Here is a 56,060-nt window from a genome sequence, read left to right as displayed (position 1 = left end):
TCTCGCTGATCTTCGATTTCGAATGGGCGAACAAAACGCTCTATTCCGGTGCCTACAAGCGCACGCAGAGCTTCTGGCAGAATTCGAAGCTTTCGAGCTTCGGCGTTCCGGCCGACGCCCGCGAACTTGAGATGCTGGGCCCGATCAAAGACAAGATCGACCCGGCCATCCTCGACGGCACTTACAAGCTGCCTGTGACCGATGGGTCCGGACGCGACCGCAATGTGTTGAAAAAGGCGGTGCAGGTGCTGAAGGAAGGCGGCTATTCGATCCAGGGCGGCAAGATGGTGGATTCCAGCGGCAAGCCGCTTGCCTTCGAGATCATGACGCAGAATCCTGATCAGGAAAAACTCGCGATCGCCTTCCAGCGTTCGCTACAGACGGTGGGCATTGCCGCTTCGATCCGCACGGTGGATGATTCACAATATCAGAGCCGAACCAATAGTTTCGACTATGATGTTATCCTAAAGTCTTATGTGTCGTCACTCTCGCCCGGCAACGAGCAGCTTTCCTATTGGTCCTCGGCTGCGCGCGACCGCGAGGGCAGTTCGAGTTTCGCCGGCGTTGCCGACCCAAACGTCGATACGCTGATCAAGCATATCCTCACGGCGCGCTCTGAGGAAGATTTCACTGCCGCCGTCCGGTCATACGACCGATTGCTGCTTTCCGGGCACTACGTCTTGCCCCTCTACCATATCGACCAGCAATGGGTCGCGCGCAGCAAACGGCTCGGACATCCGGACATTGTGCCGCTTTACGGCTACCAGCTTCCGGCCTGGTGGGATCAGAGCGTGCAGTAAGTCCTGCCGACGCTGGTTCCTTTTTCCTGCCTGGTTGAAGTCGAACGCGTCAGGGCATAGATGGCGTGGAAACCTCGGACCGATGAAAGGAAACACCATGGAACGCATAACCATCGACGTCGTATCGGATGTCGTCTGCCCTTGGTGCTATCTCGGCAAGGCGCGGCTGGAGCTTGCGATCGCCGAAGTGCAGGACGAAATCGGCGTCGACATCAACTGGCGCCCCTACCGCCTCAATCCCGACTATCCGCCCGAAGGCGTCGATCAGAAGAAGGCTCTGGAGCAGAAGCTCGGCGGCGCCGAACGGGTCGCACAGGCCCACAAGATGCTGACCGATTTCGGCCGCGACGTCGGCATCAATTTCGACTTCGAGGCGATCAAAGTCGGCCCGAATACGCTCGATGCGCACCGCCTGATCCATTGGGCCATGGTCGAGGATCGCGAAAAGCAGGACCGCGTCGTCAATGCACTCTTCAAGGCGAATTTCGAGGAAGGCCGCAATCTCGGGAACCACGCCGTATTGCTCGACATCGCCGAGCAAGCCGGCCTCGACCGCGCTGTCATCGCCTCCCTGCTTGCTTCGGATGCCGACCGCGACCTGGTGATTGCCGAGATCGAGGCGGCCCAGAAAATAGGCGTGACCGGCGTCCCGTTCTTCATCTTCGACCAGCAGTATGCCGCCAGCGGCGCACAGACGCCGGACGTTCTGGCAGGCGCACTTCGCGACATCGCCAAGGCGAAGGCCGAAGCGCGCGCCGGAATGAACTGACCCGACTTACGGCTTCGCCATTTCGGCCAGCTGCGTCATGACGACGGCCGCGCCTTGCAGCCGCTTTTCCGGCGTCGGCAGGTCGCGGGTCAAAAACACGCTGTGGTCCGGACGGATCTTCGCCATCGTGCCCTGCTTGGCAATATAGCCGACCAGGTTTGCCGGGTTCGGGAATTCCTTGTTGCGGAATTGGACGACCACGCCCTTCGGGCCGGCGTCGAGCTTCTCGACATTGGCCATGCGGCAAAGCGATTTGATGTAGACGATCTTCAAAAGATGCTGCACCTCGATCGGCATCGGACCGAAGCGGTCGATCATCTCAGCGCCGAAAGCATCGATCTCCTTTAGTTCGGTGATCTCGCCGAGGCGACGATAGAGGGCCATGCGCAGATGCAGGTCCGGCACATAGCCGTCCGGGATCATCACCGGCGTGCCGACCGAAATCTGCGGCGACCAGCCTGTGTCCTGGATTTCATCGACACCCTTCACCTCGGCAACCGCCTCTTCCAGCATCTGCTGGTAAAGCTCGAAGCCAACTTCCTTGATATGGCCGGACTGTTCCTCGCCGAGCAGGTTGCCTGCACCGCGGATATCGAGGTCGTGGCTGGCGAGCTGGAAACCGGCGCCGAGCGTATCCAACGACTGCAGCACCTTGAGGCGACGCTCGGCGGTTGCTGTCAGCACCTTGTTGACCGGCAGCGTGAAGAGGGCGAAAGCGCGGACCTTCGAGCGGCCGACGCGGCCGCGGAGCTGATAGAGCTGCGCCAGACCGAACATGTCGGCACGATGAACGATCAGCGTGTTGGCGGTCGGAACATCGAGGCCGGATTCGACGATGGTCGTCGAAAGCAGCACGTCGTAGCGGCCCTCATAGAAGGCATTCATGACGTCTTCGAGTTCGCCGGCCGGCATCTGGCCATGGGCGACGGCCACCTTCAGCTCGGGTACGTCGGACTGCAGGAAGGCGTGCACGTCCTCGAGATCAGCAAGACGCGGGCAGACGTAAAAACTCTGGCCACCGCGATAATGCTCGCGCATCAGCGTCTCGCGGATGACCAGGCTGTCGAAGGGCGAAATGAAGGTGCGCACCGCCATGCGGTCGACGGGCGGCGTGGTGATCAGCGACAACTCGCGGACGCCGGTCATCGCCAGCTGCAGTGTGCGCGGGATCGGTGTTGCCGAGAGCGTCAAGACGTGCACGTCGCTCTTCATCTCCTTCAGGCGCTCCTTGTGCTTCACGCCAAAATGCTGCTCCTCGTCGATAATCAGCAGGCCGAGATTGGCGAATTTGATACCGGCGCCGAGCAGTGCGTGCGTGCCGACGACGATATCGGTCTTGCCCTCAGCCACTTCCTTTTTCGTGAGAGCGAGCTCCTTCGAACCGACAAGGCGCGAGGCCTGCTGGATGCGCACAGGCAGGCCGCGGAAGCGCTCGATAAAAGTCTTGAAGTGCTGCCGGGCAAGGAGCGTCGTCGGCACGACGACGGCCACCTGAATACCGTTCATCGCGGCGACGAAGGCGGCGCGCAGCGCCACTTCCGTCTTGCCGAACCCGACGTCGCCGCAGACGAGGCGATCCATCGGACGCCCGGCAGCGAGATCGCCGCGCACGGCCTCGATCGCGTTGTCCTGGTCTTCCGTCTCGTCATAGGGGAAGCGGGCGGCGAATTCGTCATAAAGGCCGTCCGGCGTCGTCAGCATCGGCGCGTGACGGGTCAAACGCTCGGCCGCAATCCGGATTAGCGCGTCCGCCATGTCGAGGAGGCGCTTCTTGAGCTTCGCCTTGCGCATCTGCCAGGCGCCGCCACCGAGTTTGTCCAGATGGGCTTCGGTTCCCTCGCCGCCATAGCGGGAAAGCAGGTCGATGTTTTCGACCGGCAGGAAGAGCTTGGCGTCATCGGCATATTGCAGCTCGAGGCACGCGTGCGGGGCGCCGGCCGCCTCGATTGTCTTCAGGCCGACGAACCGGCCGATGCCGTGTTCGGCGTGAACGACGATCGAACCTTCGTCGAGACCCGCAACCTCCGAAATGAAGTCGGCAGCGCGCTTGCGACGTTTCGTGCGGCGAACCATGCGGTCGCCGAGAATGTCCTGCTCGCCGATGACAATGAGGTTGCCTGTCTCGAAGCCGGATTCGAGGCTGAGCACGGCCGCCGCCGCCTCGCCCCTATCCAGAGAATCGACGGCCCTCAACGCTTCGACCGGTTTGACGCGCTCCAGGCCGTGCTCGTTCAGCACCTGCAACAGGCGTTCGAGCGAACCCTCCGTCCAGGCCGTAATGAGAACCTTCGCGCCGCCGGCCCGCTTGTCAGCAATATACTTGACGACCAGATCGAAGATGTTGACGCGCTCGGCATCACCACCTTCGAAATTCGAGCGCGCCCAGCGCTCGCCCTGACGCGCATCGACGTTGACCACACGTCTTGCTTCGCCTTCATGCTCGTTGAAGGGTGAAATCCGCATGGCGTTGAACGCATCCAGCGTCTTCGCAAAGATCTCGCTGTCGAGATAAAGCTGGCCCGGCGTCACAGGCTTATAAGGTGTCCCCTGGGCCATCTGACCCTTGACCTGCTGGCCTGAGTTCAAGCGTGCATCGAAGTAGTCGAGAACGAGCTTCGAGCGCTCCTCGGCGGCCTCGCGCACGGTATGGTCGGTGACCAGCCGGAAACCCTTAAGGTAATCGAACGTCGTCTCCAGCTTCTCGTAGAAGAGCGGCAGCCAGTGCTCCATGCCGGGATAGCGGCGGCCTTCAGAGACAGCCAGATAGAGCGCATCGTCGCGCGTCGCGGCGCCGAAAGCGGAGAGATAATTCTTGCGGAAGCGGCTGATGGTATCCGGCGTCAGTGTCACTTCGCTCATCGGGTTGAGATCGAGCGAGCGTACCTGCCCGGTCGTGCGCTGGCTTGCCGGATCGAAGCTGCGGATGCTTTCCAGCGTATCGCCGAAGAAATCGAGGCGGACCGGCTCTTCCGAACCCGGCACGAAAACGTCGAGGATACCGCCGCGCACCGCATATTCGCCGACTTCACGCACGGTCGCAACGCGCTCGAACCCGTTCCGCTCCAGACGGCCGGCGAGGTCGTCCATGCGCACCTGGTTGCCGGGACGCGCCGAGAATGCCAGGCTCTCGATCACATTCTGCGGCGCCACCTTCTGCAGCATGGCGTTGACTGTAACGAGCACGATTGCCGCATGCGGCTTCTTGCGATGGGCAATCAGGCCGCTCAGCGCCGCCAAACGGCGGGCCGAGGTATCGGCGCTCGGGGAAACACGGTCGTAAGGCAGGCAGTCCCATGCGGGCAGCGTCAGGACCGGAATGTCGGGCGCAACAAAGCCGAGCATCTGCTCCAGATCGGCCATGCGCTGCCCGTCGGAAAGCACATAGGCGACCGGTCCGCCTGCACGCGCCAGTTCGGCCAGCAGAAGCGGCTCCAGGCCGGTCGGCAGGTTGCCGATCGTCAGCGGCTCGGCGGCGGCTGCGAGCTTGCTTGCGTCAAATCCTGAGATCATTCCGGCTTCCTGGGTGCGGTATCGGCCGGGTATTCGAAATCCGGCTTGAAGGCAGTGAGCCGCTGGAACATAGGTGTTTGAAAGCGCTCCGGCACCGCCCATGTGCCCATAACCCAGCGCAGAAGGTCGTTGTCTTCCTCGCCCATGATGGTTTCGAGCTCGTCGAGCTCCGCCTCGGACAAAGTTGCGATCTCGGCTTCGGCGAACTGACCGAACACAAGATCCATCTCGCGCAGCCCGCGATGCCAACAGCGGAACAATATGCGGCGGCGGCGCGCGTCGAGACCGGCACTCGAGAGTGTCACACCTGTCATGGCATTACCTTCCTGTTGATGCGCCTCTATAGCCCCTCGAAAGCGGCTTGTCAGCCTTGCCAATGCCCTATTGTTCATCGCATCTTGCAGCATGCGCCCGACCATCCTCGATCCGCTGTTTTCTCCCGTTTCGGCTCTTCCGGGCGTCGGGCCGAAGATTGCCGAGCTGCTGGTGAAGCTGCTAGGACGCGAGAATCCTGAAGATACGCGGATCATTGACCTGCTTTTCCATGCGCCGCATTCGCTGATCGACCGGCGCAACCAGCCGGGAGTTGCGCGCGCGCCGCAAGGAGCGATCGTGACGATCACGGCGCGGGTCGACCGGCATCAGCCGCCACCACGAGGCAAGAGCAATATCCCCTACCGCGTCTTCCTGCACGACGAGACAGGCGAACTCAACCTCGTCTTCTTCCGCGGGCAGGCGGCGTGGCTGGACAAGCAGCTTCCGATCGACGAAGAGGTTGTCGTCAGCGGCAAGATCGACTGGTTCAATGGCCGGGCGACGATGGTGCACCCGGACTACATCGTAAAGGCCGGCGATACGGAGAACCTGCCGCTCGTCGAGCCGGTCTATCCACTGACGGCCGGGCTCTCGCCGAAGACGCTACGCAAGATCATCGAGGCCGCGGTACTTCGCATGCCGGAGCTGCCGGAATGGATCGATCTTTCGCTGGCGCAGGCACAGGGATTGCCATCGATTTCCGACAGCTTCCATATGCTGCACGAACCGCGTGATTCGGCGGACGTCGATCCGCAGGCCCCTGCCCGGCGCAGGCTCGCCTATGACGAATTCCTTGCCGGTCAGCTATCGCTCGCGCTGGTGCGCCAGCGGCTTCGCAAGGTCGCCGGGCATCCGGTCCATGCCACCGGCAAAATCAGCGGCAAGATCCTGCAGGCACTGCCCTTTTTGCCCACGCGCAGCCAAACCGAGGCGATTGCCGACGTCCTGAAGGACATGGCTGGCGAAGAACGCATGCTGCGGCTGCTCCAGGGCGACGTCGGATCCGGCAAGACGCTGGTGGCGTTAATGGCCATGGCAGCGGTAATCGAGAGCGGCGGACAGGCCGTTCTGATGGCTCCCACCGAAATCCTTGCGCGACAGCACTACGCGACGATCTCCAAATTCGCCGCTTCTGCCGGTCTCGGTATCAAGGTGCTGACCGGCCGCACCAAGGGACGCGAGCGCGACGATATCCTGGAGCGCATCGCCTCAGGCGAGGCCCAGATCATCATCGGCACGCATGCGCTCTTCCAGGAGAGCGTCAACTACAAGAACCTGATGCTGGCGGTCGTCGATGAGCAGCATCGCTTTGGCGTGCACCAGCGTCTGCGGCTGACCGCGAAGGGCATCTCGCCGCATATGCTGGTGATGACGGCGACCCCCATTCCACGCACGCTGGTGCTTGCCGCCTTCGGCGACATGGATGTCTCAAAGCTCACCGAAAAACCCGCCGGACGCAAACCGATCCAGACGATCACCATCCCCAGTGAACGCACCAGCGAGATCGTCGATCGGCTAAAGAGCGCGCTTGCCGAGGGCAAGAAAGCCTATTGGATTTGCCCGCTGGTCGAAGAATCCGAAGAACTCGACCTTATGTCTGCAGAAGAGCGGCACGCGACATTGGTCTCCGCCCTCGGTCCAGGCATCGGCCTCATCCATGGCCGCATGAGCGGGCCGGAGAAAGATGCCGTGATGCTGGCGTTCAAGAACGGTGAACTCAGACTGCTGGTGGCGACCACCGTCGTCGAAGTCGGCGTCGACGTGCCGGACGCGACGATCATGGTGATCGAGCATGCAGAACGCTTCGGCCTCTCGCAGCTCCATCAGCTTCGCGGCCGCGTCGGCCGCGGCGACGAAGCCTCGACCTGCATCCTGCTGTACAAAGGCCCGCTCGGCGAAACCGGCCATGCGCGGCTTTCGATCTTGCGGGAAACGGAGGACGGTTTCAGGATTGCCGAGGAGGATTTGAAGCTGCGCGGCGAAGGCGAATTGCTCGGCACCCGCCAATCCGGCACACCCGGCTTCCGGATCGCGAGCCTGGAAGCCCATGCCGACCTTCTGGAGATCGCCCGCAGAGATGCTGCCTACCTGATCGAGCGCGACCCGGAACTGACGAGCGAACGCGGTACGGCAGTCCGCACCCTGCTCTATCTATTCAGGCGCGACGAAGCGATCCGCTTTCTTCGCGCGGGCTAGCAGTCTCGGCTTTCCCGGAACCGGTTCATTGGACGGCTTGGCCGGAAAGTCTGGCGCCACGAGGCCGCCGGAAACCAGCAGCTTGGCGCCGTCTTCCGCACTCATGTCGAGCACGACGATCTTTTCGCGCGGCACGAATATCAGAAAGCCCGCGGTCGGTATTGGCGTCGGCGGCAGGAACACGCTTACCATATCCTGGCCCATGGCGTTGAACTTCGAAGCGATCTCGCCCTTTGCATCGGTCGCGATGAACACCAGCGCCCAGAGGCCGGGACTCGGATATTCGATGAGGCCGACCTTCTTGAAAGAGTTGCTTTGCTCCTTCAACACCGTCTCGAATATCTGCTTCACGCTCTTGTAGATGCTGCGCACTAGCGGTACGCGGCGCACGACTGACTCACCGAACTGCACGATGGTCTGGCCGATGAGGTTCTTGCCGAGAAAACCGATGATGGTGATGAAGATCATCGCGATCACCAGGCCGGAGCCGGGTACGGCGAAATTCAGGTAGCTGTCCGGATCGTAGCGCGCCGGAATATAGGGCTTCACCCAGCTGTCGGCCCACCGGACGACGGACCAGGTCAGCCACAGCGTGATCGCAATCGGGGCACAGATGATAAGGCCCGCAAGGAAGTTGTTTCTCATGCGGGTCGCTATCGGCAATCGGGGCAGTTTGTGCGTCATCGCTCGCGATGAACTCCCTTGAATCTACCGGCTGTCGTGATCAGGGCTCCCCCGCACCCGGAACGAAGCTGCCAGAATTCGGCCCCTTCCACAAGCCTTCCGGCGGCTTTCTGATTCACTCCACCGTGACCGATTTCGCGAGATTACGCGGCTGGTCTACATCCGTGCCCATGAAGACCGCGGTATGGTAGGCAAGCAGCTGGATCGGGAGCGAAAAGATCATCGGCGCAATGATCTCAGGGACGTTCGGAAGCGCGATAGTCGCCATCGTTGGCAGCTTGGAGGCAGCAGCACCTGCTTCGTCGGTGATGAAGATGATCCGGCCGCCACGGGCTGCGACTTCCTGCATGTTCGAAACTGTCTTTTCGAAGAACCGGTCGTAGGGCGCGATCACAATGACCGGCATATTCTCGTCGATCAGCGCGATCGGCCCGTGCTTCAGTTCACCGGCCGCATAGCCTTCCGCATGGATATAGGAAATCTCCTTGAGCTTCAGTGCGCCTTCCATCGCCAGCGGGAAGCTGGTGCCGCGACCGAGATATAGCACGTCGCGGCACTTGGAGAGTTCGCGCGACAGGCTTTCCATCTGCGGCTGCACGAGATTCAGCACGCGGCTCATGATGCGCGGCATTTCAGCAAGTTGCCGGACGAGCGCCTTTTCCTCGTCGGCGCTGACGGTGCCGCGCGCCTTGCCGGCACCGATTGCCAGTGACGCAAGGACCGCCAGCTGGCAGGTGAAGGCCTTCGTTGAAGCCACGCCGATTTCGGGGCCTGCCATGATCGGGAACACGGCATCGGATTCGCGCGCAATGGTCGATTCCTGCACGTTGACCACCGCACCAATCTTCAGACCGTTCTCCTTGCAATAGCGGAGCGAGGCGAGCGTATCGGCGGTCTCGCCGGACTGTGAGATGAAGAGCGCCGCCTGCGACGGCTGCAGCGGCATCTCGCGATAGCGGAATTCCGAGGCGACGTCGATCTCGACCGGCAGCCGAGCATAGCGCTCGAACCAGTATTTGCCGATCAGTCCGGCGAGATAGGCCGTGCCGCAAGCCGAGACCGCAAGGCTGCTGACCGCCCTGAAGTCAATCTCAGGCGCATTGGCGCCGATCGTGTTCTCGGCAAAATTCATATAATGACTGAGCGCGTGGGAGATTACCTCCGGCTGCTCGTAGATTTCCTTCTCCATGAAGTGACGATGGTTGCCCTTGTCGACGACATAGGCGGTCGCCTGCGAAATCTGCCGCGGTCGGTTTACCGGGTTGCCGGAGAAGTCGACGATCGTAGCGCCTTCGCGGGTAATGACCGCACAGTCGCCGTCGACGAGATAGGTGATTTCGTTGGTGAAGGGCGAAAGAGCGATCGCATCGGAACCAAGAAACGTCTCGCCGTTGCCGAAACCAACGGCAAGCGGCGGGCCGGAGCGTGCCGCCAGGAGCGTGCCCGGATCGCTCTGCAGCATGACGACGAGCGCATAGGCGCCTGTCACGCGGTTCAGCATCCTCAGCATAGCAGCGCGGGGCTCAAACCCTTCGCGCAGGTATTTCGCCATCAGGTGGGCGACGACTTCGGTGTCGGTCTGGCTTTCGAAGACGGCACCATCGGCGTTGAGCTCGTCACGCAGTTCCGAGAAGTTTTCGATAATGCCGTTGTGGACGACCGCCACGCCCTCGACGAAATGCGGGTGCGCATTGGTCTCGTTCGGAACGCCGTGGGTTGCCCAGCGCGTATGAGCGATGCCGGTCGTACCGGGCAGCGGCTCGGCGTCGAGGCGCTTCTCGAGATTGAAGAGTTTGCCCTCGGCGCGGCGGCGGTTCATCACGCCTTCGTGGATGGTGGCGACTCCCGCCGAATCGTAACCTCGATATTCGAGCCGCTTCAGCGCATCGACCAGACGTTCCGCAACCGGCTGGCCGCCGACGATCCCCACAATGCCGCACATGCAAATGTCCCCAACGCTTTGAAAATAACGAGGCCAGTCCTAGCGATTTTCTGTTATTTCTCAATAAGTCAGCCAGTCACTTTCGATTTCCGGCCGTTACTCAGCCCTGGTTTGCTTCGCGGCCTTGATCGCCAGTGCCCGTTCGCGGATCGCCTTGCCGCGTTCGGGTTTGACTTCCTGGCGCGCCCGGCCGAAAGCGAGCGCCTCGGCAGGGACATTGTGGGTGATGACGCTGCCCGATGCAATATAGGCGCCGTCGCCAATACTGACCGGAGCAACCAGCGCACTATTGGAGCCGATGAAGGCGTTGGCGCCGATGCGGGTCTCGTGCTTGTTCACGCCGTCATAATTGCAGGTGATCGTACCCGCACCGATATTGGCTCCGGCGCCGATGACCGCATCGCCGATATAGGTCAGGTGGTTGACCTTGGCGCCCTTGCCGATCTGCCCGTTCTTCACCTCGCAGAAATTGCCGACCTTCGATCCCTCCCCGAGATCAGCGCCCGGCCGCAGGCGTGCAAAGGGACCGACCGCCGCACCGGCACTCACATGCGCGCCTTCGATGTGGGAAAAAGCATGGATCACCACGCCGCCATCGACGACCGAGCCCGGACCGAAGACCACATTCGGCTCGATCAGCACATCCTGGCCGATGACGGTATCGTGGGATAGGAAAACTGTTTCCGGCGCGATCATCGTCACGCCGGAAATCATCAGTTCGTGACGGCGGCGTTCCTGCCAGAAATGCTCGATCGTCGCGAGTTCTGCCCTGTTGTTGCAGCCCGTCATTTCCACTTCCGGGGCATCGACGGCCGTCACCCGGCCACCGAGCGAGCGGGCAATCTCGACGAGATCCGTTAGGTAGTATTCGCCTTTGGCGTTGCTGTTTTCGATGCGCGCAAGAAGATCGAGCGCCTTGCGGCCGTTGATCGCCATCAGGCCGCTGTTGCACCATTTGACGGCACGCTCGGCGTCAGTCGCGTCCTTCTCCTCGCGGATCGCGATCAACTCGCCGTCCTTGACGAGCAGGCGGCCGTAGCCTGTTGGCTTGTCCGTATGGAAGCCTAAGACGACGATGTCGCAGCCATCCGCCAGTCCCTGACGCGCGGCCTTCAGCGGTCCCTCGGTCTGCAACGGCACGTCGCCATAGGTCACCAGGACATCGTCGTAGCCTCGAGCAATCGCTTCGCGTGCTGCAAGGACGGCATGTCCTGTTCCGAGGCGCTCCTCCTGCAGATGCGCCTCGACCTCGACTCCGCCGATCCTGGCCACCTTCGCGACCTCATCGGCATCGCGCCCGACGACGACGGCGACTGACGAAATACCGGCCTTTGCCACGGCATCCACGACATGGGCGATCATCGGCCGGTTGGCGACCGGATGCAGCACCTTCGATTTCGAGGACTTCATTCGGGTGCTGTCGCCGGCGGCAAGAATGACGGCAAGGCAGGTGCGTTCCATGGGCAGGCTCCGGGAATCCGTTGTTCAGCTCTGCCTCATAGCAGCAAGGCGAACGGGCGACAAAGATGAAATTGAATCAGACCGGAACCTTGGCGAGCGCCGCATAGGCCTCTCGGATATGCTCCCGCCCTTCGATGATGACGTCTTCCATTGCCTTGCGGGCGCCGACAACGTCTCCAGCAACGATCGCGTCGACAATGCGCATATGCGTCTCTGCGATGGTGGAGAAGCCGTTCTGCGACTGCGGCGTGCTCAGCCGGAACATGCCGACGAGCGCGGCCTCGATCAGACTTCCAAGCGTGCGCATGAACGGGTTGTGAGATGCATCAGCAATGGCAAGATGGAATTTAAGGTCGGCGAGCGCCAGGCTTTCCGTCGTATGGCCGGGCTCGGCCATATCGAGCGCCAATGCGCGCAGCGTCGCGATGTTATCGGCGTTTGCCCGTTCTGCCACAAGGCCCGCGGCGAAAGGCTCCACGGCAAGTCGGATGTCATAGAGTTGCAGCAGGAATTCCTCGGTGACGCCATGGTCGAAATGCCAGGAGATGATCTCGCTGTCGAACATGTTCCAGAGGTTCTTCTCCGTTACACGCGTGCCGACGCGCGCCTTGGCAACGACCATGCCTTTGGCCGCAAGCGTCTTCATCGTTTCCCGAAGGACGGTGCGGGAGACCTTGAAGCGTTGCGCAAGCTCGACGTCGCCGGGCAAAATCGAGCCGACCGGATAGGTTCCGGCGACAATGGCCTTGCCGAGCTCGTCCACGACCTGCGCGTGGCTCGTGCGGGCCTTGCGGCCGGTCCTTCGTGTCTCAAGCAATCGGTTGCGCAATAAGTCCTCCGTCAGGCGTACCTCTTGTTCAAACTGGACAAGAACAGGATGGCCTTTTGCATCAGGATAAACGCAAAGAGCAAAAGGCCGATCAGGATTTTCGTCCACCAGCTCGAGAGCGTCCCATCGAAGGTGATGTATGTCTGAATGAGCCCCTGTATCAGGAGACCGATGAAGGTTCCCGCCACGAATCCTGCTCCCCCGGTCAGAAGAGTTCCCCCAATGACCACCGCCGCGATGGCGTCAAGCTCGACGCCAACCGCAGCCAGGGAATATCCGGCAGACGTATAGAGCGAAAAAACGATTCCGGATAGGCCCGCCAAAAAGCCGGAGAGCGCATAGATCCGGATGGTCGTCGGGCCGACCGGCACTCCCATCAATTCCGCCGTCTGGACGCCGCCGCCGAGTGCGTAGACATTGGCTCCGAAACGGGTGCGATGGGCGACGAAAATGCCTGCGATGAAAACCAACAGCATGACGCCGCCGACCAAAGTCAGGCGCCCGCCGCCCGGCATACGGTAATAGATGCTAGTCAGCATCGAATAGTAGTCGTGGTTGATGGGAATGCTGTCGATCGAAAGCACATAGGACATGCCGCGCGCCAGGAACATGCCGGCGAGCGTCACGATGAAGGCCGGCATCTTCAGATAGTGGATCACCGCACCCATCAGTCCGCCGAAGGCAGTGGTGATGGCCAGAACCAGCGCGAAGGCCGCCAGCGGATGGATCGAAGTGTCCCGCAGCACGACGGCAAGGAACACGCCGGTGAAGGCGATGACCGAGCCGATCGAAAGATCGATGCCGCCCGAGATGATGACGAAGGTCATGCCGACCGCGGCAATGCCGAGGAACGCATTGTCGGTGAGTAGATTGCCGGCGACGCGGGTCGAGAGCATGTTCGGGTACTGCAGCGCGCAGGCCGCATAGGAAAGGACGAAGATGACGATGGTTGCCAGAAGCGGCAGGTATTTCGAGTTCATTTCGACAGCTCCGCTCTGACTTCCGGCTTGCGGCTGAAGAAAACCGCGGCGGATTGCAGCGCCGGCGACTGGATGATGAGAATGATCAGGACGATCACCGCCTTGATGATGAGGTTGAATTCCGGGGGGAAACCGGAGAGCAGGATGCCGGTATTGACCGCCTGGATGATCATCGCGCCGATTAGTGAACCAAGGATGCTGAAACGTCCGCCGAGCAGCGAATTGCCGCCGACGACGACCGCGAGGATTGCATCGAGCTCCAGCCACAGACCGGCATTGTTGGCATCCGCACCCTTGATGTCGGCGGCAACGATGATGCCCGCGATCGCCGCGCATAGCGCGCTCAACATATAGACCGCCATCAAGAGGACAGGCGTGCGAACGCCCGAAAGCGTGCTGGCGCGGCGATTGATGCCGACGGCTTCGATCAGCATGCCGAGTGCGGTCCGCCTGACAAGCAGGATCACCAACGCACCGGCAATCAGCCAGATTACCACGGGCATCGGCAGAAAGCCGAAGGAGCCGCTGCCGAAGAAGGTCAGCCCCGGATCGTTGAAGGTCATGATTACGCCTTCGGTGATCAGCTGGGCGATACCGCGTCCGGCGACCATCAGCACAAGCGTTGCGATGATCGGCTGGATATTCAGGATTGCCACCAGAAAGCCGTTCCATACTCCGCAGAGCAGGCCGACAGAGAGTGTCGCGATCAGCGTATAGGCGAGCGAATTGCCGGAAACGGTCGACGATGCGGCGGCCGCGCCGCAGATCGCAATGACGGCGCCGACGGAAAGATCGATGCCCTTCGTCGCAATCACCAGCGTCATGCCGATGGCGAGCAAGGCAACGGGGGCCCCGCGGTTCAGGACGTCGATCAGACTGCCGTAGAGGCGGTCGTTCTGAACGACGACATTAAAAAACTGCGGGAACATGATGAAATTCAACAAAAGAATGACGGCCAGCGCAATCAATTGCGGCGCCAGGCGTATGGCAAGCGCCTTCAGCGAGGAACTCATGCATCCTCCATTTTCTGTTCGGCCGCGACGATCGCGTCGATGATGTGGGATGCCGTCAAGCGGTCTCCAGCAAGCTCGGCAATGTGCTCGCGGTCGCGAAGGACGATGACGCGTGAACTATAGGCGACAAGCTCTTCCAATTCTGATGAAATCACAATCAGCGACATGCCCTTTGCGCAAAGCTCCTCGACCAGCCGGATGATCTCCGCATGGGCGCCGACATCGATGCCGCGGGTTGGCTCGTCGAGGATCAGGAAATCAGGATTGGTGGCAAGCCAACGGGCAAGGATCGCCTTTTGCTGATTGCCGCCCGAAAGCAGCCGGATCGGCTTCTCGCGATCCGTGGTTCGGATGTCGAGCGCCTTGATGTACTGATCCGCCAAGGCGTTCTGTTCGCCGCGCGACAGCGGTCTTGCCCAGCCGCGGCGCGCCTGAAGCGCCAGCGCGATATTCTCGCGGATCGACAGATCGCCGATAATCCCGTCAGTCTTGCGGTCCTCCGGGCAGAATCCGAAGCCGTGCCTGATCGCAGCGCGCGGGCTCGATAGCGTCACTGCCTTGCCATCGATCTCCGCCCTGCCGCTGTCGGCATGTTCTATGCCGAAGAGAAGTTCAGCAGTCTCCGTGCGTCCGGAACCGAGTAGGCCGGCAATGCCGACAACTTCGCCGATACGGATGTCGAGATCAAACGGCTTCACCTTGCCGCGCTTGCCAAATCCTTCGAACCGGTACTTGACGCTGCCGGCGGCGAGCGCCCGCTCCTTTGCGGCTTCCTCGGTTTGCGCCAATTCGCGGCCGAGCATCATCGGGATCAGGGCCTGCCGCGGCAGTTCGGCCACTTCGCGGGTGCCGACAAGCCTGCCATTGCGAAGCACCGTGATGCGGTCGCTAATTTCGTAAACCTGTTCAAGAAAGTGTGTAATGAAGACAATGCCTAAGCCACGCCTCTTCAAGTCATTGATGACACCGAAGAGCATCGCGACTTCATGCGTATCAAGGCTCGCGGTCGGCTCGTCGAGGATCAGAACCTTGCCGGAAAGATCGACGGCGCGGGCAATCGCGATCACCTGCTGCACGGCGACCGAGAATCGGTCGAGCTGTGCCGTCACATCGATGTCGAGGCCATATTGCGCCAGCAGCTCGCGCGCCATCCGGTTCATCGCGCGCATATCGACCATGCCTAAACGCCGCGGCTGACGGCCGAGGAAAAGGTTTTCGGCGACGCTAAGATTCGGCAGGAGGTTCACCTCCTGATAGACGGTTCCGATGCCGAGCTTCTGGGCAGCCAGCGTATCGGCGGGATCGATCTCGCTTCCCTCAAGCGCGAGCCTTCCCTCATCGCGGCGATAGGCGCCAGTCAGACATTTGATGAGGGTTGATTTGCCGGCTCCGTTTTCGCCAAGCAGCGCGTGAACTTCGCCTTTGCGAAGCGTGAAGTCGACCTTGTCCAGCGCCACGGCGCCGGGGAAGAATTTTGATATTCCGGACGCGACGAGAATGTTCTCGATATCGTGATTCATGGCTCGGTATTTTCCTGATATTGACCCTCACACCCATGCAATTGCAGGACATGACGTCCGCGCCCGCACGGGCAGCGCCGCACCAGTCCATGACGGACCGGTGCGGCTCCAGTGTCAATTAGTAACCGAGGCCCTTCTTGGCTTCGTAGACCTTCATCGGATCGTCAGCCGGCGTGTAGAGCTTCGATTCCGTCTGGATCCACTTCGGCGGCTCCTTCTTATCCTTCAGGTAGGCCTCGAGCACGTCGAATGCCGGACCGGCCATGTTCGGCGTAAGCTCGACCGTGGCGTTGGCTTCGCCTGCCGCCATCGCCTGGAAGATATCCGGAACGGCATCGATCGAGACGACGAGAATATCCTTGCCGGGCTTCAGGCCCGCTTCCTTGATCGCCTGAATGCCGCCGACGGCCATGTCGTCGTTGTGGGCATAAAGCGCGCAGATGTCCTTGCCGCCGTTTTCAGCCTTCAGGAAGCTTTCCATGACTTCCTTGCCCTTGGCACGGGTGAAGTCGCCAGTCTGGCTGCGGACGATCTTGAAGTTGTCGTGGCCGGCAAGCGCCTCCTCGAAGCCCTTCTTGCGGGCAATCGCCGGCGAGGAGCCGGTGGTGCCCTGAAGCTCGACGATGTTGCACTTCTTGTCGCCGGCATTCTTGACGAGCCAGTCGCCCGCGACCTTGCCTTCATGTATCTGATCGGAGGTTACGGCCGTCAGATAAAGGTCTTCGGGAGCCTTGATGGTGCGGTCGAGCAGGATGACCGGGATTTCTGCTTCCTTGGCTTCCTTCAAGACGTCGTCCCAGCCGGTTTCGACGACGGGCGCGAGGAAAATCGCGTTGACGCCCTGTGCGACGAAGGAGCGGATCGCCTTGATCTGGTTTTCCTGCTTCTGCTGGGCGTCCGAAAATTTCAGATCGACGCCGCGCTTCTCGGCTTCCTGCTTCGTCACCGTCGTCTCGGCGGCACGCCAGCCGGACTCCGAGCCGATCTGCGAAAAGCCCACGACAAGTTCAGCCGCAGACGCGGAACCGAACATGCAGGCAGCCAAAATCGTGGCACTCAAAAGTGCATTCTTCAATTTCATGATTGTCTCTCCCAAATGCCGCTCCTCGCGGCGCAGGAGAGAAAAAATCATATAGTATTACTTTTGTAAATTACTATTTTGAAACGGCTCGCGAAAAAAGCGCTCCGGGGATGGAGCGCCTTTCGCAGTTTCGCTATTGCGGCAGCTTGTCATCGACGCCGTGGATGTAGAAGTTCATGCCGAGCAGCGTGCCATCATCAGCCTTCTCGCCAGCCTTCAGCCAAGGCGTACCGTCCTGCTTGTTGATCGGGCCGGTGAAGGGGTGCAACTCGCCGGACTTGATCTTCGCCTCGGTCTCTTCGGCCATCTTCTTCACATCGTCCGGCATGTTCGTGTAGGGCGCCATGGTCAGAATGCCGTCCTTCAGGCCGTCCCAGATCTGTTCAGATTTCCAGGTGCCATCGAGCAGGGCCTTGGTGCGCTTGGTGTAATATGCGCCCCATGTGTCGACGATTGCCGTCAGCTGCGTCTTCGGACCGGCCTTGATCATGTCCGATGCCTGGCCGAAGGCCATGATGCCGCGTTCGGCAGCCACCTGCATCGGAGCGGTGGTGTCGGTGTGCTGTGTCAGGATGTCGACGCCCTGGTCGATCAGCGCCTTGGCGGCGTCGGCTTCCTTGCCAGGGTCGAACCAGGTGTTGGCCCATACGACCTTCAGCTTGAAGTCGGGATTGACGGACTTCGCGCCGAGTTCGAACGCGTTGATTCCCATCACCACTTCCGGAATCGGGAAGGAGGCGATGTAGCCGGCCAGGCCCTTCTTAGACATTTTGGCGGCAATCTGACCCTGAATGTAACGGCCCTCATAGAAGCGCGAATTGTAGGTCGCGACGTTTTCCGCAGCCTTAAAGCCGGTTGCATGCTCGAATTTCACTTTCGGGAACTTCTGGGCAACCTTGACAGTGGCATCCATGAAGCCGAACGAGGTGGTGAAAATCAGCGAGCAGCCGGAACGGGCCATGCGCTCGATCGCGCGCTCTGCATCCGGGCCTTCCGGAACGCTTTCGAGATAAGGCGTTTCGACCTTGTCGCCGAATTCCTTTTCGACCTGCAGACGGCCGTTTTCATGTGCCTGGGTCCAGCCGCCATCGGTGCGGGTCCCGACATAGATGAAGCAGACCTTGGTCTTGTCTGCGGCTTGTGCGGCCGAGCCGACGCTGATGACCAGCGCAGCGGTTGCCGCAAGTGCGAGTGCTAGTTTCTTCATTTTAGCCCCTGTTGGTTGCAAGTTTGAAACCCGTTTGTTGTTGTGCGTCACCGGTCAGGCACGAAAGCCTTGCCAAGCGATGCCGGCGTGTTGATCAACGTTGTGCGCCGATTATGAGAAATGATGATGAGAACGACAATAGTTGCGGCGTAAGGCAGCATGGAAAGAAACTGCGACGGAATACCGATCCCGAAGGCCTGTGCGTGGAGCTGCCCGATCGAGACCGCGCCGAAGAGATAGCCTCCCGCAAGCACGCGCCACGGCCGCCAGGACGCAAAGACGACGAGCGCGAGCGCGATCCAGCCGCGCCCCGCCGACATGTTTTCCACCCATTGCGGCGTATAGACGAGCGAAAGTTGCGCGCCGGCAAGCCCGGCGCAGGCCCCGCCGAACATGACGGCGAGATAGCGCGCGCGAATGACATCGATGCCGAGCGCGTGCGCCGAACCGTGATTGTCACCGATCGCCCGCAGCTTCAGGCCCCTGCGGCTTTTGAAGAGGAACCAGTTGATGCCGATGACGAGCGCGATCGACAGGTAGAAGACCAGGTCCTGATGGAAAAGCACCGGTCCGATGAAGGGGATATCCGAAAAGTAGGGAATATAGATTTGAGGCACCTTGATGCCCGGAACGCCGACATGGCTCTCGCCGAGCATGCCGGAGGCGCCGAGCCCCAGGATCGTCAGCGCAAGACCGGTCGCAACCTGATTAGTCACCAGCGTCAGCGTCAGGAAGCCGAAGAGAAGCGAGAATACGGCCCCGGTCGCAATGCCGGCCAGCAGTCCGACATAAGGCGAACCGGTAGCCTGGGAAGCCGCGAAGGCACCGACGGCGCCCATGATCATCATGCCCTCGACGCCGAGGTTCAAGACGCCGGCACGCTCGGTCACCAGTTCTCCGAGCGCTGCGACGACAAGAGGCGTCGCGGCCGTGATGACCGTCAGCAGGATGGCTTCGAAAATCATTGCGCCGCCTTTCCGGCGATTGCCTGCACGCGCGACCAGACGATCCTGATCCTGTAGAAGATCAGCGTGTCGCAGGAGAGCACGAAGAACAGCAGCAGGCCTTGGAAGACGCGCGTCACCTTGTCGGAGACGCCGATCGAGAGCTGCGCCGCCTCGCCGCCGAGATAGGTGAGCGCCAGCACCAGGCCGGAGGCGATGATGCCAAGGGGATTGAGGCGTCCGAGAAAAGCGACGATGATCGCCGTGAAGCCGTAGCCCGGCGATATGGCCGGCTGCAGATGACCGATCGAACCCGAGACTTCGGAAATCCCGGCAAGACCGGCAAGCGCCCCGGAAAACAGAAAGCTGAACCAGATCATCCGCTTCGAGGAGAAGCCGGCAAAGCGCCCTGCCCGCTCCGATTGACCAAGGACGACGATCTCGAAGCCCTTCAGCGTAAAGCGCATCATGAACCAGACGAGGATCGCAGCCAGAATCGCGAAGATGAATGCCCAGTGTGCGCGTCCCGACTCTTCCCAGATAGGCGGAAGGATCGCTTCCGGCGCAAAGTCACGCGAAACCGGGAAATTGAAGCCTTTCGGATCGCGCCAGGCGCCGCGGACCAGCCAATCGAGGAAGAGCTGGGCGATATAAACCAGCATCAGCGAGGTCAGGATTTCATTGGTATTGAAATGTGCCTTCAGGAGTGCCGGAATGGCGGCAAAGAGCGCTCCGCCGATGGCCCCCATGATGAGCATCAGTGGCAGCACGAGCGGCGAGTGCCAGTCGTAAAAAACGATCGGCAGGATGGAGCCTGTGATCGCACCGATGGTGAATTGGCCCTCGGCACCGATATTCCAGTTGTTCGAGCGATAGCAGACCGAGAGGCCGACAGCGATCAGGATCAGCGGGGCGGCCTTGATCGCCAGTTCGTGCAGCGACCAGACCTCCAGCAAGGGCTCGACGAAGAAGGCATTCAGCGCCTCCATGGGATCCTTGCCAAGCAGGGCGAACATGACGCTGCCTGCAATCAGCGTCAGCGCCAGTGCCAGGAGTGGCGAAACGAATCCGAAAAGTTTCGAGACCTGCGGCCGCTTTTCGAGTTCAATGCGCATCGGCGGCCTCCGCGGCGGGCCTGCTTTCATGCAGACCACCCATCAGGAGGCCGATCTGCTCGCGGGTCAGTTCGCCGGCCGGGAACGGCGGCGAAAGGCGCCCTTCGGAGATGACAGCGATGTCGGTCGCCACCTCGAATATCTCGTCGAGGTCCTGACTGATGACGACGACGGCAGAGCCGGCGCGTGCGAGATCGACGAGCGCCTGGCGAATATGGCTTGCAGCCCCCGCATCGACGCCCCAGGTCGGCTGATTGACGACGAGGACCGCCGGCTGGCGGTCGAGCTCCCGGCCGACGATGAACTTCTGGAGATTGCCGCCCGACAGCGCCCCCGCAGCGGGATCCTCGCCGCTCTTGCGGACGTCCATGCTTTCAGAAATGCGTCTTGCTGCACTTTTCACCGCTCCGCGCCGGATGACCTTGAGGAAGCCGCCGCCGAGGAAGGCCTTGCGGTCCGACTGGCTGCGCGCGAGCACCAGATTGTCCGAAAGTTTCATTGCTGAAACCGCGGCGTGGCCGTGGCGCTCTTCCGGGACGAAGCCTGCGCCAAGCAGGCGGCGGGCGGTGATGCCCTGCGAGCCGACGGGCTTCCTGCGGATAACGATCGCCTCCGCCTGCGCCACCGGATATTCGCCGGACAAGGCATCGAAAAGCTCGCCCTGCCCGTTTCCGGCAACACCGGCAATCGCCAGGATTTCGCCGGAGCGGACCGCAAGCGACACATCCCTGAGCGGCGTGGCGAAGGGTGTGCGGGGGGCGACCGAAAGGCTCGTCACCGCAAGCTGAACGTCCCCCACATTGGCGCGATCGGGATGGGTTACGCCCGGCACATGGGAGCCGACCATCATTCTGGCGAGGGAACCAGGCGTCTCCTGCTTCGGATCGCAGGCACCGGTAACCCTGCCGTGGCGAAGCACGGTGGCGCGGTCGCAGATGCGCTGCACTTCCTCCAGGCGATGGCTGATATAGAGGACGGAGCGACCCTCCGCCTTCAGCTTGAACAGCGTTTCGAAAAGCTTGTCGGCCTCCTGCGGCGTCAGCACCGAGGTCGGCTCGTCGAGGATGATCAGCTTGGGATTTTGCAGCAAAGCGCGGACGATTTCGATGCGCTGGCGCTCGCCGACGGAAAGGTCGGCCACGTGGGAGTGCGGATCGAGCGGCAGCCCGTAGGCGCGCGACAATGCCCTCGCCTCTTCGGCGATCCGGCCGATCGGAATTTTGTCATCGAGGGAAAGCGCGATGTTTTCGGCGACCGTCAGCGCTTCGAAGAGCGAAAAGTGCTGGAAGACCATGCCGATGCCGAGCTTGCGGGCTTCTCCCGGCGAGCCGATCGCAACCGGTTTGCCTTCCCAGCAAATATCGCCGGCTGTCGGCTCCAAAACGCCGAACAGCATCTTCACCAACGTGGATTTGCCTGCGCCGTTTTCTCCGAGAAGCGCGTGTATTTCGCCCGGAGCGATATCGAGATCGATTTCATTGCAGGCGGCAAAGCTACCGAAGAGCTTCGTCAGTTTCTGGACCGACAGTAACGCACCGGACGGCAGCGCATTCAATGACGACACGTTCCCCTCATTTCTCCCTGCCGACCTGTCCGTTCCGGATCGTTTATGGGATCAGCAGCGTAGTTCCCGTAGTTCTTCTTGTTTCCAGGTCCGCGTGAGCCCGTCCCACCTCACGCAACGGATATGTTTGGTTGATATTGATACGCACTTTGCTGCTTAGCACAATATCAAATAGCGCGTTTGCACAGGCGGTCAGTTCGTCGCGCGTGGCGATGTAAGTGAAAAGCGACGGCCTCGTCGCATAAAGCGAGCCCCGCTGCGCCAGCATCGCCATCGTGAAATTCTCAATCGGACCAGAGGATTGGCCGAAGGAGACGAACATGCCGCGCGGCTTCAGGCAATCGAGCGATTGCGGGAAGGTATCGCGGCCGATCGAGTCATAGACGACGTCCACGCCTTTGCCACCGGTGATCTCCCGGACACGGTCGAGAAAGTTTTCCGTCCGGTAGTTGATGACGTCATCGTAGCCATGCTCGAGCGCGAGCTTCGCCTTGTCTTCCGAGCCCGCGGTGCCGATTACCGTTGCGCCCAGCGCCTTGGCCCATTGCCCTGCGATCAACCCGACGCCGCCTGCGGCGGCATGGAAAAGTAGAGCCGTCTCGGGACCGACCTTGAACGTCCGGTTCAGCAGATATTCGGCGGTCATGCCCTTCAGCATCATCGCGGCTGCCGTTTCCAGGCTGATCCCGTCCGGCACCTTGACGAGATGCTTGGTTTCGACGTTCCGCTCCACGCTGTAGGCGCCGTCGGCGCCGGCATAGGCAACCCGGTCGCCAACGGTGAAATCGGTGACGCCGGGTCCGACAACCGTCACGGTGCCCGCCGCTTCCTTCCCGGGGGTGAAGGGCAGATGCGGCACCTTGTAGGTTCCATCGCGGAAATACACGTCGATGAAATTGAGGCCGATCGCGGCGTGCCTGATCTGCACCTCGCCGGCGGATGGCGGCGGCAGATCGACATCGACATAGTCAAGAACCTCAGGACCGCCATTGCGGCTGAAAGCGATCGCCTGCGTCTTTGTCATCTTTTGCTCCTACTCGCCACGCCCCAGCGCCGGGAAGAACTGCAGCACGGCACCGATGCAATAGAGATAGATACCGCTGATCACGAAAAGAATGATCGCCCACTGCGGCATATTGAAATGCATGAGCAGCGAATACATGCCGAGCGCCGACCAGAGAAAGAAAACGCCGAGATTGATCGGCCGCAGACGTTTGACGCGCACCGGATGCAAGAAATTAATCGGCAGGAAGGTCAGGATCACCGAGGCGATCACGACACTCAAGGCGGTCACGGCGCTCGCATCGATGACGAAGAGCGTGAAGACGATCATATTCCAGACGACGGGAAAGCCGGAGAAAAAATACTCATCGGTCTTCATGCCCATGTCGGCATAATAGATGGCGCTTGACACGACGATCATGCCGGCGGCGGCAAAGGACCAGGGCTCACCGATCATGCCGCTCTGATAAAGCGCGAAAGCAGGCAGAAGCACGTAGGTCACGTAGTCGATGATATTGTCGAGCGTGTCGCCCGACCAGTTGGGCAAAACCTCCTTCACCCGCACCTTGCGGGCAATGGGGCCGTCGATGCCGTCAACGAGCAGGGCAAGGCCCAACCACCAGAACATGTCGATGAATCGGTGCTCCGCGGCAGCGACCACACCAAGAAATGCGAGGAACGAGCCGGACGCCGTCAAAATATGGACGGAAAAGGCGCGTATCTCTGCATAAGGAACACGCTTGTAATTGAAAATCTTCATGTTTCCCCGTGCTGCCTGCCGCCAGTTAAACCTGCTCGCGGCGTTTTGGCCTAATATGCATCCTTTGCCCTGCTTCGCCAGCGCAAAAGCGACAAGTATACGCAGGGTATTGAATCATGAGAATGACATGCATATTTCGTGGCTGCTGCCTGTCAGAGAATGGATTGCCTTTAATTTTCGGCGTATTTGTAATATCTGCCTCGCATCAGACCGATCATGCGACGAATACGGGATCCGATACCGAATGAACGCTCCAGCAAAGACCGAAGATTTCTCCTCCGCCGTTCCGGCAAATGTGTATGCCGAAACGGTGCTGCGCGTCACGCACTATACGGACCGGCTCTTCCGCTTCACGATGACCCGGCCACAGGGCTTCCGTTTCCGTTCCGGCGAATTTGCGATGATCGGCCTTATGGTAGACGGCAAGCCGGTTTTCCGTGCCTACTCGATCGCAAGCCCTGCCTGGGCCGAAGAACTCGAATTCTTCTCGATCAAAGTGCCGGACGGCCCACTCACCTCGCATCTCCAAGCGATCAAGCCGGGCGACCAGGTTCTGATGCGCAAGAAGCCGACCGGCACGCTGGTGCTCGATGCGCTGACGCCAGGCAAGCGGCTCTACATGTTCTCGACCGGAACGGGTGTTGCGCCCTTCGCAAGCCTGATTCGCGATCCGGAAACCTATGAGAAGTACGAGGAGGTGATCCTCACCCATACGACGCGCGAGGTCGCGGAGCTGAAATACGGCTTCGACCTGGTGGAAGAAATTCGGAACGACGAACTGCTGAACGAGATCGTCGGCAGCAAGCTACGCCATTATGCGACCGTAACCCGCGAAGACTTCGCCTATCGCGGCCGCATCACCGATCTGATTGCCTCCGGCAAGCTCTTTGCCGATCTTGGCGTTCCGCCGCTCGACCCGGCAATCGACCGCGGCATGATTTGCGGTTCTTCCGCCATGCTGAAGGACACCAAGGAACTGCTCGAAAAGGCAGGCTTTGAAGAAGGCGCCAACAGCAAGCCTGCCGAGTTCGTCATCGAACGCGCCTTCGTGGGTTGAGTTACCCTTCTCCTCGCTCGGGAGAAGGTGGCCCGAAGGGTCGGATGAGGCGGCGATGCGGCAAATGCCATTTTCGTTTGTCGCTCAGACGTTAGCTCCTATCGACGCTCATCCCCCTATCGCCTCACTTTGCTTGGCACTTCTCCCCGCTGACGAGAAGTGGTTATGGCTTGTAGCTGAGATAGTCGATCAAGACCGCCATTGCCCGCCGCGACTCTTCCGCCTTGCCCTGCTGGATGGCGCGAATGACGGTGACGTGGAGCGCGATCGAGCGGTCCATCCGATCCGGCGTGGCAGTCGAATACCAGAGACGGCGTGAATGTGTCTGCACAGGCCCAAGCGCCGCGGTGATGAACGTATTCGGGCAAGCCTCCTCAATAATCTCATCGAATGCCTTGTCGGCAGCGAAGAAGGCAGCAAGATCGCCATTGACGGCGCAACTGGTCATCGTGCGGGCACAATCTATCAGCGCCGCCCGTTGCTCGTCCGTTGCATGCTTCGCGACCAGCGACGCAGCAATAGGCTCCAGTTCCCTGCGCACCTGCATGACATTGGCATGATCGTCCGGCTTGATTTCCGCCACCTGCAGCCCGACCCGCGGCCTGACGATGATAAGCCCCTGCCAAGCGAGTTTCTGGATCGCTTCACGCACCGGCGTGCGGCCATGACCGGCAATATCGATCAGCTGCTTTTCGGTCACCAGCGCGCCCGGCTTCAACACCAGCGTCACAATGGCGTGTTCAAGTGCGAGGTAGGCCAGATGGCTCTGTGAATTCTGCATTCGGTGGTCCATATTTCACTCTGATATATCAGATATTGACATGGCGCAAATCGGATGGCAAGTTGTTGTGATATATCAGAGCCAAGGAGACGAACATGTGGCGCGGCGTATTTCCTGCAGTAACGACGAAATTCACTGAGAACGGCGAGCTGGATCTTGCCGAAATGGAACGCTGCTTCGGCCTGCAGGCCGACGCAGGTGTCGACGGCATCATCGTCTGCGGCTCGCTCGGCGAAAACATGACGCTCGAACCGGAAGAGAAGCTGGAGATCCTGAAGGTCGCGCGCTCGACCGCAGGTTCGAAGCCGGTGCTGATGACGGTCTGCGAAAGCTCGACGAAGCGCGGCGCTGCTGCCGCCAAGGCTGCGGCAAAGACCGGCGCCAGCGGTTTCATGATCCTGCCGGGCGTGCCGTACAAATCCGCTCCGGAAGAGACGCTGGCGCATGTCCAGGCAATTGCCACGGCGGGCGGACTGCCGGTCATGGTCTATAACAATCCGGTCGCCTATGGCGTCGACGTCACGATCCCGATGTTCGAAGAATTGGCGAAGAACGACCTGGTTGTCGCCATGAAGGAATCGACCGACGATATTCGCCGCGTGACCGACGTCTTCAACGCATTCGGCGAACGCTTCGACGTGTTCACCGGCGTCGACAACCTAGCGCTCGAAAGCCTGCTGATGGGCGCGCATGGCTGGGTCGCCGGTCTCGTCGTTGCCTTCCCGAAGGAAACGGTCGCGATCTACAAGCTCGTTCAGGCGGGTCGCCTCGACGAAGCGCGCGCCATCTACCGCTGGTTCCGTCCCCTCCTCGATCTCGATGTCTCGACCTTCCTCGTCCAGAACATCAAGCTTGCGGAAGTCTACGCCATCCAGTCGAACGACCGCGTCCGCGCCCCTCGTCTGCCGCTTGCAGGCAAACAGCGCCAGCGCGTCGTGGCAGTTATCGAAAAGGCACTGGCAAACCGCCCGGAACTGCCGATGTTCTAATTGCTCGATAAGAATTGAGCTTTACGAGGCCGGGTGATCGCCCGGCCTTTTTCATTCATGGCGCAAGGCTTCGATCGGGTTCAACTGCGCCGCGCGGCGGGCCGGGAAATAACCGAAGATCATGCCGATCGCCGCCGAAAAGACGAAAGCAATGGCGATCATCAGAGGGCTAACGACAAAAGGAACCTTCAACAAGGTGACAGCGGTGAGGCCGATGCCCATTCCAAGCACGATGCCGGTGATGCCGCCGAAGAGTGACAGCGCGACAGCCTCGACGAGGAACTGCATGAGGACCTGGGTTTCAAGCGCGCCGATCGCAAGCCGGATGCCGATCTCCCGCGTGCGTTCGGTGACCGACACCAGCATGATGTTCATGATGCCGATCCCGCCGACCAGAAGGCTGATCGCGGCAACGGCGCCGAGCAGGCCCGTGAGTAATGTCGTCGTGCCGGTCATCGCTTCGGCGATCTGCGTCATGTCGTTGACGTTGAAATCGTCTTCGCGGCCCGGAATGATCTTGCGGCGCTCGCGCAGCAGGTTCTCAGTCTCGGTCTGAACCTTGGAGGTCGCGACGCCATCGCGGGCTGAAACGACAATCATCTGGACATTGGCATTGGCCCGGCCGCCGATGCGGCGCTGATAGACCTTCACCGGCATGATCACAACATCGTCCTGATCGGTACCCATGCCCGATTGACCGCGTTTCGCCAGTACGCCGATGACGCTGCAGGACACCTTGCCCACGCGAATCTGCTGCCCTGTCGGGTTGGCCGCACCGAAAAGCTGCGACCGCACCGTTTCGCCGAGAATGCAGCGGGCGCGTCCGCGCTCTTCCGCCGCCTCGAAGGTACGGCCGAGCGCAATGTCCCAGTCCTGCGCGATGAAATAGTCGTTCGTTGTGCCCATGACGGTGGTCGAGTGGCTCTGGCCACCATAGATCCCCGTCGCCGTCGTCTGGTTGAGCGGCGCGACAGCGCGAAGGCCACCTACTTGATCCCGTATCGCGTCGACATCCTTGACGGTAAACCGCCTCGCCTCGGAGCTTGCGCGCCCCGGACCGAACTGGCCGGGCCGCACGAAGAGCATGTTGGTTCCGAGTCGCGAGAGTTCGGACGAGACCTGCTCGGTCGTGCCGTTACCGATGGTCACTAATGCAATGACCGCGGCGACACCTATGACAACGCCAAGCACAGTGAGGAAGGAACGCAGCATGTTGCGGCTGATGGCGCGCAGTGCGAGTTTCAGCGTTTCAAGGAACATGGTCCACCTCGCCCTGATGCGCGATCTCTGCCTCGAGCTTTCCATCGACGAAACGAAGTATGCGCTCAGCATGAGCCGCAATGTCCGGTTCATGCGTGACCATGACGATGGTGATCCCCTGCTGCCGGTTCAGCCGTGTCATCAGATCCATGATCTCGGCGCTGGTTTTCGTGTCGAGATTGCCGGTCGGCTCGTCGGCGAGAAGCAGCGCCGGTTCAGTGACGATCGCGCGGGCAATCGCCACGCGCTGCTGCTGGCCGCCGGAAAGCTCCTGTGTCTTGTGGTGCTCGCGTCCCGCCAGCCCGACCAAACCCAGCGCCTCTTTGGCACGCCTGTGGCGCTCGCCCGCCGCAATACCTCGATAGATCAGCGGCAGCTCGACATTCTCCACCGCCGATGTCCGCGCAAGAAGGTTGAACCCCTGGAAGACGAATCCCAGCATATGGCGTCTGAGCAGCGTCAGCTGGTTACGGCCGAAACCGGTCGTGGGAATGCCCTGGAAGACGTAATCGCCGGCACTCGGCACATCAAGGCAGCCGAGGATATTCATTGCCGTCGACTTGCCAGAACCCGACGGCCCCATGATCGCGACGAATTCATGGGTATTGATCTGCAGATCGACATGGTCGAGCGCGCGGATCGCCGCCTCGCCGCGGCCGTAGATCTTCGACACCTGCCTGAATTCGAGAAGCGGTGGACTGGTCATCTTTCCGCCCGCCTATCGCGCCCGTGCCATCGCGTCGGTCACAAGCGCATCGCCTTCCTTGAGTTCACCGGTCGTGACCTGAGTGAACTGACCGTCCGACGATCCAACCTGGATGACGAGCGGCACCTGGCGGCCCTCGCGCAGCACCCAGACCCGGCGTTTCGCGCCCGTGAGCGCTTCAGCGCCGTTGCCGCCCGAACGCGGCCCCATGCGCGGCGGACGGAACAGACCGAAGATGCCGCGTCCGCCGCGCGATTCGGCCTCCGGCGGCGCATAGCGCAGCGCCGCGTTCGGTACCATCAGCGTATTCTTAACGGCCTCCACGGTAATATCCGCCGTTGCTGTCATGCCGGGGCGCAGCAGGAGATCGGCATTGTCGACCGAGAGCACGGCCTTGTACGTGACGACATTGTTGGTGGTCTCCGAAGCAAAGCGGATCTGCTCGATTTCGGCGGGAAAGCTCTTGTTCGCATAGGCGTCGACCGTGAAGGTCGCCTTCTGCCCGACGGCGATCTGGCCGACATCGGCCTCGTCCACATCAACCTGTAGTTCCATCTTCCGGAGATCGCCGGCGATCGTGAAGAGAATCGGGGCTGAAAGCGAGGCAGCGACGGTCGCGCCTGGATCCACCGAGCGGGTCAGAATGACGCCGTCGACCGGCGAAACGATCCTGGCCTTGGCAAGGTTGACCTCAGCGAGCCGCAGATCGGCCTCGGCCGAAAGCACCTCCGCCTCATTGATCTGCTTCGTGGCTGCGGCGGACTCGTATTTGTAGGTCGCATCGTCAAGGCTCTGCTGCGTCGAGACGCTGCCTCTGACCAGGCTCTTCAAACGCTCCAGCGAGACCTGCGCCGACAGCAGGTCGGCATGGGCCTTCAACACGTTCGCCTTGGCCGAATCGAGCTTCGCGCGCGAGCTCTTCACATCGGCTTCCAGCTTGTTCGTATCGAGAACCGCCAGCACCTCGCCGGATTTGACTTCGCTGTTGTAATCGACATTGACCTCGCGCACGGTGCCGGAAAGTTCGCTCGATATGTCAACTTGTTGCGTCGGCTGCACCGAGCCGGTCGCGGTTACCAGGACCGTCAGATCGCCGCGCTTTACCGGCTGTGTCGTATAGCTGTATGCATTGCCGCTGCGACCGGCATAGAAATAAACGCCTGCACCGGCGACGGCGACCAACACGACGGCAGCGATAAGGCGCCCGCGCCAACGACGGCCCTTGCCTCGCTTGCCGGATACAGCGAGGACTGCGGCAAGATCCGCATTGGCTGCTGTACCCTTCGCGCCAATCCCAGATGGGGAATCGTCCATAAAATCCTCAAATCAAAATGAGAGGGCCTGTTTCCGTTCACCATCCAGATAGTCATAGTGAAGATGAACCGGAAATTAGCGTTAGAGGCGCATTCGCATGGAATGACGAAAATGTGCAATTAAATCTTGGTAATGAAAGTCCGCTTTAGCCGGCGTCTTCCTGATATTGGTCAGTCCTCTGCAGCGGATGCAGCCAGCTTTCGCGGCGTTTGACCCAGATCTCGTAGAGCGGCGCGATCTCCATTGGCGCGTCGTCGAGAGAGCCGAGCCGGAGTTCCGCTTCCTCGTCCGTCAGGCAGAACAGACGCCCGCCGCATACCGGGCAGAAGCTGCGGCCTTGATGTGTCGCAGCCGGACCGGAATGGTCGAATGCTTCGCGCGGCCACACGGCGAACGTGACGAAAGCCGAGCCGCTCTCCTTGCGGCAGTCCGCACAATGACAGAGGCCGGCGCGAAGCGGCTCGCCCTTCACCTCATATCTGACCGCGCCGCAGAGGCAGCCCCCGGTGCGCGTTCTCATCAGGCGTCGAAATCCAGCGGCAGTGTCGGCGGCTTGCGCTTGGCGGCCATCAGGAGATCGAGTTCGGTCGCCGACGGTCCGAATTTTTCGTAAAGCCGCTTGGCCTCCTTTTCATCCAAACGGTATTTCCGGGCGAATTCGCTCATGCTGTAAGGCCTGCCGCGCAATACCCTGCGCGTCGGCACCGTCTGATTGGCAGAGTCGGCCATGGCAACCTCCTTGTTAGAACCCGGAAATTAGGGCGTTCAGGGCCGTTGGGAAGGTTTGCGCAAATCCGAAAAACGATAGACCAGAGGCTCGAATCTGCGAAATGGTGTACCAGGCCGTCCAAAGCGGACGGTGAAGCACCCGCGGCCAAGCTGTAGAATGCTCCAAGGGTGATGATGTCCCTGATCGAAGCGCACCCAGTGGATATTTACCGGCCGTTATCCTTACCCGTCCATTGAGATGGACCGACTCAGCAGCAGCCGATCAATGTCCTTGGGCCGTAGAGCACCCCTCCCCGCTACGGCAAAAGGAGATCCGGCACGTGGACCATACGAGGCCTGATGCCGGGTCTCCGCGACCCGGGCGGCTCCCATAAAAGAGCCCGCCAGACGGCGGGCTTGACCTTCGGATGCACGGTTTCTCGTTAGCCGATCCGCGGGCAACCGGGCTCTCTTCCAAAAACCATGCGAATCCGCTCGTTAACTCTGCCGCGGCCAATTATGACGATGGAATCGTACGATGTCCTCGCAACTCTCGGGTTTCGAAGATATCGGCGGGATATGTTGAGCGCCTGGCCGGATGTGCACTGACGCCACCGCGGACGCTGCCGATCATACCTATACCTTGGCCGCTCATAGTCGTCGTCATCATAGTAATAGCGCGGCTGGTCCCTGCCTATGTAGAACTCGAAATCCTGGGAAAAGCTGGGTGCAGGGGCAGTCATCAGCGTGGCCGCAGCGGCAAGCCCCATAAGAATCTGCGTTACGCGCATCTGTCGATCTCCTCAGACATTGGAGATCGACATTAACATCCCGATTATGAACGGGAGCAAAACATCCCCTGGACTGAGCTTCCGTGAGGTCTATCGCGATCTCATTGCTGATTTTTGGTGAGAGCGCCGGGGCTCAAACCCGGGGCGGAGGAGGCGCGCCAGGGGATGGCGAAACGACAAAAATCGCGCCAGCATTGTTATTTCATTTGCTTCTAAATTAGACTTTAGTAGTGTTGTCCCATTAGGAGCGGGAGGATTTCTATGGAACGCATTGAGCCGGAAATTGCAGACTCGAATATGGCAACAAAGGTCTGGTCGGTGACGGAGTTCTGCTCGCGACATCGATTGGACGATGAAGAAGAAACGAGGCTCCTCCGGTTATTTGGTCCGTTCGCGACCGCGTGCGAACTCATGTACAACGCCAAACGCGCGCCGAAGTTTAGATAGTTACGCCCGGCTCATCGCAGGCCGAGCGTCTGTCGCAACCAATATGTGCGCCCGGAGATGGCCTTCACCATCCCCTTCATCCTCAAAGGGGGATGAACTGGGAGAAACTTCCCTACTCACTCTTCCGCGGCATACCGAGCCAATTCCATCGCCATTTCGAAGTTGTCGTTCGCTGCTCGGAGAAGACGGCGCCCAGCATCGATTGCGTGCCGGCCACGGTAGCCGCGTGTCTCCCCGAGTTCGCTGAGGCGCTTCGCGGTCATAGCCTCGGTGAGGACACGCACGTGGGTGTCTTGCATCGCATCAAGGCCACGACTGAATGTCTCTCGGTTCTCTTTCTCTGTGTAGATGTTTTGCCAGGCCCGGGACCCGCTTTCACCCTTCTTGCCTTTCCGGCCGCCTATGAACAGCTGTCGAAGGTTGCTCGGCTCGTGTGGCAGGCCATCAGTGTAGTGCTTTGTCTCCGGCATGATTGGTGTGTTGGCGTATGCTTCGGCGAGCATCTTCCGCGCCTCGTCCTTTGATATCGCGATGCGGTCCTCCTTATCGGATGGAGCTTCGGAGGTTCCCCTTTGACGGAAACATCATTCGGATCGGTCGATTCCCGCTGTCTGAAACATGCAATTTGATTGCGGACGGGCCCGGAAAGCCCCCTCCGTGGCGACTGGAGCAGTCACCAAATATATGATTCTTCACCAAGTCATTGAAATCCTTGGTGAGAGCGCCGGGGCTCGAACCCGGGACCTACTGATTAAAAGTCAGTTGCTCTACCAGCTGAGCTACGCTCTCCCTTGATGCCTTGGGCTGAAAGGCCGCCCCGGCCGGAAGTGCGCGGAACATATGCAGGCGACCTATTGCGGTCAACCGAAAAATCTCTCTTTTTCGCCGCGTTAGGCACATTTCTTGCCGGAGCGCGAAAAGGTGATTGGCAATCGGCGGGTTGCGGCGCTAAACATCCGCCGGATTGCAGCCGGAGAGAATGCGTGTCGATTGCCGATATTTCCCTGTTGAGCGCCCTGCTTGCGGGAGCCCTCTCCTTTCTTTCCCCCTGCGTGCTTCCCCTCGTTCCGCCCTATCTCTGCTATATGGCAGGTATTTCCGTCGAGCAGTTTCGCGGTGGCAATGCTGTTGCAGTTGCGCCCGATTTCCGGCGCGGTGTGCTGTTTTCGGCGCTGTTCTTCACGCTCGGGTTCGCCACGGTCTTCGTCGCGCTCGGCGCCGGGGCTTCCAGCATCGGCATGCTGCTGCGCCAGCATCTGGATCTTCTGGCGAAGATCGGCGGCCTCATCATCATCCTCATGGGGCTGAATTTCCTCGGCGTCTTCCGAATCGGGCTTTTCGCGCGCGAGGCCCGCTTCCAGAGCGGCGGCAAGCCGGCGACGCTGACCGGCGCCTATATCATGGGACTTGCCTTCGCCTTCGGCTGGACGCCCTGCATCGGGCCGGTGCTCGGCGCCATTCTGGCGGTCGCGGCATCGCGCGAGACGGTTGGCTCCGGCGCCGGGCTCCTTGCCGTCTATTCGCTGGGCCTTGCCATTCCATTCTGGATCGCCGCCGGCTTCTCCGGCGCCTTCATGAACTTTCTGGCGCGCTTCCGCCGCCATCTCGGCACCGTCGAAAAAATCACAGGCGCCTTCCTCGTGCTGACAGGGCTCGCCTTCATTTTCGGATTCGTGAGTGATGCCGCCATCTGGTTCCAGCAGACTTTTCCGATCCTGATGCAGATCGGCTAGGCGGATCAGGCTTTCCTTCGGCTGAATTTTTCCCGTAAGGCGCTTGGAATATCGCGGAAGCCGCCGCCCGGCTCGATGCCTTCACGCATGACGACGCTGCGAAGCGGCGGAAATGCCGAGAGGATGTGAAGGCCCGCAGCGCGCAGCATCTGGACCGGCAGGAAACCAGACAGAAGCGAGCGGTTCAGCAAATCGACGCTCGCCGTTCGCGTCATGATGTCGGCGCGGCGCCTTCGGTCGAACCGATCGCCCGAATCGGCCGGTGTCGGTATTTCGGCGCGGTGGCAGAGAATATCTGCCAGCGCCATGATATCGCGCAGGCTGAGATTGAGGCCCTGCGCCCCGATCGGCGGGAAGACGTGCGCGGCCTCTCCGATCAGCGCCATCCGGCCCTTGCCGAAGCGGTGCGCCATCATGCCCGAAAGCGGCCAGACCTGTACGCCTTCCTCGACGCTCACCTTGCCGAGGATCGACTGCATCCGCCCTTCGACGACATTGCTCAATTCAGCAAGCGACAATTCGAGGCCAGCGGCGGCATCCGACGGATCCTGGACCCAGACGAGGCTGGAGCGATTGCCTGGCAAGGGTACCTGAGTGAAGGGGCCGCTCTCGGTGTGAAATTCCGTCGAGATGTTTTCGTGCGGCAGCGAATGGCCGAAGTTCAGCACCATGGCCGACTGTGGATAGGACCAGTTGCGGGCACCGATGCCGGCTGCTTCCCTAAGCTTCGACTTGCGGCCGTCGGCGCCGGCGGCGAAATCCGCAGACAGAACCTCGCCGCCTGCGAGCGCGATGGAAACGGCATTCTCGCCTATATCGATGCTGTCGGCATAAGAGGTGAATCGCGTGATATTGCCTTCTATGGCGACGGCAGTCTCAAGCACGCCGGTCAGAGCCTTGTTCGGGAAATTGTAACCGAAGGCGTCGAGACCGATTTCGGCGGCGCGGAAGGTCGTGGCTGGCGCACGCAGCAGCCGATTCGTGGCGTCGATGATGCGCATGCTCTTCAGCGGCGCGGTTTCAGGCTTCAGCTTGTCCCATAGAGACAAGCGATCGAGGAAGCGGATCGACTGATCCATCAGCGCCGTCGTGCGCTGGTCCCCGGTCGCCGCGGTAGGGGCAATCAGCGCCACGCTACGGCCGCCGCGAGCCAGTGCGATCGCGGCCACCATGCCGGCGAGACCGCCGCCAATCACCGCCACTTCGAAATGTTTCATTGCATCGCTTCCGTCATCAGAGACGGCGAGCCGGCATTATGCCGCCGGCTTCGCCTGACGGCGCCAACTATAGCCCTTGCCGGCCTCCGCGTCACGCGCAGCCGGCTGATAATGATGCGGAATTCCGGGCAGCCGGTTCTCGGAAAGGCGCTTGAGGGCCGTTTCGTTGGTCACGGTGAAGCTGTCGATTCCGACGCGCAGCATCAGCGGGATCTGGTCGATGAGCACATCGCCCACAGCCCGCAGTTCCTTGGCATAACCGAGCCGCTCGCGCAGCAGCGAGGCATGGCTGAAAGCACGGCCGTCACTGAATGCCGGGAAGGCAACGGCGACGATATCGAGGCGATCGAGGTACGGCTCAAGCTTGCGGACGTCGTCGGCCGGCTTGATCAGCACGCCGAGGCCGACATCGTTGCTCTCGCCGGCCTTTGCGATCAATTCGTCGAGGCCGAGCAGCGGCTTCTGATCGCCCTCCGCTTTCACCTCTTCGGTTTCGATCACCCAGGGATCGCTGGCGGCAAAACCGACTTCTCTCCAGATCTTCATCATCATCCCCTCCTTATGCCGCTTCCGCAGCCGCGCCATAGAGCGCATCCTTGAAGGGCTGCGGTCCGACGCGGCGGTAGGCGGCGAGGAAGGTTTCCGATGGGGCCTGACGCAAGCCGAGATAGGTATCGACGATCGTCTCGATCGCGTCCGTCACCTTGTCCGGTTCGAAGCCCCGGCCGATAATCTCGCCGATCGAGGTGTGCTCGTCACCGGAGCCGCCAAGAGTGATCTGGTAGAGTTCGGCACCCTTCTTTTCGACGCCCAGCAAGCCGATATGGCCGACATGGTGATGTCCGCAGGCGTTGATGCAGCCGGAAATCTTGATCTTCAGCTCGCCGATCTCGGCCTGACGCGCCGGATCGCCGAACCGCCTGGAGATTTCCTGCGCAACCGGAATGGAGCGTGCATTGGCGAGCGCACAGTAGTCCAGCCCGGGACAGGCAATGATATCCGTGATGAGGCCGGCATTGGCGGTTTCGAGACCGGCCGCGACCAGGCCGCGATAGACGGCTTCCAGATCGGCCAGCGCCACATGCGGCAGGATGAGGTTCTGTTCGTGGCTCACACGGATTTCGTCGAAGGCATATTCCTCGGCGATATCGGCAACGGCATCCATCTGCGCGTCGGAGGCATCGCCCGGAATGCCGCCGATCGGCTTCAGCGAGATCGTCACCATGCCGTAATCGGGGTTCTTGTGCGGCGCCACGTTCTGCAGCACCCAGCGGGAAAAAGCCGGATCGGCCTTCTTCCAGCGGGCAAGGTTCTCCCAACCTTCAGCACGCTCGGGCAGCGCGGGCGGCGCGAAATAGGCGGTGATCGCCTGAACGTCCTTTTCCGGCAGCTTCAGCTCGGTATCCTTGAGCTGCGCAAACTCCACCTCGACCTGGCGCGCCAGTTCTTCGGCGCCGGTTTCGTGCACGAGGATCTTGATGCGCGCCTTGTACTTGTTGTCGCGGCGGCCGTGCAGGTTATAAACGCGCATGATCGCGGTCGTATAGGAAAGAAGGTCCTCTTCCGGCAGGAAGTCGCGAATCAGCTTGGCGATCATCGGCGTGCGACCCTGGCCACCCCCGACATAGACGGCAAAACCGATCTCGCCCTTGTCGTTCTTCTTCAGGTGCAGGCCGATGTCGTGGACCTGGATCGCGGCGCGGTCACGCTCGGCGCCGGTTACGGCGATCTTGAACTTGCGCGGCAGGAAAGAGAATTCCGGATGCACGGACGACCACTGGCGCAGGATTTCCGCATAGGGGCGCGGATCGGCGACTTCGTCCGCGGCGGCGCCGGCGAAATGATCGGCCGTCACGTTGCGAATGCAATTGCCGGAAGTCTGCATCGCATGCATCTCGACGGTTGCCAGGTCGGCGAGCACATCGGGCATGTCGCAGAGCTTCGGCCAGTTGAACTGCAGGTTCTGGCGGGTCGTGAAGTGGCCGTAGCCGCGGTCATAGGTGCGGGCGATATGGGCGAGCATACGCATCTGGCGCGAGGAGAGCGTGCCATAAGGAATCGCGATGCGCAGCATATAGGCATGAAGCTGTAGATAGACGCCGTTCATCAGGCGCAGCGGCTTGAACGCATCCTCGGCAAGCTCACCGGACAGTCGGCGCTGAACCTGGTCGCGAAACTGCTCGACGCGCTCGGCGACAAAGGCGTGGTCAAATTCGTCGTAACGGTACATCAGCTTCCTCAGACTGCAATGAATTCGGGATCGGCCGGCTTGTAGCCCGGCGCATATTCCATGGTCGGGCCCTGGGCGCGGATGCGCTCGCGAAGGCGGAGCGGCCATAGAACGCCGTTGGTTTCCTGAACTTCGATGACGGCAACGTCAACGACCTTGTTCTCGGCATAGGATTTCTTGCCGATCTCTTCCAAGGCGGTCACGGCCTCGGCATGGCGGGCAACGAGCGCACCCTGCAGCGAGGTTACCCATTCGCCGCCGGCGTTCAGCCATACGGCCACGCCGTCCGTCAGCCTGTTGGCGGTCAGAACCTTGTCGACCATGTTCAGCTCCTTGCAAATTCCGGCGCGGTCGCCTCATGGCGCACCAGCGGCTCGGACAGTTCGAAATTGGCGCCTGCGACCGCATCGCCGATAATGACCATGACCGGTCCGGTCAACTCGTCACGATGCTGCAGGTCGGGAAGATCACGCAAGATGCCATGCAGCAGACGGCGATCGCGGCGGCTGGCGTTCTCGACGACCGCAACGGTCGTCTCGGCGGGAAGCCCGGCATTGATCAGCCGCGCGGCGACCGAGGCCGCGACGGTGCGGCCCATATATACGGCGATCGTCGCGCCCGACACGGCAAGGCTTGCCCAATCCGGCAGCACGTCGCCGGTCAGGTCATGCCCTGTCGTGAAGACCAGCGACGAGGCAACGCCGCGCAGCGTCAGCGGCAGCTCGAAATCGGCTGCGGCAGCCAAAGCGGAGGTGATGCCCGGAACGACCTCGTAGCCGATGCCTGCCGCACGCAGCGCCGCCATCTCTTCCCCTGCCCGGCCATAAACCAGCGGATCGCCGGATTTCAGGCGCACGACTCGCTTGCCTTGGCGTCCAAGCTGGACCAGCAGATCGTTAATCTCTTCCTGCGATTTCGAATGGCAACCCTTGCGTTTACCGACCGAAAGGCGCTCGGCATCGCGGCGGCCCATATCAACGATCGTCTGCGGCACCAGCGCATCGAAAACGATGGCGTCGGCTTCCATCATGACCCGCTGGGCGCGCAACGTCAGCAGATCCTCGGCACCCGGACCGGCGCCGACGAGCCAGACACGGCCTTCAATTTTTTCCGCGGAGCGCAGCAGGCCGTTTGCGGCGCGGCGTGCTTCGGGAAGATTACCGTTCGCGACCGCATCCGCCACCGCGCCCGAGAAGAAACGGCGCCAGAAGACCCTGCGGGCGACGCCGCGCGGAACGAGATGCTCGACGGTCTTGCGGTAGCTCGCCGCAAGGTCCGCCAGACGGCCGAGCGACGGCGAGAGCAACTGGTCGACCTGCGCGCGGATCATCTGGGCAAGCACCGGACCGGCGCCCTCCGTGCCGATCGCAACGGCGACCGGCGCGCGATTGACGAGAGCCGGCGTGAAGAAATCGCAATAGTCCGGCTGGTCGACCGCATTGGCCGGAATTCTGGCCGCCTGGGCAGCTTCCACGATCGCTCGATCTTCGGCAGCGTCGCCCGTCGCGGCGAAAACGAGCGTTGCACCGTCCACTTGCGCGGGCGAGAAAGGCGCACGAACCGTTTCGATGCGGTTGGAAATCAGGAAGGAGTGATAGTCGGCCTCGGGATGTTCCGCATAAGCAACGATGCGGGCGCGCGTGTTCAGCAGCAGACGCACCTTGGCGAAGGCCTCGTCTCCATTGCCGAATACGGCTGCAATCCGCCCTTCCACACGGAAGAATGCGGGAAATACCGATAGCTGTTCGTTGCTGGAAGGCATTATCGTTCCACTTCGAAGTGGGCCGACTATGCCTTTTACCGTCAACGGATTGAAGAAACAGAAATTCGAATGCCCCGCCGGGCGCGTATTCTTTTGCTCGCCACCTCAAGGATTTGAGAAAAGTCGCCCGGTCGTTGGAAAATGGTGCAGCCCATTCATAAGGTGGTGACAAATGCGCAGATTCGGCGGGACCATCCATTCCGCTTCCCGGCGGCAACCGGTAAACTGCACGAAACAGGGAGAAAGCCATGCCGGAAAAGACGATTGTTTCCCGCCTTCTCGAAGTCATCGAGAAGCATATCCTGCCGATCACCGAACTCGGCGTTTCCGAGGGCAACAAGGTCTTCGGGGCGGCGGTCCTGCGCAAGTCCGACCTTTCGCTTATCGTTGCAGAAACGAACAACGAGCTGGAAAATCCGCTCTGGCATGGCGAAATCCACACGCTGAAGCGTTTCTACGAACTCTCCGACAAGCCTTCGACCAAGGAGCTCATCTTTGTCTCGACTCACGAACCCTGCAGCATGTGCATGTCTGCGATCACCTGGGCGGGCTTCGATAATTTCTATTACTTCTTCAGCCACGAGGATTCGCGCGACAGCTTCGCCATCCCCCACGATCTGAAGATTCTGAAAGAGGTCTTCGGCCTCGAACCCGGCGGATACCGCCGCCAGAACGCCTTCTGGAACAGTTTTGCGATCGCCGATCTCATCGAGACCGAGGACGAACCGTTGAAAGCTGGCCTGAAAGCGCAAGCCACCCGCATTAGGGCCCGCTACGATGCGCTGTCCGACACCTATCAGGCGTCCAAAGACGCCAATGCCATCCCCTTGAACTGAGATATCATGGAAGCTTCAAAAGACATTTCGCGCCTGATCGAGATCATGGCCGCATTGCGCGATCCCGAAACCGGATGCCCCTGGGACGTCGTCCAAACCTTCGAAACGATCAAGCCCTACACGATCGAGGAAGCCTACGAGGTTTCTGACGCGATCGAACGCAACGACATGGACGATCTCTGCGAGGAACTGGGCGATCTGCTGCTGCAGGTCGTCTTCCATGCCCGCATGGCCGAGGAAGCCGGCGAATTCACCTTCGGCGACGTCGTCGCAGCCATCACGCGCAAGATGATCCGCCGCCACCCCCATGTCTTTGCGCGGTCCAATGCCGGCACTCCGGAGCTTGTCCGAAAGCAGTGGGACGAGATCAAGCAGGCGGAAAAACGCGAGCGCGCCGAGCGGCGGGTAAAGCGCGGGATCGGCGACGACTTCAAGGCTGGCTTTCTTGGCTCCGTGCAGCGAAGCTTTCCTGCGCTGACAGAAGCGCTGAAGCTGCAGGAACGCGCCGCAAAGGTTGGCTTTGACTGGTCGGCACCGGAACCGATCCTGGACAAGATCGAGGAAGAGATCGGCGAGCTTCGTGCCGCGCTGAAGGAGGGCAATCACGCGAAAGTCAGCGACGAACTCGGCGACCTGATCTTCGCCATTGCCAATATCGGCCGGCACGTGAAAGCCGATCCCGAACAAGCGCTACGCGGCACGAACAAAAAATTCCGCCGCCGATTCAATCACATCGAAAGAACACTTGAAGCAGACGGTGAAACGCTGGAAGCAGCAACGCTGGAGCGGATGGAGGAAATCTGGCAGGCGGCAAAGGCGATCGAACGGCAGCTCGGCTAACTAAACGCTATTCCCAGTCTTCCTTCTGCGGCTTCGGCCCGTCACCCATGCGCCGTTCCAATTCGGCCGCTTCGCTTTCGGCGAGCCTTACGTCGAGTGTCACCGTGCCGTCTTCATTGTCTTCGCGGCCATCGACGATCGCATGTTCGTAAAGCCAGGGCAGCAGCGCCAGTTTGTCCAACGGCAGCTTGATCGTCGTCGCGGTCATCACCCCGGAAAGGCGCTTGCTGATTTCATGCATCAGGTGATCGACGCCTTCGCCGCTGACGGCCGAAACGGCGACGACGTTTTCGGCGCCTGCTGCCCTCTGCACCATCGCGTCATGCGCTTCCGGTTCCAGGCGGTCGATCTTGTTCCAGACTTCGACTATGCGCCTTGCGCCCTCGGCCTCGTCGATGCCGAGATCGTCCAGGATGCGCATCACGTCCGCGCTCTGTGCCTGATTGTCGGCATCCGACATGTCGCGGACATGGAGGATCAGATCGGCTTCCAGCACCTCTTCGAGCGTGGCGCGGAAGGCGGCGACAAGGTGCGTCGGCAGGTCGGAAATGAAGCCAACGGTGTCGGACAGGATGACGGTGCGGCCATGCGGCAGCTTCATACGGCGAAGCGTCGGATCGAGCGTGGCGAAGAGCATGTCCTCGGCAAGGACACCTGCCCCGGTGATCCGGTTGAAGAGTGTCGACTTGCCGGCGTTGGTGTAGCCCACCAAGGCCACGATCGGATGTGGCACCTTCCTGCGCTTGGCCCTGTGAAGCTGGCGGGTGCGGACGACCTGCTCCAGCTCGCGCTCCAGCTTGATGATCCGATCCTGCAGCAGACGGCGGTCGGCCTCGATCTGCGTTTCGCCAGGGCCGCCCATGAAGCCGCCGCCGCCGCGCTGGCGTTCAAGGTGGGTCCAGCTGCGGACCAGACGGCCCTTCTGATAGTTCAGATGCGCGAGATCGACCTGCAGCGTGCCTTCCTTCGTGGAGGCGCGGCGGCCGAAGATTTCCAGGATCAGGCCCGTCCGGTCGATGACCTTGGCGTTCCATTCCTTCTCGAGATTGCGCTGCTGCACCGGCGTCAGCGGGTGATCGACGATCACGAGGCCGGAATCGTGCTCATCGAGCTTCGCCTTGATTTCCTCGATCTTGCCTGTGCCGAGCAGAGTTGCCGGACGCGGATCAGAGATCGGCACGATTGCGCCGCCGACCACATCGAGATCTATTGCCTCGGCGAGACCGGTCGCCTCTTCAAGGCGGCTCTCAGGCGAGCGGGTGGCAGCGCCTTCGATCGGCACACTTTTGCTCCGCGCCTGCTTCAGCACAGGCACGACAACGGTTGCCCGCATATCATCCCGAAGTCTTTGGGCCTCCGGGATGATGGAATCATTCCTGGTATCGCGTGTCGTAATGACTGCTGATCCTGTTAGGACGCTGCTTCTTCGCTCTCGAACATCTGCATGGGCTGGCCCGGCATGATCGTTGAGATCGCGTGTTTATACACGAGTTGCGAATGGCCGTCACGGCGAAGAAGAACGCAGAAATTGTCGAAGGAAGTGACAACGCCCGTGAGCTTTACGCCGTTGATGAGAAAAATTGTGAGAGAAATCTTTTGTTTGCGAACAGTATTGAGAAATAAGTCCTGCAAATTCTGAGAACGTTCCGCCATCGCGCCGCTTCTTTCTTTATTGCCGGCTTGATCGCGCCGGTGAATATTAATCAACCTCTCCTGCAAGGCGGATGGTAATCCTCATCCCTTCCGTCCAGCAAATCTTGGTATCAAATCGCAATCTTTTCCGCAACGTCGAAAAAGGCTTCTCGAATATTCTGCGAGATCGTGCCGGGATGACCGTTGGCAATCGTCAGCCCGTCGACGGAAACGACAGGAAAACAAATGCTTGTGGCAGCCGTGATGAAGACCTCGCGCGCCGCCAGCATTTCTGCGACGGTGAAGTTCCGCTCGGCGATCCTGAGGCCGAGCTTCGCCCCGACGTCCATCAGCGTCGTTCGCGTGATGCCTCGCAGGATGCCATGTTCGGCAGGGCGCGTGATCAAAGTGCCGTCCGCGTCGACCATCCAGACATTGGTCGCCGCGCCCTCGTTCACGAAGCCGTCTGTATCGACATAGATGGCCTCCTGGGCGCCCGCTTCCTTCGCCTGCTGGCGGGCCAGCGCATTCGAGAGAAGACCGACGGTCTTGATGTCGACCCGATCCCACCGATTGTCGGGAACGGTGATCGCCCTGATTCCGTTTGCGTTCTTCTTCGCGATCACTGACGGATCGGTGCTTTTGGCCGTGATGACCAGCGAAGGCTTGGTGCCTTCGGCCGGAAACACGTGGTCGCGGCGCGCCACGCCGCGTGTCACCTGCAAGTAGAACAAGCCGTTCCGCACCTTGTTCCGGCGCGCCGTTTCGCGAATCACATGGATCATCGCCTGTCGACTCATCGGCCAGGCGATGCGCAACTCGCCGAGCGAGCGGTTCAAGCGGTCGAGATGGCGCGTGATATCGACGATATAGCCATGGCGTATTTCGCAGACCTCGTAGACGCCGTCCGCGAACTGGTAGCCGCGGTCTTCGATATGCACCATCGCATCGGCGTGCCGCTCGTAGCGGCCATTCACATAGGAAATTCTCGGCATGGGAAACCTGAATTTAAGGCAATGAAATGGGAAACCGGCGCAGAAAACCGCGCCGGGAGCAATCAGACGCCGAGCGACTTCAGCTTGCGGTGAAGCGCCGAGCGCTCCATGCCGACGAATTCCGCGGTGCGCGAGATATTGCCGCCGAAGCGGTTGATCTGCGCGATCAGGTAATCCTTTTCGAACATCTCGCGGGCTTCGCGCAGCGGAAGCGTCATGATGTGGTAGTCGTTCTTGGCCGATACCTTCGGCAGCATGTCGCCAAGGTCTGTCGGCAACATGTCGGCCGTAATCGGCGCATCCGGGCCGTCCGAGCGCGCAAGGATCATCAGACGTTCGATATTGTTGCGCAGTTGGCGGATGTTGCCTGGCCAGTCATGAGCCTGCAGCACCGCCATCGCATCGTCGCCGATGCGGCGCAGACGGATGCCTGCCTGCTCGGAAATCTGACGCATCAGCTGATCGACGAGGAACGGGATGTCCTCGCGGCGCTCCGCCAATGCCGGCACGCGAACGGGAACGACCGCAAGGCGATGGTAAAGGTCCTCGCGGAACCAGCCTTCGGCAATGCGGCTTTCCAGATTGTAAGCCGTCGAAGAGATGATGCGAACGTCCACTTTCACCCGCTTCGATCCGCCGACGCGCTCAAACTGTTGGTCGACTAGCACGCGCAGGATCTTGTTCTGTGTCTCGCGCGGCATTTCGCCGACTTCATCGAGATAGAGAATGCCGCGGTGGGCCTCTTCCAGCGCCCCAGTCTTGCGCGCCTGGCCGGGCAAGCCTTCCGTGCCGAAAAGGGCAACCTCCATGCGATCCGGCGTAATGTTCGCAGCGTTCAGCGCGACGAAAGGACCATTGGCGCGCGCCGACTTCTTGTGGATCATGCGCGCCACCAGCTCCTTGCCGGAGCCGGATGCGCCGAAGATCATGATGCGGCTATTGGTCGGCGAAACCTTCTCGATCGTCTGGCGAAGTTGCGAGACCGCAACCGACGTTCCGATCAGTTCGACTGCGTCGCCTGCGCGCCGCTTCAGCTCGGATACTTCGCGCTTCAGCTTAGAGTTTTCCAGCGCGCGCTCAGCGATCAGGATCAGACGATCGGCCTTGAAGGGCTTTTCGATGAAATCGAAGGCGCCGCGCTTGATGGCGGAGACGGCCGTCTCGATATTGCCGTGACCCGAAATCATAACGACTGGGATGTCGGGATGACGCGTCTTGATCTCGTCCAGCAGGGAAAGACCGTCGAGCTTGCTGCCCTGCATCCAGATATCGAGGAAGATCAGGCGCGGCGCGCGGTCGGAAATCGCCGCGAGCGCGCTGTCGCTGTCATGCGCGGTCCGCGTCTCGTGTCCTTCGTCCGAGAGAATACCGGAAACGATCTCGCGAATATCGTGCTCATCATCGACGACGAGAATATCAGAGGCCATACACACTTTCCTTGTCATTTGACGCCGGGGCAGCGGGAGCTGGCTCGAGACGCGGCAGATGCACGCGGATCATGGCCCCCCTTCCCTGGTCGAAATCGGCGGGCGCATCATGCAGTTCCAGCTGCCCGCCATGCTCCTCAATGATCTTCTTGACGATTGCGAGACCGAGACCAGTGCCTTTCTCCCGCATCGTCATATAAGGCTCCAGGATGCCGTGCCGGTTTTCTACCGGCAGGCCCCGGCCGTTGTCGATGACATCGACCGTGAAACGGTCGCGGCTCTCATCCAACCACGCCCTGACGAGAACCTTCCGCTCGTCGCGCTCGCCGCTCGGCACAGCCTCGATGGATTCGACAGCATTCTTGATCAGGTTTCCGAATGCCTGCCCTAGCATGCGGCTGTCGAACAGGCCCTCCAGCGGCTTGTCGCCGAATTCCTGCAGGAAGCTCACATGCGTATTTCCCATCTCACGCAGGAAGATGGCATCTCGGAGAATATTGCGCAGGTCGGCCTGTTCCTTCGTCGGCTTGGGCATGCGCGCGAAAGCCGAGAACTCGTCGACCATGCGGCCGATATCGCCAACCTGCCGGATGATCGTATCGGTACATTGATCGAAGACCGTGCGGTCCTCCTGATTGATCTGCTTCCCGTAACGGCGCTGGATGCGTTCGGCGGAGAGCTGGATCGGCGTCAGGGGGTTCTTGATCTCGTGGGCGATGCGCCTCGCCACATCGCCCCAGGCCGTCGAACGCTGCGCGATCACGAGATCGGTAATGTCGTCGAGCGTGATCACGTAGGAGTCGCTCGTATCGCGAACTTCCTCGCGCGTGACCTGCACGCTCAACGTCCGCACCGTTCCGCCGCGCACGAGGGCAATCTGCTTGCGGAAATCGCTGCGGTAGCGCGATGCGGCTTCGGTCAGCACCTGATCGACTTCAGGCGCAATCTCATTCAACTGCTTCCCGAGCATCTCGCGCGCCGGCAGCGACATCAGCGTCTCGGCAGAACTGTTGACGATGGTGATCCGCCGGTCGCTCTCGACCCCGATCACCGCGGCGGTCACACCCGACAGCACGGCCTCTATGAAGCGGCGGCGGTCATCGACCTCGTCCTTCGCCTCTAGTATCTCGTCACGCTGCGTGCGGATTTCCGAAATCATCTTGTTGAACGTGCGCGACAGGTTTGCAACGTCGCCATCGACCGCATGAACCGGCACGACGATATCCATGTTGCCGGAGGCTACGCTGTCGGCTGCGGTGATCAGCAGGCGGATCGGCCGGACGATCCTGTCCGCGACGGCAATCGCCGTCCAGATCGCCGCAAGCAGCACGATCAGGGCAAAACCGATATAGAGAACCGCGAACGCAATCTGCAGCGAGACCCGTCCCGCTTCCATCGAGCGGTATTCCGTCGCATTCTCCTCCATCATGCGCATCGCACCCATGACCTTCGGATCGACGGCACGCACGGTATAGAGGAACGCGCTTGGAATCTGCTCGAGTTTGATGATGGCGCCGACAAGGTTGGTCACGCCCGGCGGAATGAGCGTCGGCTGGCCGGCGGCGGCTTTCTGCAGGGCATCCTGCGGTATCGCCGGCAATGGCTTTTCGGTCTTGATGTCGGCCTGAACGATGACCGTACCGTCGCTCTCTACGAGGAATGCGCCGAGCAGCCCGCGGCCCCGCGCCTGGCGCGTCATCAATTCCCCGAAGCCCGTGCGGTCGAGATTGTAGAGCACCCGGTTGCGTTCCAGGTCGTTCGCCATGGAGATGGTCTGGCCCTGCAGGTAGCTGGCGTTCTCCATCATGTAGGCCTGGCCGATATTGCGCGACGAGCTGACGATGGACTGCGTGCGCAGCGCGAACCAGCGGTCGAGCCCGGCATTCAGCGTGATACTTGCAAAGATCGCTACCAGGATCGCCGGCGTGATGGCGACGATCGAGAACAGGACGACGATCCGGATGTGCAAACGGGCGGCGGCGCGGCCGCGCGTGCGCGCCTTAAGCAGCCGCGCAACTTCGCGTCCAATCAGCGCTATCAGCGCAAGCACGAAGAAAGAATTCACCACGACCGAAGTGATGACGACGCGCGTCGTCGGGTCGATCGGCGTCACGCCCAGCAGGATGAAGAGCGTCAGCGTCGCGCAGAGCAACGCGCCGCCGGCCAAGACAAGACCCGGCAGCGCAAACAGCGCCCGGCGATCGGTGACGGTCGCAACCGTATCGCTGTCTGCCGCAGGCGATGCCGCATCCTGCTTCATCAAGTCATCACTCCAAGCGGCAGAAGCCGGTATGTCACGGTCCATCGGCTGGATTCGATCGCCCATGCAAAGCCCGCCGTCTCAGCCATTCTGCCGAAACGGCACCAGGCAGCCTGAAGCGTGCGCTTCAACGGCTTCAATGCGATGGCGTGTCCAACCCTATGCGTGACCTTTAAGCAACGCATTGTGGCGAAAATGCAACGCGGCCTGCGGCATTGTCAAGCTGTTCGGGAGCTTCTGTAGACGGAGACGCCGAGTTCGCGGATCTTTTTACGCAACGTATTGCGGTTGAGACCGAGCAGGTCCGCAGCCTTGATCTGGTTGCCACGCGTGGCGGTCAGAGCTGCGAGGATCAGCGGATATTCCAATTCCGTCAGCACCCGGTCGTAAAGGCCTGGAGGCGGCAGGTTATCGCCGAAACTCGCGAAGTAGGCTCGCATGTTTTCTTCCACCGCCTGGGCGATCGTCATCGATCCTGTGCGGATCGGCCCCTTGTCGATCGGGCTGTCCGGCACGTCGGAACGAAGCTCGGCTTCGATGATCTCGCGGGTGATCACGTCCTGTGGATAAAGTGCCACCAGGCGGCGGATCAGGTTCTCCAACTCGCGCACATTGCCCGGCCAGGCATAGGCCTTCATCAACTCGATGGCTTCCTGGTCAAACCGCTTGGTGCCGAGCCCTTCCTTTTCCGCCTGCTGGATGAAGTGCCGAACCAGGTCCGGAATATCCTCCGCGCGGTCGCGCAGCGGCGGAAGCCGCAGCGGCACGACGTTCAGGCGGTAATAGAGGTCCTCGCGGAAGAGCCCTTGGTTGATCGCCTGCTTCAGGTCCTTGTTGGTCGCCGCGACGATGCGGACGTCCGTGCGGATCGGCGTACGCCCGCCGACTGTCGTATATTCGCCCTGCTGCAGGACGCGTAGAAGACGCGTCTGCGCATCCATCGGCATGTCGCCGATTTCATCGAGGAAAAGCGTGCCGCCCTCGGCCTGCTCGAAACGGCCGGTGGAGCGGGTCTGCGCGCCGGTAAAGGCGCCCTTTTCGTGGCCGAAGAGCTCGGACTCGATGAGGTCGCGCGGGATGGCCGCCATATTGATCGCCACAAACGGTCCGTTGCGGCGCTTGCCGTAATCGTGCAGCGCGCGGGCCACGAGTTCCTTGCCGGTCCCTGATTCGCCCGTGATCATCAGCGTCAGGTCGGTCTGCATCAGGCGGGCGAGCACGCGGTAGATTTCCTGCATGGCCGCGGAGCGGCCGACAAGCGGCATGCCGTCCTGCATGTCTTCGTCGAGCTTGGCGGGCTTCCGCTTCGGCTCGGCGAGCGCCCGGCCGATGATGCCGATCAGTTCCGTGAGATCGAAGGGCTTGGGAAGATAGTCGTAAGCACCCTTCTCAGAGGCTTTGATGGCCGTCATGAAGGTGTTCTGGGCGCTCATGACGAGCACCGGAAGGTCGGGGCGCGCCTTCTTGATTCGCGGCAGCAGATCGAAGGCGTTCTCGTCCGGCATGACGACGTCGGTCACGACCAGATCGCCCTCGCCTGCCGACACCCAGCGCCAGAGCGTGGCAGCATTGGAGGTGATTCGAACATCATAACCTGCACGGCTGAGCGCCTGGTTGAGCACGGTACGGATGGCCGCGTCATCGTCCGCGACGAGAATCGTTGCTGTCATCGAGAAGTTCCTGTGGGGTTTGCAATTGCCGAATCGTCAGCCGAGGCATCCTTGGAGGCAGGCATGAGGACGCGGAACGTTGTCTTGTTGTTCTGGCTGTCGCATTCGATGATGCCGCCATGATCGCCGATGATCTTGGCGACGAGTGCAAGGCCGAGGCCGCTGCCGTTCGTCTTCGTAGTGATGAACGGATCGAAGAGATGCGGCAGCAGGTCGGACGGCACACCGGGACCGTTGTCCTGGACGCAGAACTCCAGGGGCAGCGAGATCTTCTCGCGCGTTCCGGCGACAGAAAGGCGGATGCCGGGACGATAGGCCGTCGTCAGCATGATCTCGCCGTCTTGCCGGTCGCTGACGGCTTCGGCTGCGTTCTTCACGAGGTTGAGGAAGACCTGCACGAGCTGATCGCGGTTGGCGTAAACCGCAGGCAGCGACGGGTCGTAATTCTCGGTTATGCGAATATGCCGGGCAAAGCCTGCCCTTGCCACCGCCTTCACATGGTCGAGCACCGAATGGATATTGACCGGCAGACGATCGACAGGCCGTTCGTCGGAGAAGACCTCCATGCGATCGACCAGCGACACGATCCGGTCGGTCTCATCGCAGATGAGCCTCGTCAGCGCGCGGTCCTCATCGATGACAGATTGCTCGAGAAGCTGGGCCGCACCGCGAATGCCCGAGAGCGGATTCTTGATCTCGTGGGCGAGCATGGATGCAAGGCCGGTCACCGATCTGGCGGCGGCGCGATGCGTCAGCTGACGATCGATCTTGTCGGCCATCGAGCGCTCCTGGAACACGACGACGACGGAGCCGGGCTCGCTGATCACCGGCGCGACGTAAATGTCGACCAGCTTGTCCTGGCCAAGGCGGGGCGAACTTAGATCGACGCGATATTCGTTGACGGGCGCCTTGCGCTCCCGCACCTGATCGATCAAGGCCAGAAGCGGGCTTCCAAACGGAATGAAGGTGGAAATCTTGTAGCGCGCGAGGTGCGAGGCACTCGCCCCAAAAAACGATTCCGCCTCCCAGTTGGCGAAGGCGATCAAGCCCGCCTCGTCGACCATCACCACCGGATTCTGGATCGCGTTCAGCACTGCCATCGCAACGGGGCTGCCGGTATGATCGGCTTGAACCTTGTCCATCATGCCGCCTCCCGGCTTTCTGAAATTTCCAAACGGGCAGTGAGCGCGTCGCGAAGGCGCGAGACGACTTCTGCCGGTGTATGCGACGTCATGATTGCCGTCTTCTCCGGAACCGGCAGCAAAGGCGCGAAGCGCTCCAGATACCAGCCGAGGTGCTTGCGGGCATGACGGATAGCCGTCGCCTCGCCATAGAAATCCAGCATCATTTCGTAGTGTTCTGCAACGATGTCGGGGATAACGCTTGCTGTCGGCGCAGCTTCCCCCGCCAGCACGCCCGCATGCCATGGCCTTCCCTGGCAACCGCGGCCGATCATCACCGCATCGGCGCCCGAGCGGCGAAGGATTTCTTGCGCATCTTCCGGCGTATCGACATCGCCGTTTGCGATCAGCGGAACGGAAATCACGTCGCGAACTGCGCGGATCGCGTCCCAATCCGCCTTGCCTTCATAGAACTGCATACGCGTGCGTCCGTGAATGGTGATCAGCTTCACCCCTGCATCTTCGGCGCGCTTGGCGATCTCGGGCGCGTTGAGCGATTTTTCGTCCCAGCCGAGGCGCATCTTCAGCGTCACCGGAACATCGACGGCCCTCACGGTTGCCTCGATCAGGCTCAGCGCATGATCCGGATCGCGCATCAGCGCCGAGCCCGAATAGCCGCCGATCACCTTCTTGGCCGGACAACCCATGTTGATGTCGACGACATCCGCGCCGCTGCCAGCGGCGATTTTTGCGGCCTCGGCCATCCAATGCGCCTCGCGGCCGGCGAGTTGCACCATATGCGGCTTGAAGCCCGCAGTCCTCAGTCGCGACCATGATTCGGCGGTGTTATTCACGAGCTCCCGGCTCGCCACCATTTCGGTCACGACCAGGCCCGCGCCGTAGCGCCAGGCGAGTTGCCTGAAGGGCATGTCGGTGACGCCGGACATCGGCGCCAGCACAACGCGGTTGCGCACGGAGACATTTCCGATCTGCAAGGGCGCTGCAAGATTCATTCGATGCAATTGATTATCTTTCAGGCACACGGTAACGCTGCACTATTTTTAGCCATACTAAAGGGGCTTGCCAAGAGGCTTCGGTGAGAATTGATATTTTTTGGGCAGATGCTGGAAAGCGAGCCCCTAAGGCGGTAGAGCACTCATGCCACTTTCCGCACATTTTTAGGGATTTATGCCGCAAATGCATTCGAAGCAACCGATCTCGGCCGGAATTGTTATCGTCGCTGCTGGCCGCGGCGAACGGGCAGGCTCGCGTGAGGAGGGCCCGAAGCAATACCGCTTGATCGGCCGAAAGCCGGTTATCACCCATACGCTTGAAAACTTCATGACATGGGAGCACGCCGCCCATATCGTCGTCGTCATCCATCCTGACGACGAAGCGCTGTTCGCAAAGGCGTTTCGCCAGGTGCTGTCCGCCACACCGATCGAAACCGTTCACGGCGGGGCGACCCGACAGCAATCGGTTCTTGCTGGACTGAGGCATCTGAAGAACAAGGGCATTACGCATGTCCTCATTCACGATGCCGTCCGTCCCTTCTTCGACCGCCGGCTTCTCGACCGGATCGCGGATGCACTGGTAGGCGGAGCGCCAGCCGTCCTGCCGGCAATGCCCGTTGCCGACACGCTGAAACGCGCCGACGGCACGGGCACGGTTCTGGAAACGGTGTCGCGCGAGCATCTTTTCGCAGCCCAGACGCCGCAATCCTTCGCCTTCGATGCCATCCTCTCGGCACATGAAAAAGCAAGCGAGACCGGCCGCACGGACTTCACGGACGATGCTGCAATTGCCGAATGGGCGGGGATTCCCGTGACGATCGTCGAGGGTGCAGCCGATAACGTGAAACTGACGGTCAAACGGGATATCATCCTTGCCGACGACCGGCTTTCGTCATCGCAACTGCCCGACGTGCGCACCGGCAACGGCTACGATGTGCATCAATTGGAAGCCGGCGATGGGGTCACGCTCTGCGGCGTATTCATCCCGCACGATCAGAGGCTCAGGGGCCATTCGGATGCCGACGTCGCGCTGCATGCCCTGACGGATGCGCTGCTGGCCACCTGCGGTGCGGGCGATATCGGCGATTATTTTCCGCCGTCCGATCCGCAATGGAAGGGTGCCGCCTCGTGCATCTTCGTCAAACATGCGGCGAAGATCGTGCGCGAACGCGGCGGCACGATCATGAATGCCGATATCTCGCTGATCGCCGAGGCGCCGAGGGTCGCTCCGCACCGCGACGCGATGCGTGCCAATCTCTCCGAATTTCTCGGCATTTCGATCGATCGCTGTTCGGTGAAGGCGACCACGAACGAGACGATCGGCTTTGTCGGTCGACGCGAAGGCATTGCGGCGATCGCGACTGCCACAGTCGTCTATCGCGAAGCAAGGGGGTGAGCATGTTCCCAGCCGACATTCTTGCGCTCGCGGAAAGGATCGTCCGCGATTCCACGGTGGCAAAGACAATGATCTCGACGGCCGAATCCTGCACCGGCGGGCTGATCGTCGGAGCGCTCACGGAAATCTCCGGCTCCTCGGCAGTCGTCGATCGCGGCTTCGTCACCTATACCAACGCGGCCAAGATCGAGATGCTCGGCGTTCAGGAACGGACGCTCGAAGGCTTCGGCGCCGTTTCCGAAGAGACCGCACGGCAGATGGTCCACGGCGCGCTCTTGCGCTCCCGCGCCGACGTCGCGGTCGCCGTGACGGGGATCGCCGGGCCGGGCGGCGGTTCACCGGAAAAGCCGGTCGGGCTGGTTCATCTGGCGGCGAAATCGCGCAGCGGCGTGCTCATCCATCGCAAGATGCTCTACGGCGATATCGGCCGCGACAAAGTGCGTCTTGCAACCGTGCAGACCGCGCTGGAAATGCTGGTTGCACTCCAAGAACATGGAGTCTGGAACAAAGAGCGCTGATGCCCTATGCTGGATTTCATACCGAGGGGGTTACGTCGATGAAATATCTGGCCGCAATGGGAGTCGTTTTGAGCTTGGGCTGCGTATCAGCCGCCGAGGCGCCATCGAACTATCAAACGTATCATGGAATCCGTGTCGATTCAGACCCGCTATTGCTCGCGAAATACGACCGCGCGGTCGGATATTGCCAGTACGAGGCAATGTCCTGGCGGGGATCGCCAAATCCGTACAGCCTCGTTTACAACGCGGCCCTGAGAAGCTGTCTGTCCCGGCGCAACTTTATTGATCGGGGGGCATATGCCTATCCGGCAAACCGATACTTCGATCACTTCTTCGACCGCTAATGGCTGCGGCAGCAGCGCTTTGATCGTCAGAGCTAGTAGATCGCTTCCGCCCTCTTTTCGAAGGCCTCGGAAAACATGCGGAAGGCGCGGTCGAACATCGAGCCCATCAAGGCGCCGAGAATCCGGCTCTTGAACTCGTAATCGATGAAGAAATGGATGGTGCAGCCGCCCTCGGCTGCTTCCTCGAAGCGCCAGCGGTTGTCGAGATATTTGAACGGCCCGTCGATATATTTGACGTCGATGAAGCGCTCCGCCTTGTTGAGCAGCACCTGCGTCGTGAAGGTCTCGCGGATCGCCTTGTAGCCGACGGTCATGTCGGCAATCAACAAGATCTTGCCGTCGCGCTCCTTGCGGCTGCGGATGGACAGCGCTTCGCAGAGCGGCAGGAATTCCGGATAGCGTTCCACATCGGCTACGAGGTCGAACATCTGCTCGGCTGAATGCGGGACACGGTGATGCGTTTCAAATTGCGGCATAATCGGCAGTTAAGCGGGAGAACCAAGAAGATCAAGAAGCTCACGCATCTGGCGGCGTGATTTTAGCTGGAGAACCGGAACATCGGGGCCGTGAGCGGCCATGGCGGCGAGAACGATCGGCGAATGCTTCTTTTCGAAGTTCCAGATGTAGCTCAGGAATTCGAGATCGACCTTCTCCGGGCAGCCGGGCGTCATTTCCGGCCGTGTACGCCCAATCCACTTCAGCCAGCGGCTGACGGCGCCCCAGACACATATCAGGCGCGGCATGCGGACCCACAGGACGATATCGGTCCGCGGCAGCCGGAGATCGAAGCTCGACGTATTGGTCCCGTCCATGATCCAGCGATCTTGCCTGACCCATTTGGCAATCAACGCCCGCTGCTCGGGCCTTGCCCGTTCGACCCAGCCCGGCAGCCAGAAGAATTCCCGATCCATGGAAACGAAAGGCAGATCGAAGCGCTTGGCGATGGTACGAGCTAGGGTCGTCTTGCCGCCACCGGAACAGCCGATGACGAGTACGCGATCAGCCGCCTTCAGCCGATGGGCGGCATCCCTGACATCGCTCAACCAGGCCATGGCATCCTCCAAGAAAAAGCCGCGGGAAGATCGCCGCGGTTTTCAGAAAATGCAAGCCTTCGTTGATTATTCCGCCGCCATCAGCAGCTTCTTTTCGCGTGCCACCCTCAACCGGGCGAAGTCGTCGCCGGCGTGGTGCGAGGAGCGAGTGAGCGGGCTCGATGCCACCATCAGGAAGCCCTTGGTATAGGCGACCGTCTCGTAGGACTTGAATTCCTCCGGCGTCACGAATTTTTCGACCTTGTGGTGCTTGCGGGTCGGCTGCAGGTATTGGCCGATGGTCAGGAAGTCGACATCAGCGGTACGCAGATCGTCCATTAACTGCAGCACTTCGTTGCGCTCCTCGCCGAGGCCGACCATGATACCGGACTTGGTGAACATCGTCGGGTCCAGTTCCTTCACGCGCTGCAGCAGGCGGATCGAGTGGAAATAGCGGGCGCCGGGGCGGACCGTCAGGTAATTCGACGGCACGGTTTCCAGATTGTGGTTGAAGACGTCCGGCTTGGCGGCGACGACGCGCTCAAGCGCGCCCGGCTTGCGCAGGAAGTCCGGCGTCAGGATCTCGATCGTGGTTGCCGGAGAGACGGAGCGGATCGCCCAGATCACCTTCTCGAAATGCTCGGCACCGCCGTCTTCTAGATCATCGCGGTCGACCGAAGTGATGACGACGTGGGAAAGCCCCATCTCTTTGACGGCCTTGGCGACGTTGTCGGGCTCGGCCATGTCGAGCGCGTTCGGCTTGCCGGTCGAGACGTTGCAGAAGGCACAGGCGCGGGTACAGATCTCGCCCATGATCATGAAGGTTGCGTGCTTCTTGTCCCAGCACTCGCCGATATTCGGACATCCGGCTTCTTCGCAGACGGTGACGAGCTTGTTTTCCCTCACGATCGCGCGCGTTTCCGCATAGCCCTTCGAGGTCGGCGCCTTCACGCGGATCCAGTCCGGCTTGCGCAGCACTTCCGTATCTGGGCGGTTCGCCTTTTCCGGATGCCGCACGCGCTTGGCGTCGGGATTGATCGTGTCGAGGATGGTTACCATTGCAGTGTCAACTTTCCGCCGCCCCATGCGGCTTCATCGGTCTGCACATAAGCGTTTTGATCGAATCTTACAATTCAAGCCGTGATGTGCATTATCGCCGGACGAGCCGGGCGATGAATATCAGCAGGCAGGCGCCGAGGAAGCCGGTGACGAAGTAGCCGAGCCGTCCTCCCGCCACTTCGATATGAAACTGCGCCAGGATGGCCGTCGCGACCACCGAGCCGACGATGCCGAGCACGATATTGAGGAGAATTCCGTGTCGCGCTTCCATCAGCTTGCCGGCGAGCCAGCCCGCAAAACCGCCGATGATGATTGCCGCTATCCAGCCGACGCCTTCCATGAGTGCCCTTTTCCCTACGCTATCGCCCTTGCGATCAGCACCACGACGATGGCGCCGACCGTGGCGTGAATGATCTGCACGGCCAGCGCATTTTCAATGCCGAGCGATATGCCCAGCGCATTGAACAGATACCCGCCCACGAACGCGCCGATGATGCCGCTGAGCAGGCAGCGTATCAGACCGCCTCCGCCGACGACCAAGCTCGCGAGGAAGCCCGCGACGAGCCCGATCAGGAGGAAGACAAGCAATGCCTGCGTCTCCATGGACATGATGATTTCCTTTCGTTTTTTCCACCTTCGGATAGAGGGCGGAAAGGGAAATTATCAAGCGTTCAACACCCGACCGTAAGCGTCCAGCACGGCTTCCTTCATCGACTCCGAGACGGTCGGATGCGGGAAGATCGTGTGCATCAGTTCCTCCTCGGTCGTTTCGAGGTTCATCGCGACGACGAAACCCTGGATCAGTTCGGTCACTTCGGCGCCGACCATATGCGCACCGAGGAGCTCGCCGGTCTTCTTGTCGAAAATGACCTTGCAGAGGCCCTGATCCTCGCCGAGCGCGATCGCCTTGCCGTTTGCGGCGAAGGAGAAGCGGCCGACGCGGATATCGCGGCCGAGCTCCTTGGCCTTGGCTTCCGTCAGGCCGACGGAGGCAACCTGCGGCTGGCAATAGGTGCAGCCCGGAACCTTGCTCTTGTCGGTCGGGTGAACATTCGGCAGGCCTGCGATCTTTTCGATGCAGACAACGCCCTCGTGCTCGGCCTTGTGGGCAAGCATCGGCGGGCCGGCGACATCGCCGATCGCGTATATGCCGGGAACGTTGCTCTTGCCGTAGCCGTCGCTGACCACGCAGCCGCGATCCGTCTTTACGCCCAGCGCTTCAAGGCCGAGG

54 protein-coding genes and 1 tRNA gene (2 of these 55 cut by a window edge) are annotated in these 56,060 nt (G+C 60.9%); 12 read left to right on the top strand and 43 right to left on the bottom strand.

What is annotated here, in order from left to right; translation table 11 throughout:
- Window positions 1-800, top strand: the final stretch of a protein-coding gene (locus tag BN1800_RS08460) for an extracellular solute-binding protein (protein ID WP_027509479.1). The gene continues 1,003 nt to the left of window position 1, outside the view; only the last 800 of its 1,803 coding nucleotides appear in the window; its start codon lies off the left edge, out of view; it ends in the stop codon at window positions 798-800.
- A gap of 97 nt (window positions 801-897) precedes the next feature.
- Window positions 898-1,569: a DsbA family oxidoreductase gene (locus BN1800_RS08455; RefSeq protein WP_086996496.1), complete on the top strand. Its 672-nt coding sequence runs from the start codon at window positions 898-900 to the stop codon at window positions 1,567-1,569.
- Between the two features lie 6 nt (window positions 1,570-1,575).
- Here BN1800_RS08455 and mfd read toward each other — a convergent pair whose 3' ends face one another.
- Both mfd and BN1800_RS08445 read right to left on the bottom strand, forming a co-directional pair.
- Complete coding sequence (gene mfd, locus BN1800_RS08450) at window positions 1,576-5,079, bottom strand: transcription-repair coupling factor (RefSeq protein ID WP_086996423.1); 3,504 nt, start codon at window positions 5,077-5,079, stop codon at window positions 1,576-1,578.
- Window positions 5,076-5,393 carry an FAD assembly factor SdhE gene (locus tag BN1800_RS08445; protein ID WP_086996493.1) on the bottom strand — a complete coding sequence of 106 codons (318 nt, stop codon included), beginning with the start codon at window positions 5,391-5,393 and terminating at the stop codon, window positions 5,076-5,078. Before BN1800_RS08445 ends, mfd begins: the two co-directional genes overlap by 4 nt.
- A gap of 91 nt (window positions 5,394-5,484) precedes the next feature.
- Between BN1800_RS08445 and recG the strand changes: the two genes are divergently transcribed.
- Window positions 5,485-7,590, top strand: a complete 2,106-nt coding sequence (recG, locus tag BN1800_RS08440) for an ATP-dependent DNA helicase RecG (RefSeq protein ID WP_086996420.1) — start codon at window positions 5,485-5,487, stop codon at window positions 7,588-7,590.
- Here recG and BN1800_RS08435 read toward each other — a convergent pair.
- The 14 genes from BN1800_RS08435 to pcsA all read right to left on the bottom strand — a co-directional run bounded on the left by BN1800_RS08435 (window position 7,546) and on the right by pcsA (window position 23,692).
- Window positions 7,546-8,274: a DUF502 domain-containing protein gene (locus BN1800_RS08435; RefSeq protein ID WP_027509474.1), complete on the bottom strand. Its 729-nt coding sequence runs from the start codon at window positions 8,272-8,274 to the stop codon at window positions 7,546-7,548. The genes recG and BN1800_RS08435 overlap by 45 nt on opposite strands.
- A 115-nt stretch (window positions 8,275-8,389) precedes the next feature.
- The gene (gene glmS / locus BN1800_RS08430; RefSeq protein ID WP_027509473.1) at window positions 8,390-10,216 is read right to left on the bottom strand and encodes a glutamine--fructose-6-phosphate transaminase (isomerizing); all 1,827 of its coding nucleotides are present in this window, start codon (window positions 10,214-10,216) and stop codon (window positions 8,390-8,392) included.
- Window positions 10,217-10,312: 96 nt separating this feature from the next.
- On the bottom strand, window positions 10,313-11,677 hold the full coding sequence (gene glmU, locus BN1800_RS08425) for a bifunctional UDP-N-acetylglucosamine diphosphorylase/glucosamine-1-phosphate N-acetyltransferase GlmU (protein ID WP_086996416.1): 1,365 nt from the start codon (window positions 11,675-11,677) through the stop codon (window positions 10,313-10,315).
- Window positions 11,678-11,753: 76 nt separating this feature from the next.
- Window positions 11,754-12,506 (bottom strand): FadR/GntR family transcriptional regulator, encoded by a 753-nt coding sequence (locus BN1800_RS08420; protein WP_027509471.1) that lies wholly within the window; start codon window positions 12,504-12,506, stop codon window positions 11,754-11,756.
- 11 nt (window positions 12,507-12,517) lie between these two features.
- Window positions 12,518-13,486: a galactofuranose ABC transporter, permease protein YjfF gene (gene yjfF / locus BN1800_RS08415; protein WP_027509470.1), complete on the bottom strand. Its 969-nt coding sequence runs from the start codon at window positions 13,484-13,486 to the stop codon at window positions 12,518-12,520.
- A complete protein-coding gene (locus BN1800_RS08410) occupies window positions 13,483-14,499 on the bottom strand; it encodes an ABC transporter permease (protein WP_027509469.1) in 1,017 nt (338 codons plus the stop codon). The genes yjfF and BN1800_RS08410 overlap by 4 nt, the downstream gene beginning before the upstream one ends.
- Window positions 14,496-16,019: a galactofuranose ABC transporter, ATP-binding protein YtfR gene (ytfR, locus tag BN1800_RS08405; RefSeq protein ID WP_027509468.1), complete on the bottom strand. Its 1,524-nt coding sequence runs from the start codon at window positions 16,017-16,019 to the stop codon at window positions 14,496-14,498. The genes BN1800_RS08410 and ytfR overlap by 4 nt, the downstream gene beginning before the upstream one ends.
- Window positions 16,020-16,137: 118 nt before the next feature.
- Window positions 16,138-17,100 (bottom strand): galactofuranose ABC transporter, galactofuranose-binding protein YtfQ, encoded by a 963-nt coding sequence (ytfQ, locus tag BN1800_RS08400; protein ID WP_027509467.1) that lies wholly within the window; start codon window positions 17,098-17,100, stop codon window positions 16,138-16,140.
- 133 nt (window positions 17,101-17,233) lie between these two features.
- Window positions 17,234-18,307, bottom strand: a complete 1,074-nt coding sequence (locus BN1800_RS08395) for a BMP family ABC transporter substrate-binding protein (protein ID WP_027509466.1) — start codon at window positions 18,305-18,307, stop codon at window positions 17,234-17,236.
- A 47-nt stretch (window positions 18,308-18,354) separates the two neighbouring features.
- Window positions 18,355-19,272 carry an ABC transporter permease gene (locus BN1800_RS08390; RefSeq protein ID WP_027509465.1) on the bottom strand — a complete coding sequence of 306 codons (918 nt, stop codon included), beginning with the start codon at window positions 19,270-19,272 and terminating at the stop codon, window positions 18,355-18,357.
- Window positions 19,269-20,366, bottom strand: a complete 1,098-nt coding sequence (locus BN1800_RS08385; RefSeq protein WP_027509464.1) for an ABC transporter permease — start codon at window positions 20,364-20,366, stop codon at window positions 19,269-19,271. Before BN1800_RS08385 ends, BN1800_RS08390 begins: the two co-directional genes overlap by 4 nt.
- Window positions 20,356-21,921 carry an ABC transporter ATP-binding protein gene (locus tag BN1800_RS08380; RefSeq protein ID WP_027509463.1) on the bottom strand — a complete coding sequence of 522 codons (1,566 nt, stop codon included), beginning with the start codon at window positions 21,919-21,921 and terminating at the stop codon, window positions 20,356-20,358. The genes BN1800_RS08385 and BN1800_RS08380 overlap by 11 nt, the downstream gene beginning before the upstream one ends.
- Before the next feature lie 52 nt (window positions 21,922-21,973).
- Window positions 21,974-22,954, bottom strand: coding sequence for a quinone oxidoreductase family protein (locus BN1800_RS08375; protein ID WP_086996413.1), 981 nt, complete (start codon window positions 22,952-22,954; stop codon window positions 21,974-21,976).
- 9 nt (window positions 22,955-22,963) lie between these two features.
- A complete protein-coding gene (gene pcsA, locus BN1800_RS08370; protein ID WP_027509462.1) occupies window positions 22,964-23,692 on the bottom strand; it encodes a phosphatidylcholine synthase in 729 nt (242 codons plus the stop codon).
- A 244-nt stretch (window positions 23,693-23,936) separates the two neighbouring features.
- Between pcsA and BN1800_RS08365 the strand changes: the two genes are divergently transcribed.
- On the top strand, window positions 23,937-24,749 hold the full coding sequence (locus tag BN1800_RS08365) for a ferredoxin--NADP reductase (RefSeq protein WP_086996410.1): 813 nt from the start codon (window positions 23,937-23,939) through the stop codon (window positions 24,747-24,749).
- 163 nt (window positions 24,750-24,912) lie between these two features.
- Here BN1800_RS08365 and BN1800_RS08360 read toward each other — a convergent pair whose 3' ends face one another.
- A complete protein-coding gene (locus BN1800_RS08360; RefSeq protein WP_086996407.1) occupies window positions 24,913-25,530 on the bottom strand; it encodes a GntR family transcriptional regulator in 618 nt (205 codons plus the stop codon).
- Between the two features lie 95 nt (window positions 25,531-25,625).
- On the opposite strand from BN1800_RS08360, the gene BN1800_RS08355 reads away from it, so the two are divergent.
- A complete protein-coding gene (locus BN1800_RS08355; RefSeq protein WP_086996404.1) occupies window positions 25,626-26,519 on the top strand; it encodes a dihydrodipicolinate synthase family protein in 894 nt (297 codons plus the stop codon).
- A gap of 51 nt (window positions 26,520-26,570) precedes the next feature.
- Here BN1800_RS08355 and BN1800_RS08350 read toward each other — a convergent pair whose 3' ends face one another.
- The 5 genes from BN1800_RS08350 to BN1800_RS08330 all read right to left on the bottom strand — a co-directional run bounded on the left by BN1800_RS08350 (window position 26,571) and on the right by BN1800_RS08330 (window position 30,528).
- Complete coding sequence (locus tag BN1800_RS08350; RefSeq protein ID WP_086996401.1) at window positions 26,571-27,779, bottom strand: ABC transporter permease; 1,209 nt, start codon at window positions 27,777-27,779, stop codon at window positions 26,571-26,573.
- Window positions 27,769-28,485: an ABC transporter ATP-binding protein gene (locus BN1800_RS08345; protein WP_086996398.1), complete on the bottom strand. Its 717-nt coding sequence runs from the start codon at window positions 28,483-28,485 to the stop codon at window positions 27,769-27,771. The genes BN1800_RS08350 and BN1800_RS08345 overlap by 11 nt, the downstream gene beginning before the upstream one ends.
- A gap of 12 nt (window positions 28,486-28,497) precedes the next feature.
- A complete protein-coding gene (locus tag BN1800_RS08340; protein ID WP_027509456.1) occupies window positions 28,498-29,799 on the bottom strand; it encodes an efflux RND transporter periplasmic adaptor subunit in 1,302 nt (433 codons plus the stop codon).
- A 145-nt stretch (window positions 29,800-29,944) separates the two neighbouring features.
- A complete protein-coding gene (locus BN1800_RS08335; RefSeq protein ID WP_027509455.1) occupies window positions 29,945-30,319 on the bottom strand; it encodes a GFA family protein in 375 nt (124 codons plus the stop codon).
- On the bottom strand, window positions 30,319-30,528 hold the full coding sequence (locus BN1800_RS08330; RefSeq protein ID WP_027509454.1) for a hypothetical protein: 210 nt from the start codon (window positions 30,526-30,528) through the stop codon (window positions 30,319-30,321). The genes BN1800_RS08335 and BN1800_RS08330 overlap by 1 nt, the downstream gene beginning before the upstream one ends.
- Window positions 30,529-31,559: 1,031 nt before the next feature.
- Here BN1800_RS08330 and BN1800_RS42275 point away from each other — a divergent pair.
- Window positions 31,560-31,745, top strand: a complete 186-nt coding sequence (locus tag BN1800_RS42275; protein ID WP_027509453.1) for a hypothetical protein — start codon at window positions 31,560-31,562, stop codon at window positions 31,743-31,745.
- 116 nt (window positions 31,746-31,861) lie between these two features.
- Here the strand turns inward: BN1800_RS42275 and BN1800_RS08315 are convergent, their stop codons facing one another.
- Window positions 31,862-32,248, bottom strand: a complete 387-nt coding sequence (locus BN1800_RS08315; RefSeq protein WP_086996395.1) for a hypothetical protein — start codon at window positions 32,246-32,248, stop codon at window positions 31,862-31,864.
- Between the two features lie 210 nt (window positions 32,249-32,458).
- Window positions 32,459-32,534 (bottom strand) — tRNA-Lys (locus BN1800_RS08310).
- Between the two features lie 194 nt (window positions 32,535-32,728).
- Between BN1800_RS08310 and BN1800_RS08305 the strand changes: the two genes are divergently transcribed.
- Window positions 32,729-33,478 (top strand): cytochrome c biogenesis CcdA family protein, encoded by a 750-nt coding sequence (locus BN1800_RS08305; protein WP_027509451.1) that lies wholly within the window; start codon window positions 32,729-32,731, stop codon window positions 33,476-33,478.
- Between the two features lie 5 nt (window positions 33,479-33,483).
- On the opposite strand, the gene BN1800_RS08300 is transcribed toward BN1800_RS08305, so the two are convergent.
- Genes BN1800_RS08300 through cysG form a run of 5 tightly spaced genes read right to left on the bottom strand, consistent with a single transcriptional unit; the run spans window position 33,484 to window position 38,687 of the window.
- Window positions 33,484-34,695 (bottom strand): UbiH/UbiF family hydroxylase, encoded by a 1,212-nt coding sequence (locus BN1800_RS08300; RefSeq protein WP_086996392.1) that lies wholly within the window; start codon window positions 34,693-34,695, stop codon window positions 33,484-33,486.
- Between the two features lie 36 nt (window positions 34,696-34,731).
- Window positions 34,732-35,244: a DUF934 domain-containing protein gene (locus BN1800_RS08295; protein ID WP_027509449.1), complete on the bottom strand. Its 513-nt coding sequence runs from the start codon at window positions 35,242-35,244 to the stop codon at window positions 34,732-34,734.
- A gap of 10 nt (window positions 35,245-35,254) precedes the next feature.
- Window positions 35,255-36,925, bottom strand: a complete 1,671-nt coding sequence (locus tag BN1800_RS08290) for a nitrite/sulfite reductase (RefSeq protein ID WP_086996388.1) — start codon at window positions 36,923-36,925, stop codon at window positions 35,255-35,257.
- An 8-nt stretch (window positions 36,926-36,933) separates the two neighbouring features.
- A complete protein-coding gene (locus BN1800_RS08285) occupies window positions 36,934-37,248 on the bottom strand; it encodes a DUF2849 domain-containing protein (RefSeq protein WP_086996385.1) in 315 nt (104 codons plus the stop codon).
- 2 nt (window positions 37,249-37,250) lie between these two features.
- Window positions 37,251-38,687, bottom strand: a complete 1,437-nt coding sequence (gene cysG / locus BN1800_RS08280) for a siroheme synthase CysG (protein ID WP_027509446.1) — start codon at window positions 38,685-38,687, stop codon at window positions 37,251-37,253.
- Window positions 38,688-38,935: 248 nt separating this feature from the next.
- Between cysG and BN1800_RS08275 the strand changes: the two genes are divergently transcribed.
- Window positions 38,936-39,523: a nucleoside deaminase gene (locus BN1800_RS08275; RefSeq protein ID WP_027509445.1), complete on the top strand. Its 588-nt coding sequence runs from the start codon at window positions 38,936-38,938 to the stop codon at window positions 39,521-39,523.
- Between the two features lie 6 nt (window positions 39,524-39,529).
- On the top strand, window positions 39,530-40,363 hold the full coding sequence (gene mazG, locus BN1800_RS08270; RefSeq protein WP_086996382.1) for a nucleoside triphosphate pyrophosphohydrolase: 834 nt from the start codon (window positions 39,530-39,532) through the stop codon (window positions 40,361-40,363).
- A 7-nt stretch (window positions 40,364-40,370) separates the two neighbouring features.
- Here the strand turns inward: mazG and hflX are convergent, their stop codons facing one another.
- The 8 genes from hflX to dusB all read right to left on the bottom strand — a co-directional run bounded on the left by hflX (window position 40,371) and on the right by dusB (window position 50,511).
- On the bottom strand, window positions 40,371-41,696 hold the full coding sequence (hflX, locus tag BN1800_RS08265; RefSeq protein WP_027509443.1) for a GTPase HflX: 1,326 nt from the start codon (window positions 41,694-41,696) through the stop codon (window positions 40,371-40,373).
- Window positions 41,697-41,773: 77 nt separating this feature from the next.
- A complete protein-coding gene (gene hfq, locus BN1800_RS08260; protein WP_003539403.1) occupies window positions 41,774-42,016 on the bottom strand; it encodes an RNA chaperone Hfq in 243 nt (80 codons plus the stop codon).
- 110 nt (window positions 42,017-42,126) lie between these two features.
- Window positions 42,127-42,990, bottom strand: a complete 864-nt coding sequence (locus tag BN1800_RS08255) for a D-amino-acid transaminase (RefSeq protein WP_086996379.1) — start codon at window positions 42,988-42,990, stop codon at window positions 42,127-42,129.
- A gap of 62 nt (window positions 42,991-43,052) precedes the next feature.
- Entirely contained in the window at window positions 43,053-44,417 is a 1,365-nt protein-coding gene (gene ntrX, locus BN1800_RS08250) for a nitrogen assimilation response regulator NtrX (protein ID WP_027509441.1), read from the bottom strand.
- Entirely contained in the window at window positions 44,407-46,677 is a 2,271-nt protein-coding gene (locus BN1800_RS08245; RefSeq protein WP_086996376.1) for a sensor histidine kinase NtrY-like, read from the bottom strand. Before BN1800_RS08245 ends, ntrX begins: the two co-directional genes overlap by 11 nt.
- Before the next feature lie 218 nt (window positions 46,678-46,895).
- Window positions 46,896-48,347, bottom strand: coding sequence for a nitrogen regulation protein NR(I) (ntrC, locus tag BN1800_RS08240; protein ID WP_027509439.1), 1,452 nt, complete (start codon window positions 48,345-48,347; stop codon window positions 46,896-46,898).
- Window positions 48,344-49,492: a two-component system sensor histidine kinase NtrB gene (locus tag BN1800_RS08235; RefSeq protein ID WP_037141584.1), complete on the bottom strand. Its 1,149-nt coding sequence runs from the start codon at window positions 49,490-49,492 to the stop codon at window positions 48,344-48,346. Before BN1800_RS08235 ends, ntrC begins: the two co-directional genes overlap by 4 nt.
- A complete protein-coding gene (dusB, locus tag BN1800_RS08230) occupies window positions 49,489-50,511 on the bottom strand; it encodes a tRNA dihydrouridine synthase DusB (protein ID WP_425298972.1) in 1,023 nt (340 codons plus the stop codon). The genes BN1800_RS08235 and dusB overlap by 4 nt, the downstream gene beginning before the upstream one ends.
- A gap of 145 nt (window positions 50,512-50,656) precedes the next feature.
- On the opposite strand from dusB, the gene BN1800_RS08225 reads away from it, so the two are divergent.
- From BN1800_RS08225 to BN1800_RS08215, 3 genes are read left to right on the top strand one after another with little or no spacing between them, the layout of a single operon-like run.
- Entirely contained in the window at window positions 50,657-51,877 is a 1,221-nt protein-coding gene (locus tag BN1800_RS08225) for a bifunctional 2-C-methyl-D-erythritol 4-phosphate cytidylyltransferase/2-C-methyl-D-erythritol 2,4-cyclodiphosphate synthase (RefSeq protein WP_086996370.1), read from the top strand.
- The gene (locus tag BN1800_RS08220) at window positions 51,874-52,395 is read left to right on the top strand and encodes a CinA family protein (protein WP_027509435.1); all 522 of its coding nucleotides are present in this window, start codon (window positions 51,874-51,876) and stop codon (window positions 52,393-52,395) included. Before BN1800_RS08225 ends, BN1800_RS08220 begins: the two co-directional genes overlap by 4 nt.
- 38 nt (window positions 52,396-52,433) lie before the next feature.
- Window positions 52,434-52,739: a hypothetical protein gene (locus tag BN1800_RS08215; protein WP_086996490.1), complete on the top strand. Its 306-nt coding sequence runs from the start codon at window positions 52,434-52,436 to the stop codon at window positions 52,737-52,739.
- A 32-nt stretch (window positions 52,740-52,771) separates the two neighbouring features.
- On the opposite strand, the gene BN1800_RS08210 is transcribed toward BN1800_RS08215, so the two are convergent.
- The 6 genes from BN1800_RS08210 to lpdA form a co-directional block, all read right to left on the bottom strand.
- The gene (locus BN1800_RS08210) at window positions 52,772-53,215 is read right to left on the bottom strand and encodes a type II toxin-antitoxin system RatA family toxin (protein ID WP_027509433.1); all 444 of its coding nucleotides are present in this window, start codon (window positions 53,213-53,215) and stop codon (window positions 52,772-52,774) included.
- Window positions 53,216-53,224: 9 nt separating this feature from the next.
- Entirely contained in the window at window positions 53,225-53,791 is a 567-nt protein-coding gene (locus tag BN1800_RS08205; RefSeq protein ID WP_027509432.1) for an AAA family ATPase, read from the bottom strand.
- Between the two features lie 66 nt (window positions 53,792-53,857).
- Complete coding sequence (gene lipA / locus BN1800_RS08200) at window positions 53,858-54,829, bottom strand: lipoyl synthase (protein ID WP_086996367.1); 972 nt, start codon at window positions 54,827-54,829, stop codon at window positions 53,858-53,860.
- Window positions 54,830-54,920: 91 nt separating this feature from the next.
- A complete protein-coding gene (locus tag BN1800_RS08195; protein ID WP_086996364.1) occupies window positions 54,921-55,169 on the bottom strand; it encodes a GlsB/YeaQ/YmgE family stress response membrane protein in 249 nt (82 codons plus the stop codon).
- A gap of 14 nt (window positions 55,170-55,183) precedes the next feature.
- Window positions 55,184-55,438, bottom strand: a complete 255-nt coding sequence (locus BN1800_RS08190; RefSeq protein WP_027509429.1) for a GlsB/YeaQ/YmgE family stress response membrane protein — start codon at window positions 55,436-55,438, stop codon at window positions 55,184-55,186.
- A gap of 54 nt (window positions 55,439-55,492) precedes the next feature.
- Window positions 55,493-56,060: the 3' end of a dihydrolipoyl dehydrogenase gene (lpdA, locus tag BN1800_RS08185; protein WP_086996361.1), read on the bottom strand. Its footprint extends 878 nt past the window's final position; only the last 568 of its 1,446 coding nucleotides appear in the window; the start codon falls outside the window, past its right edge — the gene reads right to left on this strand; it ends in the stop codon at window positions 55,493-55,495.

The organism is Rhizobium sullae (assembly GCF_900169785.1).
Taxonomy (GTDB): domain Bacteria; phylum Pseudomonadota; class Alphaproteobacteria; order Rhizobiales; family Rhizobiaceae; genus Rhizobium; species Rhizobium sullae.
Note: the sequence above shows the minus strand (reverse complement) of the source record. Positions and strands in the feature narration are given on the sequence as shown.

What these genes read in the sequence shown, in the direction of transcription:
- BN1800_RS08455 (WP_086996496.1), top strand. Translation starts at nt 898, where the DNA reads ATGGAACGCATAACCATCGACGTCGTATCGGATGTCGTCTGCCCTTGG.
- mfd (WP_086996423.1), bottom strand. Translation starts at nt 5,079, where the DNA reads ATGATCTCAGGATTTGACGCAAGCAAGCTCGCAGCCGCCGCCGAGCCG.
- BN1800_RS08445 (WP_086996493.1), bottom strand. Translation starts at nt 5,393, where the DNA reads ATGACAGGTGTGACACTCTCGAGTGCCGGTCTCGACGCGCGCCGCCGC.
- recG (WP_086996420.1), top strand. Translation starts at nt 5,485, where the DNA reads ATGCGCCCGACCATCCTCGATCCGCTGTTTTCTCCCGTTTCGGCTCTT.
- BN1800_RS08435 (WP_027509474.1), bottom strand. Translation starts at nt 8,274, where the DNA reads ATGACGCACAAACTGCCCCGATTGCCGATAGCGACCCGCATGAGAAAC.
- glmS (WP_027509473.1), bottom strand. Translation starts at nt 10,216, where the DNA reads ATGTGCGGCATTGTGGGGATCGTCGGCGGCCAGCCGGTTGCGGAACGT.
- glmU (WP_086996416.1), bottom strand. Translation starts at nt 11,677, where the DNA reads ATGGAACGCACCTGCCTTGCCGTCATTCTTGCCGCCGGCGACAGCACC.
- yjfF (WP_027509470.1), bottom strand. Translation starts at nt 13,486, where the DNA reads ATGAACTCGAAATACCTGCCGCTTCTGGCAACCATCGTCATCTTCGTC.
- BN1800_RS08410 (WP_027509469.1), bottom strand. Translation starts at nt 14,499, where the DNA reads ATGAGTTCCTCGCTGAAGGCGCTTGCCATACGCCTGGCGCCGCAATTG.
- ytfR (WP_027509468.1), bottom strand. Translation starts at nt 16,019, where the DNA reads ATGAATCACGATATCGAGAACATTCTCGTCGCGTCCGGAATATCAAAA.
- ytfQ (WP_027509467.1), bottom strand. Translation starts at nt 17,100, where the DNA reads ATGAAATTGAAGAATGCACTTTTGAGTGCCACGATTTTGGCTGCCTGC.
- BN1800_RS08395 (WP_027509466.1), bottom strand. Translation starts at nt 18,307, where the DNA reads ATGAAGAAACTAGCACTCGCACTTGCGGCAACCGCTGCGCTGGTCATC.
- BN1800_RS08390 (WP_027509465.1), bottom strand. Translation starts at nt 19,272, where the DNA reads ATGATTTTCGAAGCCATCCTGCTGACGGTCATCACGGCCGCGACGCCT.
- BN1800_RS08385 (WP_027509464.1), bottom strand. Translation starts at nt 20,366, where the DNA reads ATGCGCATTGAACTCGAAAAGCGGCCGCAGGTCTCGAAACTTTTCGGA.
- BN1800_RS08375 (WP_086996413.1), bottom strand. Translation starts at nt 22,954, where the DNA reads ATGACAAAGACGCAGGCGATCGCTTTCAGCCGCAATGGCGGTCCTGAG.
- pcsA (WP_027509462.1), bottom strand. Translation starts at nt 23,692, where the DNA reads ATGAAGATTTTCAATTACAAGCGTGTTCCTTATGCAGAGATACGCGCC.
- BN1800_RS08365 (WP_086996410.1), top strand. Translation starts at nt 23,937, where the DNA reads ATGAACGCTCCAGCAAAGACCGAAGATTTCTCCTCCGCCGTTCCGGCA.
- BN1800_RS08360 (WP_086996407.1), bottom strand. Translation starts at nt 25,530, where the DNA reads ATGCAGAATTCACAGAGCCATCTGGCCTACCTCGCACTTGAACACGCC.
- BN1800_RS08355 (WP_086996404.1), top strand. Translation starts at nt 25,626, where the DNA reads ATGTGGCGCGGCGTATTTCCTGCAGTAACGACGAAATTCACTGAGAAC.
- BN1800_RS08350 (WP_086996401.1), bottom strand. Translation starts at nt 27,779, where the DNA reads ATGTTCCTTGAAACGCTGAAACTCGCACTGCGCGCCATCAGCCGCAAC.
- BN1800_RS08345 (WP_086996398.1), bottom strand. Translation starts at nt 28,485, where the DNA reads ATGACCAGTCCACCGCTTCTCGAATTCAGGCAGGTGTCGAAGATCTAC.
- BN1800_RS08340 (WP_027509456.1), bottom strand. Translation starts at nt 29,799, where the DNA reads ATGGACGATTCCCCATCTGGGATTGGCGCGAAGGGTACAGCAGCCAAT.
- BN1800_RS08335 (WP_027509455.1), bottom strand. Translation starts at nt 30,319, where the DNA reads ATGAGAACGCGCACCGGGGGCTGCCTCTGCGGCGCGGTCAGATATGAG.
- BN1800_RS08330 (WP_027509454.1), bottom strand. Translation starts at nt 30,528, where the DNA reads ATGGCCGACTCTGCCAATCAGACGGTGCCGACGCGCAGGGTATTGCGC.
- BN1800_RS42275 (WP_027509453.1), top strand. Translation starts at nt 31,560, where the DNA reads ATGGAACGCATTGAGCCGGAAATTGCAGACTCGAATATGGCAACAAAG.
- BN1800_RS08315 (WP_086996395.1), bottom strand. Translation starts at nt 32,248, where the DNA reads ATGCTCGCCGAAGCATACGCCAACACACCAATCATGCCGGAGACAAAG.
- BN1800_RS08300 (WP_086996392.1), bottom strand. Translation starts at nt 34,695, where the DNA reads ATGAAACATTTCGAAGTGGCGGTGATTGGCGGCGGTCTCGCCGGCATG.
- BN1800_RS08295 (WP_027509449.1), bottom strand. Translation starts at nt 35,244, where the DNA reads ATGATGAAGATCTGGAGAGAAGTCGGTTTTGCCGCCAGCGATCCCTGG.
- BN1800_RS08290 (WP_086996388.1), bottom strand. Translation starts at nt 36,925, where the DNA reads ATGTACCGTTACGACGAATTTGACCACGCCTTTGTCGCCGAGCGCGTC.
- BN1800_RS08285 (WP_086996385.1), bottom strand. Translation starts at nt 37,248, where the DNA reads ATGGTCGACAAGGTTCTGACCGCCAACAGGCTGACGGACGGCGTGGCC.
- cysG (WP_027509446.1), bottom strand. Translation starts at nt 38,687, where the DNA reads ATGCCTTCCAGCAACGAACAGCTATCGGTATTTCCCGCATTCTTCCGT.
- BN1800_RS08275 (WP_027509445.1), top strand. Translation starts at nt 38,936, where the DNA reads ATGCCGGAAAAGACGATTGTTTCCCGCCTTCTCGAAGTCATCGAGAAG.
- mazG (WP_086996382.1), top strand. Translation starts at nt 39,530, where the DNA reads ATGGAAGCTTCAAAAGACATTTCGCGCCTGATCGAGATCATGGCCGCA.
- hflX (WP_027509443.1), bottom strand. Translation starts at nt 41,696, where the DNA reads ATGCGGGCAACCGTTGTCGTGCCTGTGCTGAAGCAGGCGCGGAGCAAA.
- hfq (WP_003539403.1), bottom strand. Translation starts at nt 42,016, where the DNA reads ATGGCGGAACGTTCTCAGAATTTGCAGGACTTATTTCTCAATACTGTT.
- BN1800_RS08255 (WP_086996379.1), bottom strand. Translation starts at nt 42,990, where the DNA reads ATGCCGAGAATTTCCTATGTGAATGGCCGCTACGAGCGGCACGCCGAT.
- ntrX (WP_027509441.1), bottom strand. Translation starts at nt 44,417, where the DNA reads ATGGCCTCTGATATTCTCGTCGTCGATGATGAGCACGATATTCGCGAG.
- BN1800_RS08245 (WP_086996376.1), bottom strand. Translation starts at nt 46,677, where the DNA reads ATGAAGCAGGATGCGGCATCGCCTGCGGCAGACAGCGATACGGTTGCG.
- ntrC (WP_027509439.1), bottom strand. Translation starts at nt 48,347, where the DNA reads ATGACAGCAACGATTCTCGTCGCGGACGATGACGCGGCCATCCGTACC.
- BN1800_RS08235 (WP_037141584.1), bottom strand. Translation starts at nt 49,492, where the DNA reads ATGATGGACAAGGTTCAAGCCGATCATACCGGCAGCCCCGTTGCGATG.
- BN1800_RS08225 (WP_086996370.1), top strand. Translation starts at nt 50,657, where the DNA reads ATGCCGCAAATGCATTCGAAGCAACCGATCTCGGCCGGAATTGTTATC.
- BN1800_RS08215 (WP_086996490.1), top strand. Translation starts at nt 52,434, where the DNA reads ATGAAATATCTGGCCGCAATGGGAGTCGTTTTGAGCTTGGGCTGCGTA.
- BN1800_RS08210 (WP_027509433.1), bottom strand. Translation starts at nt 53,215, where the DNA reads ATGCCGCAATTTGAAACGCATCACCGTGTCCCGCATTCAGCCGAGCAG.
- BN1800_RS08205 (WP_027509432.1), bottom strand. Translation starts at nt 53,791, where the DNA reads ATGGCCTGGTTGAGCGATGTCAGGGATGCCGCCCATCGGCTGAAGGCG.
- lipA (WP_086996367.1), bottom strand. Translation starts at nt 54,829, where the DNA reads ATGGTAACCATCCTCGACACGATCAATCCCGACGCCAAGCGCGTGCGG.
- BN1800_RS08195 (WP_086996364.1), bottom strand. Translation starts at nt 55,169, where the DNA reads ATGGAAGGCGTCGGCTGGATAGCGGCAATCATCATCGGCGGTTTTGCG.
- BN1800_RS08190 (WP_027509429.1), bottom strand. Translation starts at nt 55,438, where the DNA reads ATGTCCATGGAGACGCAGGCATTGCTTGTCTTCCTCCTGATCGGGCTC.